Annotated in this window: 57 protein-coding genes (2 of these 57 only partly in view); 32 read left to right on the top strand and 25 right to left on the bottom strand. The window is 64.7% G+C overall.

The annotated features are described in order from the left end of the window. Positions 1–1,344, bottom strand: partial view of a tetratricopeptide repeat protein gene (locus tag NR187_RS20660; protein ID WP_256807387.1) — the beginning only. The gene continues 2,109 nt to the left of window position 1, outside the view; 1,344 of the gene's 3,453 nt are visible here — the first part of the coding sequence; the start codon lies at positions 1,342–1,344; its stop codon lies off the left edge, out of view. A 211-nt stretch (positions 1,345–1,555) separates the two neighbouring features. Then, a complete protein-coding gene (locus NR187_RS20655) occupies positions 1,556–2,146 on the bottom strand; it encodes a PadR family transcriptional regulator (protein WP_211381006.1) in 591 nt (196 codons plus the stop codon). Positions 2,147–2,349: 203 nt separating this feature from the next. On the opposite strand from NR187_RS20655, the gene NR187_RS20650 reads away from it, so the two are divergent. The 4 genes from NR187_RS20650 to NR187_RS20635 all read left to right on the top strand — a co-directional run bounded on the left by NR187_RS20650 (position 2,350) and on the right by NR187_RS20635 (position 8,085). Continuing rightward, positions 2,350–2,733 (top strand): nuclear transport factor 2 family protein, encoded by a 384-nt coding sequence (locus NR187_RS20650; protein WP_256807386.1) that lies wholly within the window; start codon positions 2,350–2,352, stop codon positions 2,731–2,733. Between the two features lie 48 nt (positions 2,734–2,781). Further along, positions 2,782–4,572 (top strand): acyl-CoA dehydrogenase C-terminal domain-containing protein, encoded by a 1,791-nt coding sequence (locus NR187_RS20645; protein WP_211381008.1) that lies wholly within the window; start codon positions 2,782–2,784, stop codon positions 4,570–4,572. Positions 4,573–4,644: 72 nt separating this feature from the next. Further along, complete coding sequence (locus NR187_RS20640; RefSeq protein ID WP_211381009.1) at positions 4,645–5,853, top strand: acetyl-CoA C-acetyltransferase; 1,209 nt, start codon at positions 4,645–4,647, stop codon at positions 5,851–5,853. A gap of 18 nt (positions 5,854–5,871) precedes the next feature. After that, positions 5,872–8,085, top strand: a complete 2,214-nt coding sequence (locus tag NR187_RS20635; RefSeq protein WP_256807385.1) for an FAD-dependent oxidoreductase — start codon at positions 5,872–5,874, stop codon at positions 8,083–8,085. Between the two features lie 520 nt (positions 8,086–8,605). Here NR187_RS20635 and NR187_RS20630 read toward each other — a convergent pair. Both NR187_RS20630 and gstA read right to left on the bottom strand, forming a co-directional pair. Beyond that, the gene (locus tag NR187_RS20630) at positions 8,606–8,914 is read right to left on the bottom strand and encodes a hypothetical protein (protein WP_256807384.1); all 309 of its coding nucleotides are present in this window, start codon (positions 8,912–8,914) and stop codon (positions 8,606–8,608) included. A gap of 236 nt (positions 8,915–9,150) precedes the next feature. Then, positions 9,151–9,765, bottom strand: a complete 615-nt coding sequence (gene gstA / locus NR187_RS20625) for a glutathione transferase GstA (protein ID WP_211381012.1) — start codon at positions 9,763–9,765, stop codon at positions 9,151–9,153. A gap of 126 nt (positions 9,766–9,891) precedes the next feature. Between gstA and NR187_RS20620 the strand changes: the two genes are divergently transcribed. From NR187_RS20620 to NR187_RS20610, 3 genes are all read left to right on the top strand, one after another. After that, positions 9,892–10,386: a MarR family winged helix-turn-helix transcriptional regulator gene (locus tag NR187_RS20620; RefSeq protein ID WP_211381013.1), complete on the top strand. Its 495-nt coding sequence runs from the start codon at positions 9,892–9,894 to the stop codon at positions 10,384–10,386. 99 nt (positions 10,387–10,485) lie between these two features. Then, complete coding sequence (locus tag NR187_RS20615; RefSeq protein ID WP_211381014.1) at positions 10,486–11,856, top strand: glutamate--cysteine ligase; 1,371 nt, start codon at positions 10,486–10,488, stop codon at positions 11,854–11,856. Positions 11,857–11,967: 111 nt separating this feature from the next. Then, a complete protein-coding gene (locus tag NR187_RS20610) occupies positions 11,968–12,534 on the top strand; it encodes a PAN domain-containing protein (RefSeq protein ID WP_211381015.1) in 567 nt (188 codons plus the stop codon). Between the two features lie 8 nt (positions 12,535–12,542). On the opposite strand, the gene NR187_RS20605 is transcribed toward NR187_RS20610, so the two are convergent. From NR187_RS20605 to NR187_RS20585, 5 genes are all read right to left on the bottom strand, one after another. Continuing rightward, on the bottom strand, positions 12,543–13,109 hold the full coding sequence (locus tag NR187_RS20605) for a nucleotidyltransferase family protein (RefSeq protein ID WP_256807383.1): 567 nt from the start codon (positions 13,107–13,109) through the stop codon (positions 12,543–12,545). A gap of 21 nt (positions 13,110–13,130) precedes the next feature. Continuing rightward, complete coding sequence (lepB, locus tag NR187_RS20600) at positions 13,131–13,907, bottom strand: signal peptidase I (RefSeq protein WP_211381017.1); 777 nt, start codon at positions 13,905–13,907, stop codon at positions 13,131–13,133. After that, positions 13,904–15,331 (bottom strand): metalloprotease TldD, encoded by a 1,428-nt coding sequence (tldD, locus tag NR187_RS20595; RefSeq protein WP_256807381.1) that lies wholly within the window; start codon positions 15,329–15,331, stop codon positions 13,904–13,906. The genes lepB and tldD overlap by 4 nt, the downstream gene beginning before the upstream one ends. A gap of 213 nt (positions 15,332–15,544) precedes the next feature. Further along, positions 15,545–16,423: a GyrI-like domain-containing protein gene (locus NR187_RS20590; RefSeq protein ID WP_256807380.1), complete on the bottom strand. Its 879-nt coding sequence runs from the start codon at positions 16,421–16,423 to the stop codon at positions 15,545–15,547. Positions 16,424–16,574: 151 nt separating this feature from the next. Beyond that, entirely contained in the window at positions 16,575–17,108 is a 534-nt protein-coding gene (locus NR187_RS20585) for an invasion associated locus B family protein (RefSeq protein ID WP_211381020.1), read from the bottom strand. A 447-nt stretch (positions 17,109–17,555) separates the two neighbouring features. On the opposite strand from NR187_RS20585, the gene coxB reads away from it, so the two are divergent. From coxB to NR187_RS20540, 9 genes are all read left to right on the top strand, one after another. Then, on the top strand, positions 17,556–18,395 hold the full coding sequence (gene coxB, locus NR187_RS20580) for a cytochrome c oxidase subunit II (protein ID WP_211381021.1): 840 nt from the start codon (positions 17,556–17,558) through the stop codon (positions 18,393–18,395). 88 nt (positions 18,396–18,483) lie between these two features. Further along, a complete protein-coding gene (gene ctaD, locus NR187_RS20575) occupies positions 18,484–20,109 on the top strand; it encodes a cytochrome c oxidase subunit I (protein ID WP_211381022.1) in 1,626 nt (541 codons plus the stop codon). A gap of 60 nt (positions 20,110–20,169) precedes the next feature. Continuing rightward, a complete protein-coding gene (locus NR187_RS20570) occupies positions 20,170–21,114 on the top strand; it encodes a heme o synthase (RefSeq protein WP_211381023.1) in 945 nt (314 codons plus the stop codon). Further along, a complete protein-coding gene (locus tag NR187_RS20565; protein ID WP_211381024.1) occupies positions 21,111–21,287 on the top strand; it encodes a CoxF protein in 177 nt (58 codons plus the stop codon). The genes NR187_RS20570 and NR187_RS20565 overlap by 4 nt, the downstream gene beginning before the upstream one ends. Before the next feature lie 5 nt (positions 21,288–21,292). Continuing rightward, positions 21,293–21,925 (top strand): cytochrome c oxidase assembly protein, encoded by a 633-nt coding sequence (locus NR187_RS20560; protein ID WP_211381025.1) that lies wholly within the window; start codon positions 21,293–21,295, stop codon positions 21,923–21,925. Positions 21,926–22,004: 79 nt separating this feature from the next. Then, positions 22,005–22,901: a cytochrome c oxidase subunit 3 gene (locus NR187_RS20555; protein WP_211381026.1), complete on the top strand. Its 897-nt coding sequence runs from the start codon at positions 22,005–22,007 to the stop codon at positions 22,899–22,901. 97 nt (positions 22,902–22,998) lie between these two features. After that, on the top strand, positions 22,999–23,400 hold the full coding sequence (locus tag NR187_RS20550) for a DUF983 domain-containing protein (RefSeq protein WP_211381027.1): 402 nt from the start codon (positions 22,999–23,001) through the stop codon (positions 23,398–23,400). Continuing rightward, positions 23,397–24,149: an SURF1 family protein gene (locus NR187_RS20545; protein WP_211381028.1), complete on the top strand. Its 753-nt coding sequence runs from the start codon at positions 23,397–23,399 to the stop codon at positions 24,147–24,149. Before NR187_RS20550 ends, NR187_RS20545 begins: the two co-directional genes overlap by 4 nt. Before the next feature lie 117 nt (positions 24,150–24,266). Beyond that, the gene (locus tag NR187_RS20540; protein WP_211381029.1) at positions 24,267–24,632 is read left to right on the top strand and encodes a nuclear transport factor 2 family protein; all 366 of its coding nucleotides are present in this window, start codon (positions 24,267–24,269) and stop codon (positions 24,630–24,632) included. Here NR187_RS20540 and NR187_RS20535 read toward each other — a convergent pair. Next, positions 24,629–25,960 (bottom strand): histidine kinase, encoded by a 1,332-nt coding sequence (locus NR187_RS20535; protein ID WP_211381030.1) that lies wholly within the window; start codon positions 25,958–25,960, stop codon positions 24,629–24,631. The genes NR187_RS20540 and NR187_RS20535 overlap by 4 nt on opposite strands. Before the next feature lie 86 nt (positions 25,961–26,046). On the opposite strand from NR187_RS20535, the gene NR187_RS20530 reads away from it, so the two are divergent. The 5 genes from NR187_RS20530 to NR187_RS20510 all read left to right on the top strand — a co-directional run bounded on the left by NR187_RS20530 (position 26,047) and on the right by NR187_RS20510 (position 31,390). Then, the gene (locus NR187_RS20530) at positions 26,047–26,691 is read left to right on the top strand and encodes a response regulator transcription factor (RefSeq protein ID WP_211381031.1); all 645 of its coding nucleotides are present in this window, start codon (positions 26,047–26,049) and stop codon (positions 26,689–26,691) included. A gap of 582 nt (positions 26,692–27,273) precedes the next feature. Further along, entirely contained in the window at positions 27,274–28,692 is a 1,419-nt protein-coding gene (gene thrC / locus NR187_RS20525; protein WP_256807379.1) for a threonine synthase, read from the top strand. Beyond that, complete coding sequence (locus NR187_RS20520) at positions 28,689–29,978, top strand: pitrilysin family protein (protein ID WP_211381033.1); 1,290 nt, start codon at positions 28,689–28,691, stop codon at positions 29,976–29,978. Before thrC ends, NR187_RS20520 begins: the two co-directional genes overlap by 4 nt. Positions 29,979–30,020: 42 nt before the next feature. Then, positions 30,021–30,608, top strand: coding sequence for a GNAT family N-acetyltransferase (locus tag NR187_RS20515; RefSeq protein WP_256807378.1), 588 nt, complete (start codon positions 30,021–30,023; stop codon positions 30,606–30,608). A 128-nt stretch (positions 30,609–30,736) separates the two neighbouring features. After that, positions 30,737–31,390, top strand: coding sequence for a hypothetical protein (locus NR187_RS20510; RefSeq protein ID WP_256807394.1), 654 nt, complete (start codon positions 30,737–30,739; stop codon positions 31,388–31,390). A 95-nt stretch (positions 31,391–31,485) separates the two neighbouring features. On the opposite strand, the gene NR187_RS20505 is transcribed toward NR187_RS20510, so the two are convergent. The 5 genes from NR187_RS20505 to NR187_RS20485 form a co-directional block, all read right to left on the bottom strand. Next, a complete protein-coding gene (locus NR187_RS20505; RefSeq protein WP_211381035.1) occupies positions 31,486–31,971 on the bottom strand; it encodes an ATP F0F1 synthase subunit B in 486 nt (161 codons plus the stop codon). Positions 31,972–31,976: 5 nt separating this feature from the next. Then, positions 31,977–32,540 carry a F0F1 ATP synthase subunit B' gene (locus NR187_RS20500; RefSeq protein ID WP_256807377.1) on the bottom strand — a complete coding sequence of 188 codons (564 nt, stop codon included), beginning with the start codon at positions 32,538–32,540 and terminating at the stop codon, positions 31,977–31,979. 62 nt (positions 32,541–32,602) lie between these two features. After that, positions 32,603–32,833 (bottom strand): F0F1 ATP synthase subunit C, encoded by a 231-nt coding sequence (locus NR187_RS20495; RefSeq protein ID WP_007599451.1) that lies wholly within the window; start codon positions 32,831–32,833, stop codon positions 32,603–32,605. A 53-nt stretch (positions 32,834–32,886) separates the two neighbouring features. Then, positions 32,887–33,636, bottom strand: a complete 750-nt coding sequence (locus NR187_RS20490) for a F0F1 ATP synthase subunit A (RefSeq protein ID WP_211381037.1) — start codon at positions 33,634–33,636, stop codon at positions 32,887–32,889. A 110-nt stretch (positions 33,637–33,746) separates the two neighbouring features. Beyond that, the gene (locus NR187_RS20485; RefSeq protein WP_211381038.1) at positions 33,747–34,121 is read right to left on the bottom strand and encodes an AtpZ/AtpI family protein; all 375 of its coding nucleotides are present in this window, start codon (positions 34,119–34,121) and stop codon (positions 33,747–33,749) included. Positions 34,122–34,481: 360 nt separating this feature from the next. Between NR187_RS20485 and NR187_RS20480 the strand changes: the two genes are divergently transcribed. Then, positions 34,482–35,003 (top strand): hypothetical protein, encoded by a 522-nt coding sequence (locus NR187_RS20480; protein WP_211381040.1) that lies wholly within the window; start codon positions 34,482–34,484, stop codon positions 35,001–35,003. Positions 35,004–35,011: 8 nt separating this feature from the next. Continuing rightward, positions 35,012–35,485 carry a secondary thiamine-phosphate synthase enzyme YjbQ gene (locus NR187_RS20475; RefSeq protein ID WP_211381041.1) on the top strand — a complete coding sequence of 158 codons (474 nt, stop codon included), beginning with the start codon at positions 35,012–35,014 and terminating at the stop codon, positions 35,483–35,485. 128 nt (positions 35,486–35,613) lie between these two features. Here the strand turns inward: NR187_RS20475 and NR187_RS20470 are convergent, their stop codons facing one another. Continuing rightward, positions 35,614–37,239 (bottom strand): MFS transporter, encoded by a 1,626-nt coding sequence (locus tag NR187_RS20470; protein WP_211382367.1) that lies wholly within the window; start codon positions 37,237–37,239, stop codon positions 35,614–35,616. Positions 37,240–37,580: 341 nt separating this feature from the next. On the opposite strand from NR187_RS20470, the gene NR187_RS20465 reads away from it, so the two are divergent. Both NR187_RS20465 and NR187_RS34990 read left to right on the top strand, forming a co-directional pair. After that, positions 37,581–38,252, top strand: a complete 672-nt coding sequence (locus NR187_RS20465; protein ID WP_211381042.1) for a response regulator transcription factor — start codon at positions 37,581–37,583, stop codon at positions 38,250–38,252. A 194-nt stretch (positions 38,253–38,446) separates the two neighbouring features. Beyond that, positions 38,447–38,824, top strand: a complete 378-nt coding sequence (locus NR187_RS34990; RefSeq protein ID WP_349643079.1) for a VOC family protein — start codon at positions 38,447–38,449, stop codon at positions 38,822–38,824. Here NR187_RS34990 and NR187_RS20460 read toward each other — a convergent pair. After that, complete coding sequence (locus tag NR187_RS20460) at positions 38,818–39,414, bottom strand: winged helix-turn-helix domain-containing protein (RefSeq protein WP_256807376.1); 597 nt, start codon at positions 39,412–39,414, stop codon at positions 38,818–38,820. The genes NR187_RS34990 and NR187_RS20460 overlap by 7 nt on opposite strands. Before the next feature lie 198 nt (positions 39,415–39,612). On the opposite strand from NR187_RS20460, the gene NR187_RS20455 reads away from it, so the two are divergent. The 3 genes from NR187_RS20455 (at position 39,613) to NR187_RS20445 (ending at position 41,715) form a co-directional block, all read left to right on the top strand. Further along, positions 39,613–40,032, top strand: coding sequence for an organic hydroperoxide resistance protein (locus NR187_RS20455; RefSeq protein ID WP_256807375.1), 420 nt, complete (start codon positions 39,613–39,615; stop codon positions 40,030–40,032). A gap of 33 nt (positions 40,033–40,065) precedes the next feature. Next, positions 40,066–41,097: an alpha/beta fold hydrolase gene (locus tag NR187_RS20450; RefSeq protein ID WP_211381044.1), complete on the top strand. Its 1,032-nt coding sequence runs from the start codon at positions 40,066–40,068 to the stop codon at positions 41,095–41,097. 117 nt (positions 41,098–41,214) lie between these two features. Then, the gene (locus NR187_RS20445) at positions 41,215–41,715 is read left to right on the top strand and encodes a cytochrome P460 family protein (RefSeq protein WP_211382368.1); all 501 of its coding nucleotides are present in this window, start codon (positions 41,215–41,217) and stop codon (positions 41,713–41,715) included. Positions 41,716–41,725: 10 nt separating this feature from the next. Here the strand turns inward: NR187_RS20445 and NR187_RS20440 are convergent, their stop codons facing one another. The 3 genes from NR187_RS20440 to NR187_RS20430 all read right to left on the bottom strand — a co-directional run bounded on the left by NR187_RS20440 (position 41,726) and on the right by NR187_RS20430 (position 47,547). Further along, a complete protein-coding gene (locus tag NR187_RS20440) occupies positions 41,726–45,235 on the bottom strand; it encodes a PAS domain-containing hybrid sensor histidine kinase/response regulator (protein WP_211381045.1) in 3,510 nt (1,169 codons plus the stop codon). A 157-nt stretch (positions 45,236–45,392) separates the two neighbouring features. Continuing rightward, on the bottom strand, positions 45,393–46,622 hold the full coding sequence (gene hemA, locus NR187_RS20435) for a 5-aminolevulinate synthase (protein WP_256807374.1): 1,230 nt from the start codon (positions 46,620–46,622) through the stop codon (positions 45,393–45,395). Between the two features lie 202 nt (positions 46,623–46,824). Beyond that, complete coding sequence (locus NR187_RS20430) at positions 46,825–47,547, bottom strand: GntR family transcriptional regulator (RefSeq protein ID WP_256807373.1); 723 nt, start codon at positions 47,545–47,547, stop codon at positions 46,825–46,827. A 159-nt stretch (positions 47,548–47,706) separates the two neighbouring features. Between NR187_RS20430 and NR187_RS20425 the strand changes: the two genes are divergently transcribed. The 4 genes from NR187_RS20425 to aroQ are packed head-to-tail and all read left to right on the top strand — an operon-like array spanning position 47,707 to position 51,026. Next, positions 47,707–48,735, top strand: a complete 1,029-nt coding sequence (locus NR187_RS20425) for a TRAP transporter substrate-binding protein (protein WP_256807372.1) — start codon at positions 47,707–47,709, stop codon at positions 48,733–48,735. 19 nt (positions 48,736–48,754) lie between these two features. Next, the gene (locus NR187_RS20420) at positions 48,755–49,303 is read left to right on the top strand and encodes a TRAP transporter small permease (RefSeq protein ID WP_211381049.1); all 549 of its coding nucleotides are present in this window, start codon (positions 48,755–48,757) and stop codon (positions 49,301–49,303) included. Beyond that, the gene (locus tag NR187_RS20415) at positions 49,300–50,580 is read left to right on the top strand and encodes a TRAP transporter large permease (RefSeq protein ID WP_256807371.1); all 1,281 of its coding nucleotides are present in this window, start codon (positions 49,300–49,302) and stop codon (positions 50,578–50,580) included. The genes NR187_RS20420 and NR187_RS20415 overlap by 4 nt, the downstream gene beginning before the upstream one ends. A gap of 14 nt (positions 50,581–50,594) precedes the next feature. Next, on the top strand, positions 50,595–51,026 hold the full coding sequence (gene aroQ / locus NR187_RS20410) for a type II 3-dehydroquinate dehydratase (RefSeq protein WP_211381051.1): 432 nt from the start codon (positions 50,595–50,597) through the stop codon (positions 51,024–51,026). 61 nt (positions 51,027–51,087) lie between these two features. On the opposite strand, the gene dapE is transcribed toward aroQ, so the two are convergent. From dapE to NR187_RS20385, 5 genes are all read right to left on the bottom strand, one after another. Then, positions 51,088–52,254 carry a succinyl-diaminopimelate desuccinylase gene (dapE, locus tag NR187_RS20405; protein ID WP_211381052.1) on the bottom strand — a complete coding sequence of 389 codons (1,167 nt, stop codon included), beginning with the start codon at positions 52,252–52,254 and terminating at the stop codon, positions 51,088–51,090. Then, the gene (locus tag NR187_RS20400) at positions 52,251–52,901 is read right to left on the bottom strand and encodes a DUF805 domain-containing protein (protein ID WP_211381053.1); all 651 of its coding nucleotides are present in this window, start codon (positions 52,899–52,901) and stop codon (positions 52,251–52,253) included. The genes dapE and NR187_RS20400 overlap by 4 nt, the downstream gene beginning before the upstream one ends. A 155-nt stretch (positions 52,902–53,056) precedes the next feature. Then, entirely contained in the window at positions 53,057–53,902 is an 846-nt protein-coding gene (gene dapD / locus NR187_RS20395) for a 2,3,4,5-tetrahydropyridine-2,6-dicarboxylate N-succinyltransferase (RefSeq protein WP_256807370.1), read from the bottom strand. A 137-nt stretch (positions 53,903–54,039) separates the two neighbouring features. Beyond that, entirely contained in the window at positions 54,040–54,732 is a 693-nt protein-coding gene (locus tag NR187_RS20390; protein ID WP_211381055.1) for a pyrimidine 5'-nucleotidase, read from the bottom strand. Positions 54,733–54,746: 14 nt separating this feature from the next. Continuing rightward, positions 54,747–55,129 carry the 3' end of a DUF1036 domain-containing protein gene (locus NR187_RS20385; RefSeq protein WP_211382369.1) on the bottom strand. Its footprint extends 604 nt past the window's final position, so the window shows 383 of its 987 coding nt (coding positions 605–987); the start codon falls outside the window, past its right edge; it ends in the stop codon at positions 54,747–54,749.

The following is a 55,129-nucleotide window of genomic DNA, read 5'->3' as shown; positions in this document are numbered from 1 at the left end:
GAAACGGTCCGACAGCGCACGGATCGCGCCTTCCAGATGCTCGGTGCTCTCGGATGGCTGAGGCCGCTCGCGCGTTTCCAGAGCGGCGGTGAGCGCCGCGATGCGCTGCTCCAGCACGGCAAAACTGTCGCCGTTGCCGGACGAACGGGTGACCTGGTCGACCTTGGACGACAACAGCTGTACGTCTTCCGAGAGCCGAGCCAGCGCTTCGTTGGAGGCGACGTTGGACACGATGCTGCGCAGCGCCGAGATCGCGCCTTCGAGCTGGCGTACTGTCGACGGATCGTCATTGGCGCGCAGGATCAGATCGAGCTTGGCGCCGAGATTGCGGATCGCCTCGTCATAGCCGGTGAGCTGCTCGGCCGGCGTCAGCGTGCGCAGCACCTGCTTGATGTCGGACAGCGCGTGCTCGATGCCGGACAGGACCTGACCGTCGGTGCCGTTGGAGCGGGTCTCGTCGATGCGCCGGTGCAGCGAGCGAATCTCGTTCTCGATCGATTCGATCGCACGGCGCGGCATCGCCTCGGTGATGGCGTGGCGGATCTCCGCAAGCTCGCTGCGGAAGGCGTTGATCGCCTGCTCGGTATTGTCAGGGCGCTGCAGCGACTCGATCTGGCTCGTGATCTTGAGCAGATGGCGCTCGAGCGCGGAGAAATCCGGCCCCGGCCCCGGCTGCGGTGGCGGCGGCGCGTAGGCCGGCGGGGGCGGCGCTATCGGGGCCACGAAAGGAGCCGCCGCGGGTGCGATCGACGGCGCGGCGCGCGGCGGCATCTGCCGCGGCGCAAAGCCGTCGAGCTCGCTCTGCCGTGCCGTGATCTCGGCGACGGCAACGTCGAAGGAAGCGGGGCTCAGGGGCGGTGAATTGCGATAGACCTGCGCTGCCGCGCGCTCGACCGCGTCGGCCTGGCGCTGGCGCGCGTCGATTGGAGCGGTGCGCGGGACCTGAGGCTGCTGCGGTTGAGACTGCGGCGGCTTCGAGATCTGCGACAGCCGCGCGTCGAGCCGCGAGATTGCGTCGTTGAGCTGGCGTGCCACGCCCTGCTCGCGCGAGACCTCCTGGCGCGGCGCGGGCTTTGAAATCCGTTCGATCTGCTGGGTGATCGCGTCGAGCCGCTGGTGGATGTCGGCGACTTCGCGGCTTTCCTGACTCGCGGCCTGGCTCGGAACGTTCGGAGGTTGCGGACGCTGGTCGTGAGGTCCGCGAAAGTTCGGCGGGGCAGTCTCGCCGAGCGTGGAGTTCAGCCAATCGTTGAGTGACATGCCGGCACGACGCGCAGCGGCTTCGGCCCGCTCCCGGACGGATGGATCGATGCCGTCAGCACTCCACGATACGCGCGAATTCATGACTCTGTCCGGTTCCGACTCCGGCGCCCCACCCGGCGCCTCCAGTCTCCCCTCGCGTGCCGGTTGCAAGACAATCGGATTTGGCGCGGGTCGTCTGCCTCGAAAACCGACTTTTGTCTGTTACGGTAAATAACGGGTTAAGGAACCGGTTGACGGTGTCTTAAAGTTGGGGGCGGGAACCCAGGGGCGGACCTCTCCCGCTTGCGTGCCCTCAGCCCTTCCCCTCGCGCTTGCCGTCATCGAGCGGCACCACGGTGCCCTTGCCGCTCATCGCCGACAACGCCTCGAGAGCCTCTTCGCAAAAATCGGCGACCAGCTGCTCATGCCGGGCGCCGAGCTGAAGCAGGAGCAGATTGCCGAGGTCGAGCACGCCCGACGCCGTCCCTTCCGGAAAACGCTTCTTGAGAATCCGCTCGTAATTGTCGTGCCGGTCGCGATGGTGCTCCAGCCGGGCCATCAAATCGGTCCGCATGGGTTCGATCTCGATGCTGTCGAGCGCATGCAGCCGCACCAGGAGGTCGTCCTTGATCGACGGCGGGGTGCTTGGCCGCGCGGCCCAGTGCCGCAGCGCTGTTCGGCCCTCGGGAGTCAGCGTATAGATCAATTTATTGGGTTTGCCCGATTGCACGACCTCGCGACCCTGGATGTAGCCGCGGTCGCGCAGCTTGGAGAGCTCGCGGTAGATCTGCTGGTGGTCGGCCTTCCAGAAGAAGCCGATCGAGGAGTCGAACGTCTTGGCGAGCTCGTAGCCCGTCATCGGCCGTTCCGTCAGGCATGCGAGGATCGCGTCGCCCAGCGCCATGGCATCGGCCTCTCTTCATCGACATTAACCAACCAGCTTGACTTTATGCGCATCGGCGCATATGCGTCAATGTGCATATGAGGTAGCCCCGGAAAGAGGGCCAGCACCGCCCCAACAACCTCAACGGAATCAGCCTTCGCGCTACTGTGCATGGGGTTGTTTTCGCGTTTTTTGCCAAGGCCCTTTAGGGAGGCACCCTGACAATGACCGGCCTCGACTCCTGGTACGGGTACATGAAGTCCCACGACCGCGCCGCGTTGTGGGACCTGCTGCATCCCGACGCCGTCTTCGAAAGCCCCGTCGTGCATTCGCCGCAGCGCGGCCGCGACATCACCTTCAAATATCTCGCCAGCGCCGAGAATGTGCTCGGCGGTCCCGGCTTCACCTATGTCGGGGAATGGAAGAGCACCAGCGGCGCCGTGCTCGAGTTCAAGACCATGATCGACGGCATCGAGATCAACGGTGTCGACATCATCACCTTCGATGCCGAGGGACGCATCACGCATTTCAAGGTGATGGTGCGTCCGCTCAAGGCGATCAACATGCTGCATCGCCTGATGGCGGAGCAGCTTGCCGCCCAATCGTAGAAACCACTTCGAGGCCCAACTACTTCAAGGTTATGCCGGGAGACCACCATGCCGATCTATAAAGCCCCCGTCGAAGACGTGAACTTCCTGCTCAACGACGTCTTCCAGATCGACCGCTACGACAATCTGGCCGGCTTCTCCGATGCGTCGAGCGACGTGCGCGAGGCGATCCTGGGCGAAGCGGCCAAGCTTGCCGAGGAAGTGCTCCAGCCGCTGAATCGTGTGGGCGATCTCGAAGGCTGCAAGCGCGCTGACGACGGCAGCGTCACCACGCCGAAGGGATTCAAGGACGCGTTCAAGCAGGTCGCCGAGGGCGGCTGGCTCGGTCTGTCGGCTCCGACCGAGTTCGGAGGGCAGGGGCTGCCGGTGACGCTGAGCCAGGCGGTCAACGAATTCCAGATCTCCGCCAACATGGCGTTCTCGATGTATGGCGGCCTCACCATGGGCGCGACCGCCGCGCTGATCGTGCACGGCTCGCCGGAGCAGAAGCAGACCTACGTGCCGAAGATGGTGGCGGGCGAGTGGACCGGGACCATGAACCTGACCGAGCCGCATTGCGGCACCGATCTCGGCATGCTCCGCACCAAGGCGGTGCCCCAGGCCGACGGCAGCTACAAGATCACGGGCACCAAGATCTTCATCTCGGCCGGCGAGCATGACCTCGCCCCCAACATCATCCACCTCGTGCTCGCCCGTATCGAGGGCGCGCCGGCCGGCATCAAGGGCGTGTCGCTGTTCGTGGTGCCGAAATTCCTGGTCAATGCCGACGGTTCGGTCGGCGCCCGCAACGGCGTGGTCTGCGGCTCGATCGAGCACAAGATGGGCATCCACGGCAACTCCACCTGCGTGATGAACTACGACAGCGCCACCGGCTGGCTGATCGGCGAAGAGAACAAGGGCATGCAGGGCATGTTCGTGATGATGAACGAGGCCAGGCTCGGCGTCGCCGTGCAGGGCCTCGCGCAGTCCGAGGTGGCCTATCAGAACGCGGTCGCCTATGCCCGGGATCGCATCCAGGGCCGCTCGCTCACCGGCGTCAAGGCGCCGGACAAGGCGGCCGATCCGATCATCGTGCATCCCGACGTGCGCCGCACGCTGCTGTCGATCCGCGCCTTCAACGAGGCCGCGCGCGCCTTCGTGATGTGGACCGCGCTGAAGAGCGACGTCGCCCATCGCTCCGAGGATCCCAAGGACCGCCAGGCCGCCGACGATCACATGGGCCTGATGACCCCGGTGCTGAAGGGCTTCCTCACCGATTACGGCTTCGCCAACGCGGTGCAGGCGCAGCAGATGTATGGCGGCCACGGCTACATCGCCGAGCACGGCATGGAGCAGTTCGTGCGCGATGCCCGCATCGCGATGATCTACGAAGGCGCCAACGGCATCCAGGCGCTGGACCTCGTCGGCCGCAAGCTGCCGCGCGACGGCGGCCGCGCCATCATGGCCTTCTTCGGCGAGGTCATGGCCTTCGCCAAGGAGAACGGCGGCGACGAGGCGATGAAACCCTTCATCACCCCGCTCTCGGCCTCGCTCGGCCATCTCCAGCAGGCCACCACCTGGCTGATGCAGAACGCGATGGCAAAGCCGGACAATGCCGGCGCCGCCGCAACCGATTACCTGCATTTGTTCGGCTTCGTCGCGCTCGGCTACATGTGGGCGAAGATGGCGAAGGTGACGAATGCCAAGATTGCCGAGAGCGGGGCGACGCCCTATCTCTCCACCAAGCTCGTCACCGGGCGCTTCTTCATGGAGCGGATGCTGCCGGAGACCGCCGCCAATCTTGCGCGCATCCAGGCCGGCTGCGCCACCATCATGGAATTGCCGGCGGAAGCGTTCTGAGGCTTCCCGCTTCACCAATGATTGCGACCGCGCCGCGGTCGCCACCAACATAACTGCAATCAGGAGGCTCCCATGGCAGATGCCTATATCTATGATCACGTCCGCACCCCCCGCGGCCGCGGCAAGGCTGACGGTTCGCTGCACGAAGTCACGGCGCTCGCGCTCGCCACCGTGCCGCTGAAGGCGCTCAAGGACCGCAACAATTTGCCTGAGGATTCCGTCGACGACGTCATCCTCGGCGTGGTCGACCCGGTCGGTGAAGCCGGCAGCGACATCGCGCGCTTTGCCGCGCTCAAGGCAGGCCTCGGCGAAGCCGTGCCCGGCGTGCAGATCAGCCGCTTCTGCGCCTCCGGCCTCGACGCCGTGAACTTCGCCGCCGCGCAAGTGATGAGCGGCCAGCATGATCTGGTGATCGGCGGCGGCGCCGAATCGATGAGCCGCGTCGGCATCGGCGCCTCCGGCGGCGCATGGCCGATGGATCCCTCGATGGCCGTGCCGGCTTACTTCATGCCGCAGGGGGTCTCCGCTGATCTGATCGCCACCAAATACGGCTTCTCGCGTGACGACGTCGATGCCTATGCGGTGCAGAGCCAGCAGCGCGCGGCGAAGTCCTGGGACGAAGGCCGCTTCGACAAGTCGATCGTCCCTGTGAAGGACATCAACGGCCTCACCATCCTCGCCAGGGACGAGCACATGCGTCCCACCACGACGATGCAGTCGCTGGCGCAGCTGCAGCCATCTTTCACGATGATGGCGCAGATGGGCGGCTTCGACGGCGTCGCGGTGCAGTCGCATCCGGAGATCGAGCGCGTCAATTACGTGCACCACGCCGGCAATTCGTCGGGCATCGTCGACGGCGCCGGCGCCGTGCTGCTCGGCAGCAAGGAGGCGGGCGCGAAATACGGCCTGAAGCCGCGCGCGAAAATCCGCGCCTTTGCGAACGTCGGCTCGGAGCCCGCAATGATGCTGACCGGCCCGGTCGACGTCACCGAAAAGCTGTTCGCGCGCTCCGGCATGAAGAAGTCGGACATCGACCTGTTCGAGCTCAACGAGGCCTTCGCCTCCGTCGTGCTGCGCTACATCCAGGCCTTCGACATCGACAACGCCAAGATCAACGTCAATGGCGGCGCCATCGCGCTCGGCCATCCGCTCGGCGCCACCGGCGCGATGATTTTGGGCACCGTGCTCGACGAGCTCGAGCGCACCAACAAGGCGACCGCACTGGTGACGCTGTGCATCGGCGGCGGCATGGGCACCGCCACCATCATCGAGCGCGTTTAAGGGTAGGGAGCAACCAACATGGCTTACAACAACTTCAAGGTCGAGACCGATGCCGACGGCATCGCGCTCGTCACCTGGGACATCCCGGGCCGTTCGATGAACGTGCTCGACGAGACCTCGACCAGCGAGCTCGACGCGATCGTCAAGGCGACCACGGCCGACGCCGCGGTGAAGGGCGTCGTCATCACCTCGGCCAAGGAGGCGTTCTGCGCCGGCGCCGACCTGTCCATGCTCGAAGGCATGAACCAGGCCTACGCAAAGGTGTTCAAGGAGCAGGGCGAGACCGCGGCGAACCAGATGCTGTTCGACCAGAGCCGCCGCTTCTCGCAGGTGCTGCGCTCGATTGAGACCTCCGGCAAGCCGTGGGCCGCCGCGATCAACGGCCTTGCGCTCGGCGGCGGCTTCGAGATCACGCTGTGCTGCCACTATCGCGTGGCGTCGGAGAATCCCAAGACGCGGCTCGGCCTGCCCGAGGTCAAGGTCGGCCTGTTCCCCGGCGCCGGCGGCACGCAGCGCGTGCCGCGCCTGGTGCCGCCGCAGGACGCCATGACGATCCTGCTCAAGGGCGATCCGGTCACGGTCGAGAAAGCCAAGGCGCTGAATTTGATTCACGCCATCGTTCCGGCTGCCGATCTCGTCAAGGCGGCGAAAGACTGGATCAAGGGCGGCGGCAAGGCCGTCGCGCCTTGGGACGAGAAGGGCTTCAAGCTGCCGGGCGGTCCGGTGTTCTCCAAGGCCGGCATGATGATGTTTCCGGCCGGCAACGCCATCTATCGCCGCGAGACCTACGACAATTACCCGGCCGCGCGCGCGATCATGAGCTGCGTCTATGAAGGCCTGCAGTTGCCGATCGACGCTGCGTTGCGCGTGGAGTCGCGCTATTTCACCTCGGTGCTGCGCTCGAAGGAAGCGGCCGCGATGATCCGCAGCCTGTTCCTGTCGATGCAGGAGCTGAACAAGGGCGCGCGCCGTCCGAAGGATGTGCCGCCGACCAAGGTGAAGAAGATCGCCGTGATCGGCGCCGGCTTCATGGGCGCGAGCGTCGGCTACGTCTCGGCCCGCGCCGGCCTCGACGTCGTCCTGATCGACCGCGACCAGGAGAGCGCCGACAAGGGCAAGGCGCATGCGCAGAAGGTGATCGAGGAGCAGATCAAGAAGGGCCGTGCCAAGCCTGGCGACGCGGAAGCCCTGCTCGCGCGCATCACGCCCACCGCCGACTATGCCGCCTTGAAGGACGTCGACCTCGTCATCGAGGCCGTGTTCGAGGACCGTAAGGTCAAGGCTGATACCTTCGCCAAGGCGCAGGAGCACATGAAGCCCGACGTGATCTTCGCCTCGAACACCTCGACCCTGCCGATCACCTCGCTGGCCGAGAGCTTCAAGGACCAGGGCAAGTTCGTCGGCATCCACTTCTTCTCGCCGGTCGAGAAGATGATGCTGGTCGAGATCATCAAGGGCAAGAACACCGGCGAGGTCGCGCTCGCCACGGCGCTTGATTACGTCCGGCAGATCGGCAAGACGCCGATCGTCGTCAACGACAGCCGCGGCTTCTTCGCCAATCGCTGCGTCGGCCGCTACGTCGCCGAAGGCAACGAGATGTTCCTCGAAGGCGTGCCGCCGGCGATGATCGAGAACTGCGCCAAGATGGCCGGCATGCCGGTCGGCCCGCTCTCGCTGTCGGACGAAGTCGCGCTCGACCTCGGCCTCAAGATCATGAAGGCCACCGAAGCCGACCTCGGCCCGAACGCCATCAACCCCGATCAGAAGAAGCTGATGGTGGAGCTGGTCGAGAAGCAGGGCCGCCTCGGCCGCAAGAACAGCAAGGGCTTCTACGACTATCCCGAGAAGGGCAAGGGCCAGAAGAGCCTGTGGCCGGGCCTCTCGGCGCTGCAGCCGAAGCAGCTCGACCCCGACACGCTCGATGTCGAGGAGCTGAAGCAGCGCTTCCTGGTGGTGCAGGCGGTGGAAGCCGCGCGCACGGTCGAGGACCACGTCATCACCGATCCGCGCGAGGCCGATGTCGGCTCCATCCTCGGCTTCGGCTTCGCGCCGTTCACCGGCGGCACGCTGTCCTACATCGACTTCATGGGCGCGAAGACATTCGTCGAGCTTTGCCACAAGCTCGAGGCCAAACACGGCTCACGCTTCACGCCGCCGAAGCTTCTCGAGGAGATGGCGGCGAAGGGCGAAACTTTCTACGGCCGCTTCGCGCCGAAGAAGGCTGCGGCCTGAGTCGCAACCTTGGCCCGGATGTCCCGCAGCGGCATCCGGGCTCCGCCTCCGAAATATTGAGGCAACAAATATTGATGCAACAAAGGCCGGATCATCGATCCGGCCTTTTGTCCTTCCAGGCGGTCCCATCACGGTTGCGTCAGGATCATTTCCGCTTTGTGGAACCCGTCACAGAATTCGCGTAGAGACCGTGCCAGAGTTAAAGGCGTCGCGATGTCGCGCAATTGTCATATGCGCGTCAAAGCGGCGCCGTTCTTTTGCTCGGCCTTGGCATTACTTTTGCTCACGGAATGAATCGACTTGGACTGCGAGCCTTGATGGGACACTTGCCGATCCATCGGCGGGTTGAAGACGAAATAAGAAAGTGCCTTTGATGAACTCTTTGGTCCTGCGGAAGACCGCGCTCAGTCGCGATCTCGCCGGGAAGTACGCGGTTGCCTCCGCACGAACATGCCCGCTGCCGATGCAGAAGCCTGCGCGTTTGCGCCGCAAGGGGCCGGTGTTTTGGGCAATGCTGGCGTTAGTCCTTCTGGCCGCGGATCTTGCGCTCGCCCTGCTCGCGTGGCTCGCCGTTGATCTCGTCATGAGCTGAGACGTCCTGCCCATACAGCAGATACGTCATGGCCAGATAGGCGAGCTGACAGACGGCAAGGCAGGCGGCAATGATGGTCACGCCGACGACTAGGCCGTACTCGTTATATTTGAGGACGCCTGCGGAAAAGATCGCGATCAACGGGGATATCACCACCAGCGCCCAGATCCTGAAAAAATAACCTGTCGCCATCCCCACCAATGCGCTCGCAACGATCAGGACGAAGGCAATCGTCAAGCTCAACTCCAATGAGAGTGCAAATAATCTTCAATCAATTCTGACAAGCTCGCCCGCTTTGCGAGCAGTGACAAGACTGCACCACTTACTTTTGACGAACAGTAGTTCATAAGTATCATAACGTGCAGGTACGATGATCCGGCGGCATCCGTTGGCGCCGTCGCGAGGCAACAACCTGGGGCAAGAAAAAGGGCCGGATCATGGACCCGGCCCTTGGCAGACATTGTTGCCCTGGCTCAGGCCGCCTGGATCAGCCCTTCCTTCTTCAACGCCTCCTGCACCTGCGGCCGTGCCGCGACGCGGGCCTTGTAGGCGGCGAGATCAGGCATCGCCGAGAAGTCGAACTTCATCCGGTCAGCCCAGGTCAGCATCGTGAAGAGATAGCCGTCGGCCACCGTGAACTGCTTGCCCATGAGGTAGTCGCGGCCGGCGAGCTGACTGTCGATGTATTTCAGCTTGCCCATGACCCGGTCCTTGAAGAACGCCTTGGCCTCGTCGTTCAGGGCCGGGGCGAACAGGGGACCAAAGCTCTTGTGCACCTCCGAGGTGAGGAAATTGAGCCACTCCAGGAGCTTGTAGCGCTCCGAACTGTCGCGGGCCGGCGCCAGCGCCTTGGCCGAGGCCTGATCGGCGATCATCTGGACAATGACCGGGCCTTCGGTCACGATCTCTCCGCTGTCGAGGCCCAGCGCAGGGACCTGGCCCTTGGGGTTCAGCTTCAGATAATCCTCACCATTTTCGAGCTTCTTGGCCCTGATATCGACCTTGACCAACTCATAGGGCAGGCCGGCTTCCAGAAGCGCGATGTGGGGGGACAGCGAGCAGGCACCGGGCGAATAGTACAGCTTCATGGAATTTCCTCCTCTTGATGCTTGGTTCGGGCGAAAGAACGACTACATGCATCTGCTTGAAATAGTCAAGATTGATGCAGCTGCATCGAATGGGGTAAGAGACGGGCGACGAGCTTGAGCGGGACCATGAAACGCAAACCATCGACCGAGGCAACTGCCGCCTGGATCCGCCTGATGCGGGTGCAGAGCCGTGTGCTCGATTGCGTCGAGCAGGACCTGAAGAAGGCGGGGTTCCCGCCGCTGGCCTGGTACGACGCGCTGCTCGAACTGTCGCGGGCGCCCTCGGGCGAGCTCCGGCCGGTCGAACTCGAACGGCAGATGCTGATCCCGCAATATTCGACGTCGCGGTTGATCGACCGTCTGGTCGATGAAGGTCTTGCCTCGCGGCGCGAATGCAAGATCGACAAGCGCGGCCAGTTCGTGGAGATCACGGAAGCCGGCCGCGAGCTGCAGAAGCGGATGTGGGGCGCCTATTCGGCCGCAATCGAGAAATATGTCGGTTCGAAACTGTCCGATGCGGATGCCGTCAAGCTCAGCGGACTGCTCGACCGCCTCGGCTGCTCGTGCGGCGAGATGAAGCTGCCGCCGGCCCACGTCAACGAAACCACGCCGTTGCGATGATCGCGCGGCCAACCAGCTCGTCCGCGCAACCGGTGGGTTCGCGGACCATCCCTGCCACCCGCGCGCGTTCGGTCGAAGCGCCTTTGATTAGAGTTTGATATGGCGCGAGACCAGATCGATATGACGCCGCTGCAATCGCGTGACGAGCTCGTCGCGTGGTTCGAGGCCGGCTGCAAGGACCCGTCCGAATTTCGCATGGGCACCGAGCACGAGAAGACGCCGTTCACGCTCGAAGGCCACCGTCCGGTGCCCTACGAAGGCCCGCGCGGTATCGGTGCGCTGCTCGAAGGCATGAAACTCCTGCTCGGCTGGGAGCCGATCATGGAAAAGGGCAACATCATCGGCCTCTACGACGTCACCGGCGGCGGTGCGATCTCGCTCGAGCCCGGCGGACAGTTCGAGCTCTCCGGCGCGCCGGTCGAGAACGTGCACCAGACCCAGAGCGAGCTGATGGCGCATCTCGCCCAGGTGCGCGAGATCGCGACTCCGCTCGGCATCGGCTTCCTCGGCCTCGGCATGACGCCGTCCTGGTCGCGCGCCGACATCCCCGTGATGCCCAAGGGCCGCTACAAGATCATGACCAACTACATGCCGAAGGTCGGTCAGTACGGCCTCGACATGATGTACCGCACCTGCACGGTGCAGACCAATCTCGACTTCTCCTCCGAGGCCGACATGGTCAAGAAGCTGCGCGTCTCGCTCGCGCTCCAGCCGGTCGCGACCGCTTTGTTCGCCAATTCACCGTTCACCGAAGGCAAGCCGAACGGCTTCCTCTCCTTCCGCTCCGAGATCTGGCGCGACACCGACAATGCACGCGCGGGCATGATGCCGTGGGCGTTCGAGGACGGCATGGGCTTCGAGCGCTATGTCGATTACGCGCTCGACGTGCCCATGTATTTCGTCAAGCGCGGTGACGATTACATCGACGTGTCGGGCTCCTCGTTCCGCGCCTTCTTCGATGGCCGCAACAACAATCTGCCGGGCGAGCGTCCGACGCTGTCGGACTGGGCCAACCATCTCTCGACGATTTTCCCGGAGGTGCGCCTCAAGCGCTATCTGGAAATGCGCGGCTCGGACGGTGGCCCGTGGGGCCGTCTGCCGGCGTTGTCGGCGTTCTGGGCCGGGCTGCTCTACGACGATGTGTCGCTCGATGCAGCATGGGACCTTGTGAAGCACTGGAGCGCGCCTGAGCGCCAGGCCCTGCGCGACGACGTGCCGCGCTTCGGCTTCAAGTCGCGGATCAAGGACCGCTATCTGTTCGAGATCGCCAAGGAATGCCTCGTTCTGGCTCATGCCGGCTTGCGCCGGCGCGGCCGGATCGACCAGCTCGGACGCGACGAGACCCGGCATCTGGAGCCGCTTGACCGCATCATCGATTCCGGCCGGACCCCGGCCGAGGAGATGCTCGAAAAGTTCAACGGCCCCTGGGCCGGCTCGGTGGAACCGGCCTACGCGGAATACGCGTTCTAGAGCAGAGGCCGACGATCGGGACCTGCGCCGTTCATCGCCCATACAGGTTTGCGGCGATCAAATGACCGGCTGAAAAACCTGAGCGTCGTCAATAACTCGAAAGCTGTTCCGATGGGGAAGGGCCGCCTGTCCGGGGCCGTCATGGCAAGCGCCGTGGCCTGCGCCGCGCTGCTTTCGCTCGCGGTCGCGAGCGGGCCTGTGCGCGCCCAGACGGCGTTCGACCGCCCGGGCGGCGACTATTTCAGCACGCCGGTCACGTCCGGCGATCCGGAGGACTGCGCGCTGCTGTGCGAGCGCGACCGCCGCTGCCGCTCCTGGAGCTTCAGCTATCCCGATGTCGAAGGCGGCTCGGCGGTGTGCTGGCTGAAGAACACGGTGCCGTTGCGCGTTCCGGGCAGCTGTTGCATTTCCGGCGTGCGTGGCGCCGGCGTGATCGAGCCGCGCGTCGAGGGCGTGGAAACGTCGATCGATCGCCCCGGTGGGGATTTGCGCAATGTCGAGCTCAAGGACGGCGAAGGCGAAGAGGCCTGCAAGGCCGTCTGCACCGCCGACAACAAATGCCGCGCCTTCACCTACGCGCGACCCGGCTATGCCGGACGCGAGGCCCGCTGCTTCCTGAAAAAGGAAATCAAGCCGCCACGGCGGAAGGCGGGGTTTACGTCGGGCGTGGTGCGGTAGGCGGCACTTCACTCCGCCGCAATCACCGTGAGTTCCGGCCACAGCGCCTTCCAGCGGGCCGCCTTCGTATCGTAACTGGCGGCGGAAAAATTCGGGCCTGGATTAGGACGCGCGATCAGCTTCGCGATGTCGTCAAAGCCATGCGGTGCGTAGACGTCGTGGCTGTCGCAGGCGCGCCTGACGCCGACCTGGGTGTTTTGGGTGAGGAAGCGGTCGATGCCGTCGGTCGAGGACGACAGAGGCGGATAGGGCAGACCGTGCTTGGCCGAATACCACAGATGCACCCGTGCCTGATTGCGGATCTCGATCTTGGCGCCGAGATGCCCGAGGCGCGCTTGCAGCTCGCGGATCACCGCGTCCTCCGCTTCCCATGACGTGTCGGGATCGAAGTAGAACACGTCGTAGTCGGCGATGCCGTGATCGACGGCGCGGCCCGTGAGGACGTTCCACACCGTCTGTACAAGACATCCCGAGACCAGCCATGCGTCGGGCAGCGCCAGACGCGCGAGTTCGTCGATGATCGAAACATTGACGGGATTTCTCAGCGCGGATGCGAGGAATTCGTCGCGGTCCATCGTCAGGTGAGTGGCTTCCGCTCAATGCACGGCGGTGAAGAACCGCGCGAGACGGAAACCGGACAGCCAGGTCCACACCGGCTGGCCGCGCATGCCGAGATCCCAGGAGCCGAGCACGGCATCCGCGCGTCCGACCAGATTGTCGATCGGCAGCATGCCGACGCCGCCGGAGCGCAGGGGCACGCGGCTGTCCGCGGAATTGTCGCGGTTGTCGCCGAGCACGAACAGATGGCCGGCCGGCACCGTCACTTCCTGCGTGTTGTCGAGCGGACCGTTGTCGCGCATCTTGAAGATCAGATGCGAGACGCCGTTCGGCAGCGTTTCGACGTAGCGATAGGCGGGCTCGCTGCCGCCATTGTCGTCCTCGGCAGCCCCAACGCCATCCGGCTTCAGCTCGGCGGGACGGTCGTTGACGAAGAGCTGGCCCTGCCGCATCTGGATGCGGTCGCCGGGCAGACCCACGACGCGCTTGACCCAGGCCTGCGAGCGATCGCCGGGCCAGCGGAACACGACGACGTCGCCTTGCTTCGGTGTCTCCGCGAAGACGCGGCCGCTCTCCGGCAGGTTGATCTGGATCGGCAGCGACGAGGTGCCGTAGCCATAGGGGAATTTCGAGGCGATCAATGCGTCGCCGATCAACAGCGTCGGCTCCATCGAGCCGGACGGCACGTAGAACGGCTCGGCCAGCGCGCCCTTGGCGATGAACACGGCGGCGACGATGCCAGCGAGTTGTACGATCTGCCCAGCCCAGCCGCCGCTCTTCCGCTTGGCAGGGACGGTTACCTTGTCGACACTCATGCGCCCGTTCCACCCACCGTAATGCGTTCCATCAGAAGTGACGGCTGGCCGACGCCGACAGGCACGCCCTGGCCGTTCTTGCCGCAAGTGCCGATGCCGGTATCGAGCGCAAGGTCGTTGCCGATCATGCGGATGCGATGCAGATCAGTCGGCCCGTTGCCGATCAGCATGGCGCCCTTCAGCGGCGCGCCGATCTTGCCGTTCTCGATCTTGTACGCCTCGGTGCACTGGAACACGTATTTGCCCGAGGTGATGTCGACCTGGCCGCCGCCGAAATTCGCCGCGAAGACGCCGTTCTTCACCGAGGCGAGGATCTCGGCCGGATCGCGGTCACCGGCGAGCATGTAGGTGTTGGTCATGCGCGGCATCGGCACATGGGCATAGCCCTGGCGGCGGCCGTTGCCGGTCGGCTTCATGTTCATCAGGCGCGCATTCTGGCGGTCCTGCATGTAGCCGACCAGGATGCCGTTCTCGATCAGCACGGTCCGGTTGGTCGGCGTGCCCTCGTCGTCGATCGAGAGCGAGCCGCGGCGCGAGGCAATGGTGCCGTCATCGACCACGGTGACGCCCTTGGCCGCAACCTGCTGGCCCATCAGGCCGGCGAACGCCGAGGTCTTCTTGCGGTTGAAGTCGCCCTCGAGGCCGTGGCCGACCGCCTCATGCAGCATCACGCCCGGCCAGCCGGCGCCGAGCACGACGTCCATCTCGCCGGCGGGGGCCGGAATCGATTCCAGATTGACCAGGGCCTCGCGCAGTGCGCCGTCGGCGGCGTCACGCCAGTTCTTACTTTCGATGAATTCGGCATAGCCGGCGCGGCCGCCATAGCCCTTGCTGCCGCTCTCCTGGCGGTCGCCCTGGCCGGCGACGACCGAAACATTCACGCGCACGAGCGGGCGGATGTCGCGATAGCTTTCGCCGTCGGGCCGCAGGATCTCGACCACCTGCCAGGTCGCGCCCAGGCTGACGCTGACCTGCCGCACGCGCGGGTCCTTGTCGCGCAAATACGCGTCGATCTCGGCGAGCAACTTCACCTTGGTCTCGAAGCCCGGCGCGTCCAGCGGATTGTCGTCGCCATAGAGCCGTACATTGGTGTGCGGCGGCGGCGCGGAAAAGCTGCCGGAATAGCCGCCGCGCACGGCGGCGACCGCGTCGGCGGCGCGAATCAGCGCCGGCAGCGACACGTCGGAGGAATGCGCATAGCCCACCGCATCGTCCTTCACGGCGCGCAGGCCAAAACCCTGCGAGGTGTCGTAGGTCGCCTGCTTCAGCCGCCCATTGTCGAACATCAGCGCTTCGGTCTGGCTGTATTCCAGGAACAATTCGCCGTCGTCGGCGCCGGCAAGCCCGCGCGCGATCTCGTGGCGAACCTGGTCGCGGTCGAGATTGGCGCGGTCGAGCAGGGAGGATGTGGCAGGGTTGGTCATGCGTCCGTCCATTATCGGAGAATGTGGGGCAAGATAATGGTTTCCCGCCGGTTCCGCGAGGGGCGGGCCGTCACATTACGGAAACGATAGGATGGGGTTGCCCGGCGTGACGACACGAGGCGGGGTGGTGCACGCGATCAAATGGCCTGACTTGGCGTGGACGGCGGCCCGTCCGCGTCCTGCGATCGAAAGGGCGAGCCGCCGTCCGAGGCGCTATTTCAGCGGCAGGAAAACCTCCGCGACCGTCTCATGCTCCGGCACCTCAGGAAAGAAGCTCAGCCGCTGGCAATAGATCGGAAAGTCGCGTGCTTCCTCGCCGCTGGCCGGAAGCCAGTCGCGGTAAAGGTAGAGCGCGGCGGGTTCCAGATTGTCGGTGTAGCCGACGACCCGCAGCACCGCGCAGCGTCCGCCGGGGATCTCGCCGGCCTTGATCTCCTCGCCATTCGCCTCGATCGGCCGGTCGGTCCCGACACAGAGATCCGTGCTGTAAGCGGCGGGCGAGGAAGGACGCCGCTCGGACCGCCAGACGTTGAAGGTCGGACTGGTCTTGGGGTGCAGTCCGGCGGCCCTGCGCCACGCGATGAACCGCTGGATGGTGGCGCCGAGCGTCGCCGGGTCGCCCCGATGCTCCATGATCGCCACCTTGGTGGGGGGTACATCGCGTATCGTCACGTCGTCACTGGTAAAGGTCTTCATGAGCTTGCTCCTCGCATTGTCGAGAGGCCCGAAGGCCGCAAGCCACGGCTCCCAGTCGGGAGAGTTGCGGAACGACGACGGCGATTGCCCGAACCGTTGCCGAAAAGCGCGGGCGAAGGCATCCGGGGCATCGTAACCGGCATCCATCGCGATGTCCGTGACGCTTTGGGCGTCCGTGTAGGCCAGCAGGTAGGAAGCACGTTTCATGCGGGCCAGCTGGACATAGCGATGCACGGACAGCCCGAAGGTCGCCGTGAACTGCCGATGGAAATGAAATTTTGAGAAGGCCGCAACGCCGCTCAGCACTTCCAGGTCCAGATCAGCGTCGAGATGCCGGTCGATGTGATCCAGCACGCGCTGCATCCGGGCATGATAGTGTTCGAGTGCCGCCTTCATCGTTCCTTCCTCCGTGGCGAGACCAGTTAGGCGCTCACGGACATCGCGCGCTCGACCGATATTGCGGTTCGGATGGATCAAAGGCGGCTGCCGGCAACCGCTCGCGGGCGGCTCGCGATGACGGGATCGGCTTATCCGGAAAAAGGGCGCCCTACGGCAGCTTGTCGTAACCCTCGCCGAGCCCATTCAGGCTGAGCGGGAAGCCGATGCCTTCTTCGGGGGTCTCGAAGATGATGAAGGTCGCGGTCTTGGCGGTGCGGAGCTGGCCGAGCAGCTTGTCGTCCATGACGACTTCGGCGACGCAGCCATTGGGCAGGCAGCGGACGAAGCCGGCACGGCCGACATCCTGGTTGTCGAGCTTGAGGCCGAGGCCGGAGGGCAGGAGGACGCCGAGGGGGGCGACCACCCGCATCAGGCGGCTCTTCTGGTCAGCGGTCTTGAGCACGATCACGGTCAGGCCGGCATTGGAGCGGTCTTCGGCCACCACGCTCTGGATCAGGGCGCATTGCTCGGCCTGGGCGCCCGGCGGGGTGTCGCAGCGGATCTGCCAGTCGCCATGGACGGAGCGCACCGCGCCCTGCGCATGGGCAAGGCCAGGGAGCGCCAGGACGACGACCACCGCCAGCAGGGCGGCCAGCATCGCGAGGCTGCTAGCCCGCCTTGCCATGCATTTCGAAAACCCCATCGGGTCGGTCCCTCTGCTCGCCTGGGTCGCTCGCGCCTGGCGGACTGATACGGGAATGACGGCGTCTTGAAGGCAATTCGCAAGCAAATTCCGCGCCGCCCACACCGCCATCGCCCGCACGAATCAAGCTCCTGCGCGGCTATCTGCCAGTGCCTACCGCGGGCAAATCCGCTGTCAAGCCACAGCATCCCGGGAAACGGTATTTTTGTCTGATCTTACTAGGAAATATCTTGCGGGTGATGGCTGACAGACGAGGCTCAAGACTGCATTGCGATATATCAAGAATTATGGTTTGAGAGGCTTGATTTCGGCGTTCTAGCGATCTGGCCCCAATTCCTCTTAGAGGTATTCTTGCGCGGCGGTTTGTCAGACGGGCGGATCGAATAAGCGTTTCCCGGAAATAGGGGAATGCACTTGGGGTGATTTCGTTAGGGGAGCGCGAACGGCATGAAGATGTCGATGGGCCCGGTGGGCCGGCACTTGCTGGGATTGGCCGTGGCGGGTCTGACGCTGGCGACGGGCGGTGCGGCATTCGCCGAGCTCGGGCAACCGGCGCCGTGGGAGTGGAAGCTTCAGGAATCCGGCTCCCCGGTGATGGACAACATCGTCTGGTTCCACAATTTCCTGTTCGTGCTGATCACCCTGATCACGCTGTTCGTTCTGGCGTTGCTGGTGATCGTGGTCATGAAGTTCAATGCGAAGGCCAATCCGGTGCCGTCGCGGACCACGCACAACACGCTGATCGAGGTGGCCTGGACGCTCGTTCCGGTCTTGATCCTGGTTGGTATCTCGGTGCCGTCGTTCCGCCTCCTGTTCCTCGAGCTCGACGTGCCGAAGGCGGACCTGACCATCAAGGCGACCGGCAAGCAGTGGTACTGGTCCTATGCTTATCCGGATAACGGCAAGTTCGAGTTCGATTCGCTGATGGCCCAGGACAAGCAGCCCCGGCTGCTCGGTGTCGACAACGAGATGGTGGTGCCGGTCAACAAGGTGATTCGTGTCCAGGTTACCGGCGCCGACGTCATCCACGCCTTTGCGCTGCCGGCTTTCGGCGTCAAGATCGACGCCATTCCGGGGCGGCTGAACGAGACCTGGTTCAAGGCCACCAAGACCGGCATGTTCTATGGCCAGTGCTCGGAACTCTGCGGCAAGGACCACGCCTTCATGCCGATCGCGATTCGCGTGGTGGAGGACAAGGACTTCGCCTCTTGGGTCGAGACCGCGAAGAAGAAATATGCGAGCGGCGGCACCAGCACTTTCGCCTCCGTGGCCGGCCCGACGCAGTAAGCGTCGGGTGACGGCTGAAGGGGACTGAACGCGACATGAAGGGCGGGACCTCCAAAGGTCCGAATGGGACGCAAGGCAGGATTTGAAAATGGCAACGAGCGCAGCGGCACACGGCGATCACGCCCAGGACCACGGACATGACGAGCACGCCCATCCGACCGGATGGCGACGCTACGTCTATTCGACCAATCACAAGGACATCGGCACGATGTACCTGATCTTCGCGGTCATCGCCGGCATCATCGGTGCCGCGATGTCGATCGCGATTCGTGCCGAGCTGATGTATCCGGGCGTACAGATCTTCCACGAGACGCACACCTACAATGTATTCGTGACCTCCCACGGCCTGATCATGATCTTCTTCATGGTCATGCCCGCGATGATCGGCGGCTTCGGCAACTGGTTCGTGCCGCTGATGATCGGCGCGCCCGACATGGCGTTCCCGCGCATGAACAACATCTCGTTCTGGCTGCTGCCGGCCTCGTTCGGCCTGCTGCTGATGTCGACCTTCGTCGAGGGCGAGCCGGGTGCCAACGGCGTCGGCGCCGGCTGGACCATGTACGTGCCGCTGTCGAGTTCGGGCCATCCGGGCCCGGCCGTCGACTTCGCGATCCTGTCGCTGCATCTGGCCGGCGCCTCGTCGATCCTCGGCGCCATCAACTTCATCACCACCATCTTCAACATGCGCGCGCCGGGCATGACCCTGCACAAGATGCCGCTGTTCGTGTGGTCGATCCTGGTGACGGTGTTCCTGCTGCTGCTGTCGCTGCCGGTGCTCGCCGGTGCGATCACCATGCTGCTCACCGACCGCAATTTCGGCACGACCTTCTTCGCGCCCGACGGCGGCGGCGATCCCGTGCTGTTCCAGCATCTGTTCTGGTTCTTCGGTCACCCCGAAGTGTACATCCTGATCCTGCCCGCCTTCGGCATGATCAGCCAGATCGTCTCCACCTTCTCGCGCAAGCCCGTGTTCGGCTATCTCGGCATGGCCTACGCCATGGTCGCGATCGGCGGCATCGGCTTCGTGGTGTGGGCGCACCACATGTACACGGTCGGCATGTCCAGCGCGACGCAGGCCTATTTCGTCGCCGCCACGATGGTGATCGCGGTTCCGACCGGCGTGAAGATCTTCTCGTGGATAGCCACGATGTGGGGCGGCTCGATCGAGTTCCGCGCCCCGATGCTCTGGGCGGTCGGCTTCATCTTCCTGTTCACCGTCGGCGGCGTCACCGGCGTCGTGCTGGCGAACGCCGGCGTCGACCGCGTGCTCCAGGAGACCTACTACGTCGTCGCGCACTTCCACTACGTGCTGTCGCTCGGTGCGGTGTTCGGGATCTTCGCGGGCTGGTACTACTGGTTCCCGAAGATGTCGGGCTACATGTACAACGAGACGCTCGCGAAGGCGCACTTCTGGGTCACCTTCGTCGGCGTCAATCTGGTGTTCTTCCCGCAGCACTTCCTCGGCCTGTCCGGCATGCCGCGCCGCTACGTCGATTATCCCGACGCCTTCGCGGGCTGGAACCTGGTCTCGTCGGTGGGTTCCTACATCTCCGGCTTCGGCGTGCTGATCTTCCTCTACTGCGTGATCGACGCGTTCGCGAAAAAGGTGCCGGCGGGCGACAATCCTTGGGGTGCGGGTGCGACCACGCTGGAGTGGACGCTGCCCTCGCCGCCGCCGTTCCACCAGTTCGAAGTGCTGCCCCGCGTGCAGTAATCAGTCTCCCGCGGCGCCCATCACGGGCGCCGCGGATCTAGAACAAGCGAGTCAAAGCTAGTGTCCGTCCTCGACCACAACGCCATCGACCTCAATCCCCGCATCTCCGAGGCGGAGGTTGGCGACTACATCGCGCTGCTGAAGCCGCGGGTGATGTCGCTGGTGATCTTCACCGCGTTGGTCGGCATGGCGATGGCGCCCGGGCATTTCCACCCGGTGCTGGCGATCACCTCGCTGCTCTGCATCGCCGTCGGCGCCGGTGCCTCCGGCGCGCTCAACATGGCGCTCGAGGGCGACATCGACGCCAAGATGTCGCGCACGGCGAACCGGCCGATCCCGCGCGGCCGCATCACCCGTCCCGAGGCGATGGCCTTCGGCATGACGCTCGCCTTCTTCTCGGTGATGACGCTCGGCATCCTCGTCAACTGGATCGCGGGCGCGCTGCTCGCCTTCACCATCTTCTTCTACGTCGTGATCTACACGATCGGCCTGAAGCGCTGGACCGCGCAGAACATCGTGATCGGCGGTGCCGCCGGCGCGCTGCCGCCGGTGGTGGCCTGGGCCGCGGTGACGGGCACGGTCGACGTCGAGCCGCTGCTGCTGTTCGCCATCATCTTCTTCTGGACGCCGCCGCACTTCTGGGCGCTGGCGCTGTTCCGCTCGGACGATTACGCGCGTGCCGGCATCCCGATGCTGCCCAACGTCGCCGGTCCCGACGCGACGCGGCTTCAGATCCTGCTCTACACCGTCGTGCTGATCGCGGTCGCCGCGGCGCCCTGGGCGCTGGGCTATTTTGATGCCGTCTATGGCGTCGTCTCGCTGATCCTCGGCGCCGGCATGCTTGTGCTCGCCATCAACGTCTATCTGCGCCGCGAGCGCAGCCAGTCGCTGCGTGCGACCCGCAAGCTGTTTGCCTTCTCCATCCTTTATCTGTTCGCGCTGTTTGCGACCTTGCTGGCCGAGGTCGTGTACCGGGCGCTTGCTCCGATGGCAGGGGGCGCATGATCGCGGTAATGGTCGACAAACCCGAGCCCAATGGAATCGTCCTCACCGAGGCGCAGAAGAAGAGCCGTCGTCAGCGCTCGATCGCGATCGCGCTCGCGCTCGGCGTGCTCGTGGTGCTGTTCTTCGCCGTCACCATGGTCAAGGGTCCGGCCGTGCTAGTCCGGCCGATGTAGGGAAGATGGATCAGAAGCCGACCATATCGCAAAATCGGAACCGAAAGGCCAGGAAGGGCCTCGGTCGCGACGTGCTAGTCGCCTCGATCTGCGGCGGTGTGGTCGCGCTGATGGTCGGCGCGTCCTACGCGGCGGTGCCGTTCTACAACTGGTTCTGCCGCGCCACCGGCTTCAACGGCACGACCCAGGTCGCGACCTCGGCGCCGGCGACCGGTCCGATCGCGCGGAAGATCGCGGTGCGCTTCGATTCCAACGTCGCGCCCGGCCTGCCGTGGAAGTTCGAGCCAGAGCAGAGCGAGATCGAGGTCAATATCGGCCAGGTCGTGACCGTCTTCTACACCGTGACCAACCAGGCCGCGCGCACCACCGCAGGCCAGGCCGCCTACAACGTCGCGCCACTGACGGTTGGATCCTATTTCCAGAAGATCAACTGCTTCTGCTTCACCGAGCAGACCATGGCGCCCGGCGAGAAGCGCGAGATGCCGGTCGTGTTCTACGTCGATCCGTCGATCGCCGACGATCACGAGAACGACGGGCTGAACACGATCACGCTGTCCTACACGTTCTATCCGGTGCGCGATCCGGTGGTGAAGCCGCTTGCAGCCAGCGAAGACGACAAGCGCAAGGGAAATCTCTGATCGCCGGGCTCGCGCCAGGGTGGTTGGACACAAGGGGATAAGTGCCGGACAGGCACGGGATTGAGGAGAGAGACCGCAAATGGCAACGGCGCACACCAAGCAACACGACTACCACCTGGTCGATCCCTCTCCGTGGCCGGCGGTCGGCTCCGTCTCGGCCTTCATCATGGCGGTCGGCGCGATCACTTGGATGCACCACATGTTCTCGGCCGCGCCGATTCTGTTCGGGGTCGGCACGGTCGGCGTGCTCTACACCATGGCGAGCTGGTGGGGCGACGTGATCAAGGAAGCCCAGTACAAGGGCGACCACACCCGCGTCGTGCAGCTCCATCACCGCTACGGCATGATCCTGTTCATCGCCTCCGAGGTGATGTTCTTCGTCGCCTGGTTCTGGGCCTATTTCAACGCGGCGCTGTTTCCCGCCGACGCCGTCCACGCCACCCGCGATGCGATATTCGGCTGCGGCCTCGGCACCGCGGCCGGCGCCTGCGCCGTGCCGGGCACCTGGCCGCCGCATGGCATCGAGACCTTCGATCCCTGGCATCTGCCGCTGCTGAACACGCTGATCCTGCTCACCTCCGGCACCACCGTGACCTGGGCCCACCATGCGTTGCTCGAGAACGATCGTCAGGGCCTCAAATACGGCCTGATCCTCACCGTCGTGCTCGGCGCGCTCTTCACCTGCGTGCAGGCCTATGAGTACAGCCACGCCGCGTTCTCCTTCGGCGGCAACGTCTACGGCGCGACCTTCTTCATGGCGACCGGCTTCCACGGTTTCCACGTGCTGGTCGGCACCATCTTCCTGCTGGTCTGCCTGTTCCGCGCCTATGCCGGCCACTTCACGCCGACCCAGCATCTCGGTTTCGAGTTCGCTGCCTGGTACTGGCACTTCGTCGACGTGGTCTGGCTGTTCCTGTTCCTGTGCATCTACGTCTGGGGACACGGCGCCGAGACCATGGCCCACGGCGCGCACTGAGCTACCTTTGATCGATTAGAAAGGGCGGCCGCAGGGCCGCCCTTTCGCTTTTAGGCCGCCGGAAGCTTTGGCGGAAACTATGCTAGACTCTTTCATCATGAACGATACCTCTGACACCTCCGAGCCCAAGACGACCGTCCTGCAGAGTGCGATGCGGGGGCTCGCCTGCAAATGCCCGCGCTGCGGCCAGGGCAAGCTCTATGCGGGGTTCCTGACGCTGGCGCCTTCCTGCGACCGTTGCGGCCTCGATTACGCCTTCATCGACAGCGGCGATGGCCCTGCCATCTTCATCATCATGCTGGCCGGCGGGATCGTTGTCGCGTGCGCGCTCATCGTCGAGGTCAAATACCAGCCGCCGTACTGGCTGCATGCCGTGCTGTGGCTGCCGCTGATCCTGGCGACCACGCTGTTGCCGTTGCGCGCGATGAAGTCGCTGCTGATCGCGCTGCAATTCCACCACAAGGCGGCGCCGGGCCGGCTGGTCGACCGCGCGAAATGACCGATACGGCGCGCAAGCCTCGCGTGGCCGGCTTCGCGCTGTTCACGCTTTTCCTGATGGCGGTGTTCGTCGCGCTCGGTGTCTGGCAATTGCAGCGCCGCCTCGCCAAGCACGAGCTGATCGCCGCGCTCACCGAGCGTCTTGCGGAGGCACCGGTCGCCCTGCCGTCGCCGGCGCGATGGGCCGCGCTCGATCCCGCGCTCGATGAATTCCGCCGCGTCAGCTTCACCGCGACCTATGCGCCCTTGCCCGATGCGATGGTCTATTCCCCCGGGTCCGCCGTGCGCAAGGACGCCTCCGGTCCCGGCACCTGGGCCTTCCTGCCGGCGCGCCTTACGACCGGCGAGACGGTCGTGATCGATGCGGGATTCGTCGAGAACACGATGCAGGACCGCAGCGTCGAGGATAGAGCGGTCAAGAAGCTCGTCACGGGGCAGGCGGTCGCGCTCACCGGCTATCTGCGCTTCCCCGAGGCGCCGGGCTGGCTGACGCCGGCGGAGAATCGCGACAAGCGGCTCTGGTTCGTGCGCGATCATGCGGCGATCGCAAGCACGCTCGGCTGGGGCGCGGTCGCGCCGTTCTATGTCGATCTCGAGCAACCCGCGCCGGACAACAACATTCCGCGTCCCGGAGCGCTCGACGTGCATCTGAAGGACGATCATTTGCAATACGCCATCACATGGTTTGCGCTTGCCGGTGCGGTGCTGATCGCTTTCGGCGTCTGGGTGAAGGGACGGCGCTCAAGTTGAATTCCCCGTAGGTTCCCGGAAGGAACCCGGTATCGCCCGGGGTATATTATTCGGCGCACATTCACGAGTGTGGTCCTGGGCCGCAGCGCAAAATTTCGCGGCAGACAGGATGTTGCCGTGAGCGATTTCGATCAGATGGGAATTGTCGTCGATTGGGTGGACGCCTGCAGGAAGGGCGACCTCGCGACGCTGCTCGACCTCTATGCGGACGACGCCGAGGTCGAATGCACCTGCAACGGCACGCAGAGCTATCGCGGCCGCTTCGAGCTCGAGACCTATTGGGGGCCGCGGCTCAGCGCATTCTCGTTGGCCGGCTTCGGTCTCGAGGAGATCCATCCCGTGCCGAACGGCGTCGATCTCGAATATTCCGTCGCAGGCTCGCTGCGCGTTCACGCCACGTTTCGCTTCAGTGCGGAAGGCAAGATCCACAGCACGCTGTGCGTGCCGGCGCGACAGCACGCGCATCACGGCTGCGCGTGCTAGCTCTGCGCCGGCCCGTCGCGCGTCGTCTGCACCGGCAGACGGCAACGCACATAGGTTCGTTCATCCGCACGCAGCAATGACAGCGATCCGCTGAGTGCACGCACGCGCTCATGCATGCCGGTCAGGCCCCGGCCGAAGACGTTGTCTTCGGGAAATCCCGCGCCGTCGTCGGAGATCTCGATGACGAGCGCGTCGTCGGAGACGGCGGCCTGCACATGGACATTGCGTGCTGCGGCATGGCGCAGCACGTTGGTCAGCGCCTCCTGGATCACGCGATAGACGGTCTGGGCCAGCGGCCCGTCGATCCCGTTGAGGTCAGGATCGACCGTGGCCGTCAGGCCGATATGCGGGGCCTGCTTGCGAAAGTTCCGGAGCAGCGTCTGCACGCTGGTCTCCAGGCCCAATTCCTCGATATAGAGCGGCCGCAGCCGCTCGAGGATGCGGCGGTTGGTCTGCTGGAGCGCCTCGACCGATTGCAGCACCTCCTGGGCCGAATTGCCGAGATATCCCACCGGCGGTGAGGCCTCGACCAACGCGATCGTGCCGGCGCGGATGCTGAACAGCAGCGGGCCGAGCTCGTCGTGCAGATCGCGGGCGAGATCGCGCCGCTCGTCGTCCTGGAGCGACACCAGGCGGTGCAACAGGTCGCGATTGTCCTGGCTCAGTTGCGCGAGCGTCGCGGCGAGCGCATTGGCTTCCTCGCAACTTTGACGTATTTCCGGCGGTCCTGCTATCGGGATCGGCGTTGCGTAGTCGCCGCTTCGTAACCGCGTGAGACCGTCGCCAAGATCTTGCAGGGGGCGTAGCGCCGAGCCCGCAAGGACGTAGGCAATGATCGCCGTCAGTCCGATGAGCGCGAGAACGAAGCCGGAAAGCGCGAGAAAGCCGACCCACTTCTCGAACAAAGCAGCGGACAGATCTGGCGTGAACACGATGTTGCCGGCGTGCTGGCCGTCGACGGTAACGGGAAATGCGATATGCAGGTCCGGGATGGTGAGGAGATCGACGAACCATTTCGGCGGGCCGTGCAGAGGCCTCGGCGCCAACGAGGGTGAACCAGCCCCCACGGGACGGAATTGGATATCCGAGGATGTGTCCAGCATCCGGACGAAGTCGTCCAAGGTCCTGCGCGGGTTACCGGACGAACGCAGGGCGCTGTTCAGGGCCTCCGCCACCGCCCGGGTCGATCGCAGCGCCGGCTCGTTCTCTTCGGCGAGCTGGCCGATCGTGAAGGCATGCAGCAGGACGCCGCCCATGAGCAACGCCGTGATGAACATCACACCGAGAGGGAGAAACAATTGGGCCCTGAACGAGAGTCGCTGCCACATTAGGTCGATTCTAACGCGCATCGGCGGAATTTGCTCTTTCCATTTGTTCCCGTCGGTCTATGAGTCGAAAAACGAGAGAGCGCGCGATGCAAGATACTGCCAGGCCGGCGACAAGGATCCTGATCGTCGACGACCATCCCGTGGTGCTGTCAGGTTGCCGCACCCTGTTCGCTTCCGATCATTCGATCCGGATCGACGAGGCGACCGACGCCAAATCCGGGCATCGCGCCTATGTCAGCAAGCGGCCCGACGTCACGGTGATCGACATCAGCCTGCCCGACGTCTCCGGCTTCGAGCTGATGCGACGCATCCGCAAGGAAGATCCGGACGCCAAGATCATCATGTTCAGCATGAACGAAGACCCGGCCTTCGTGGTGCGGGCGGTCGAGCTGGGGGCGCAGGGCTATGTCTCCAAGGGCGATGATCCCAGGATCCTGCTCAAGGCGGTGCGCAAGGTGGTCGCGGGGGACAATTTCATCTCGCCGCAGCTTGCGGAAGCCGTGACGTTTTCCGGCGCGGCGATCAAGGCCAATCCGGCCTCGCAGATGACGCCGCGCGAACTCGAGATCCTTCGCCTGCTGGGGCGAGGCGACAAGATCGTGGAGGTCGCCGAGGCCCTCGGTATCTCCTACAAGACCGTCGCCAACACCACGTCCCTGCTCAAGCAGAAGCTGGGTGCCAAGAACCATTCCGACCTGATCAGGATCGCGGTGGAAATTGGAATGAACTGATTTTCCGCCGCCGAACCGGCTGCTCCAGGATGCTGCCGGTTCGGCGGGTCGGACAGGTCTCGGCGCTCAGCCGGGCAATGCATGGATCGCGCCGCCACCCAACCGCCGACACAATGGGTTGAGGTGGCATTCGTTCCCTGCATCGCCCGTTGCCTGGGAAATAGCGGCAAGACGCGACGACCGGCTGCACGGAGGCGTTCCCCGGTGCACGGCCCGTGACGGGAAAAATAGGAACATCTTCTCGCATTCGCCGTTTTCGCCCTTGACGGTTTCGTGACAGGCGACGAAAGCTTGCGTCCACAGTTTTAGCGGGTCCGCGACCCGCGCCCGGCAAACTGGTCTGCAAACGTCAACGACAGACCTTCCAGGAGAGAGGGCTGCGGCATCGCCGCAGCCCTTTTTCGTTGGGGTGGCCTTTTTCGTTGAGCGGCCCTTGTCGATGAAAAGGTCTTGGCGCGAAGCGGTTTCCCGATGCCACAAAACACTTTATGGTGGCCCAAAGCCTCTGGCTGTTGACAAGTAATTTCGTAAAATCAAAGGCTTGCGGATCGAGCCCGGCTCGGCCGGCCTTTGGAGGGCAGTTTGACTCGTTATATCTCGACCCGGGGGGAGGCCCCCGAACTCGGCTTCTGCGATGTGATGCTGACCGGGCTTGCCCGTGACGGCGGCCTCTATGTGCCGGCCAGCTGGCCGCAACTGTCGACTGAAACCATCGCCGGCTTCTTCGGTCGTCCCTATTGGGAGGTCGCGGTCGACGTGATCCGTCCCTTCGCCGGCGGCGAGATCACGGACGCCGAGCTCGGCCGCATGGCCAACGAGGCCTATGCCACCTTCCGACATCCGGCGGTGGTGCCGCTGCGCCAGATCGCGCCGCACCAGTTCGTGCTGGAGCTGTTCCACGGTCCGACGCTCGCCTTCAAGGACGTGGCGATGCAGCTGATCTCGCGGCTGATGGATCATGTGCTCGCCAAGCGCGGCCAGCGCACCACCATCGTGGTCGCGACCTCCGGCGACACCGGTGGCGCCGCTGTCGATGCGTTTGCCGGCCTGGAGAATGTCGATCTCATCGTGCTGTTCCCCCACGGCCGCATCTCCGAGGTGCAGCAGCGCATGATGACGACGACGGGCGCGGCCAATGTCCACGCGCTCGCCATCGAAGGCAATTTCGACGATTGCCAGGCACTCGTGAAGGCGATGTTCAACAACCATCGCTTCCGCGATGCGACCTCGCTGTCCGGCGTCAATTCCATCAACTGGGCGCGCATCGTCGCCCAGGTGGTTTACTACTTCACCTCCGCCGTTGCCGTCGGGGCGCCGGCGCGCGCGGTGGACTTCGTCGTGCCGACCGGCAATTTCGGCGACATCTTTGCCGGCTATGTCGCCAAGCGCATGGGCCTTCCGGTGCGGACCCTGCGCATCGCCGCCAACGTCAACGACATCCTGGCGCGTACGCTGAAGACCGGCATCTACGAGGTGCGGGAGGTGCACGCCACGGCGTCGCCCTCGATGGACATCCAGATCTCCTCGAATTTCGAGCGGCTGATGTTCGAGGCCGGCCGGCGCGATGCCGCCGGCGTGCGCCGTCTGATGGATTCGTTGAAGCAGTCGGGGCGCTTCGTGCTGCCCGATGCGACGCTGGCCGCGATCCGCGAGGAGTTCGACGCGGGCCGCGCCGACGAGACCGAGACCTCGGCCGCGATCCGTGCCGCCTGGCGCGAGGCGGGCGAGCTGGTTGATCCCCATACCGCAGTGGCGCTCGCTGTCGCCGACCGCGATACCACCGACACGACGGTTCCCAGCATCGTGCTGTCCACGGCCCATCCGTCGAAATTCCCGGATGCGGTCGAAGCGGCCTGCGGCCAGCGGCCGCAACTGCCGGCCTGGCTCGACGGTTTGATGACCAAATCCGAACACAGGAAGGTGATGAAGAACGATCAGGCCGAGGTCGAGCGGTTCGTGCTGTCGGTCAGCCGCGCCGCAAAACAGGGAGTTGCCGGATGAGCGTCGAGATCTCCAAGCTTGCCTCCGGCCTGACCGTCGTCACCGACAAGATGCCCCATCTCGAGACCGCGGCGCTGGGTGTCTGGGCCGGCGTCGGCGGCCGCGACGAAAAGCCGAACGAGCACGGCATCTCGCACCTTCTGGAACACATGGCGTTCAAGGGCACGACGAAGCGCTCCTCGCGCGAGATCGTCGAGGAGATCGAGGCGGTCGGCGGCGACCTCAACGCCGGCACCTCGACCGAAACCACGTCCTATTACGCGCGGGTGCTGAAGGCCGACGTGCCGCTCGCGCTCGACGTGCTCGCCGACATCCTCGCCAATCCCGCCTTCGAGCCCGACGAGCTCGAGCGCGAGAAGAACGTCATCGTGCAGGAGATCGGCGCCGCGCAGGACACGCCGGACGATGTCGTGTTCGAGCATCTCAACGAGCTCTGCTATCCCGACCAGCCGATGGGCCGTTCGCTGCTGGGTACGGCCAAGACGTTGCGCGCCTTCAACCGCGACATGCTGCGCGGCTATCTGTCGACGCATTATCGCGGCCCCGACATGGTCGTGGCGGCGGCAGGCGCAGTCGATCACAAGCAGGTCGTTGCCGAGGTCGAGCAGCGCTTTGCGAGTTTCGAGGGGACGCCGGGCCCGAAGCCGCAGACTGCCCAGTTCGGCAAGGGCGGCACCAAGGTGGTGCATCGCGAGCTCGAGCAGGCGCACCTGACGCTGGCGCTGGAAGGCGTGCCGCAGAGCGACTTGTCTCTTTTTTCGCTCCAAGTTTTCACCAACATCCTCGGCGGCGGGATGTCGTCGCGGCTGTTCCAGGAGGTGCGCGAGAAGCGCGGCCTCTGTTACTCCATCTACAGCTTTCACGCCCCCTATACAGATACCGGCTTCTTCGGCCTCTACACCGGCACCGATCCGGCCGACGCGCCGGAGATGATGGAGGTCGTGGTCGACATCATGAACGATTCGGTGGAGACGCTGACCGAGGCGGAGATCGCGCGGGCCAAGGCGCAGATGAAGGCGGGCCTGTTGATGGCGCTGGAGAGCTGCTCTTCGCGGGCCGAGCAGCTCGCCCGCCACGTGCTGGCCTATGGCCGGCCCCAGACGGTCGAGGAGCTGGTGGCCCGGATCGACGCCGTTAGTGTCGAATCGACCCGGGATGCTGCGCGTGCATTGTTGTCGCGGAGCCGGCCTGCGGTTGTCGCATTAGGCAGTGGCAGGGGTCTGGACACGGCGGTGTCTTTTGCGGAAGGATTGACGCGGGCACGCGCCAAGGCGCGGCTGCATTAGGAGCCGCCGCGTACGGGCTGACCCGCCTCGGGAAGCATCACCATGGCTCTCTTTCGCCTGCCATCCAGTGGACCCGCCGCCCTCGCGCCGCGCGGCAACGGGCTGCTGCTGCGCGCGCCGCAGATGTCGGACTTCTTGCAGTGGGCGCATTTGCGCGAGTCCAGCCGCGACTACCTCACGCCCTGGGAGCCGATCTGGCCGTCGGACGATCTCACCCGCTCCGGTTTCCGCCGCCGCCTGCGCCGCTATTCCGAGGACATCGCCGGGGACCGCTCCTACCCCTTCCTGATCTTCCGCGAGCTCGACGGCGCCATGGTCGGCGGCATCACGCTCGCCAATGTCCGGCGCGGCATCGTCCAGGCCGGCACCATCGGCTACTGGGTCGGAAGGCCCCATGCCCATCGCGGCTACATGACGGCCGCGCTGCGGGTGCTGCTGCCGACCCTGTTCGGCGAGCTCAATCTGCACCGGGTCGAGGCCGCCTGCATTCCCACCAACGCGCCGTCGATCCGGGTGCTGGAAAAGTGCGGATTCTCCCGTGAGGGGCTGGCGCGCCGCTATCTCTGCATCAACGGGGTCTGGCAGGACCATTTGCTGTTCGGCCTGCTGCACGAGGATTTCCGCGGCTGAGTCCGTCCATTCATGTGAAAGTCTCTTTGGGGCGACCCGGTTGCGCCTTGGGTTCGCCGATTTTGGCGATATAACGCGCAAGCTCGGCCGGCGCTCGGCCGGATAGTTGTCATGGAGTACGGGTGTCGATGGTGAATGAGCTTCGGTCTTCGCGGAATGCGTCGCGTCGGGCAGCGGCCGTGCTGGCGTTGTCGGTCGCGCTCGCCTCGGTCTCGCCGGTGGCAGCCCAGTCCTTGACCGACCGCTTCAAGGGCCTGTTCGGCGGCAGCTCCGACGAGCCGGCCCAGAGCAAGCCGGCGCCTGCGCCCGGCCAGCCGGCGGCCAATGACGACCTCGATTGCCCGCAGGTCACGGTGCGTGCCGGGGCCTCCACCTACGCGGTCGGTGTCGCCGGCAAGCCGGCCGTCGGCAATGAGATCCGCTTCCAGGCCACCATCACCAAGATGGCGCGCGAATGCGCCCGCAATGGCGGCGATATCACCGCCCGGATCGGCATCCAGGGCCGCGTCATCGCCGGCCCCGCCGGCGCGCCTGCGACCGTCGAGGTGCCCCTGCGCGTCGCCGTGGTGCAGGGCGGTGTCGGCGAGAAGGTGATCGCCTCCAAGGCCTACCGGACCAAGGTCGAGATGCCGGAGGGCGGCAGCGTGCCCTTCACCTTCGTCGCGGAGGATATGGCCTATCCGATGCCTTCGGCCAAGGACGCTGATTCCTACATCTTCTATGTCGGCTTCGATCCGCAGGCGCTCTCGCCCGAGCCGAAGGCGCGGGCGAAGAAGAAGTAGGGTCGGTCTCGCGTGTGGGACACGAGAACAAGCCCGACAAACAAAAAAGCCGGCGCTCATCGCGCCGGCTTCTTGATTGGTGAAGGCGAAATCCGTCAGTTCAGCTTCTGCCGGACCTCGGTGATGCCCTTGGCGAGCAGATCGTCGGCGACCTGGCCCCTGACCGACTGCGACAGGATCGTGGAGGCGGCCTGGACGGCGGCCTCCGCGGCTGCGGCGCGGACATCGGCCAGCGCCTGGGCCTCGGCGAGCGCGATCTTGCTCTCCGCGGTCTTGGTTCTGCGGGCGACGAAATCTTCCACCTTCGCCTTGGCCTCGATCGCGATGCGCTCGGCTTCGCTCCTGGCGTTGGCGATGATGTCGGCGGCCTCGCGCTCGGCCGAAGCGGTGCGCGCCTTGTAGTCGGCGAGCACCTTGGCCGCCTCCTGCTTGAGGCGCGTCGCGTCGTCGAGCTCGGCCTTGATGCGGTCGGCGCGGTGATCGAGCGCTTTCATCGCCGACTTGAAGACCCCAAGATAGCCGAACACGACCATCAGGATCACGAAGGCGATGGCGACCCAGGTTTCAGGATCGAAGAACATCTCGACTAACCTTTCAGCGACGCATCGACCGCTGCATTGACTGACGCAGCGTCGGGAACGACGCCGGTGAGCTGCTGCACGATCTGGCCTGCCGCATCGGCCGCGATGCCGCGGACGTTGCTCATGGCGGCGGCGCGGGTCGAGGCGATGGTCTTCTCCGCCCCGGCGAGCTTGGCCGCCAGTTGCTCTTCCAGGGCCTTGCGCTCGGCTTCCGCCTGCGCATTCGCCTTGTCGCGGGATTCGTTGCCGATCGCCTGCGCCCGCGAACGCGCCGCAGCGAGTTCGCTTTCATAGGCCTTCAGCGCCGCGGCGGACTGGTCCTTCAGCGCCTGTGCCTCGTTGAGGTCACCCTCGATCTTGTTCTGGCGCGCTTCGATCGCCCCGCCGACCTTCGGCAGAGCGAGCTTGGACACGACCACATAAAGCACGACGAAGAAGATCGCGAGCGACACCAGCTGCGAAGCATAGGTGCTGCTCTCGAACGGCGGAAAGCCGCCACCGTGACCGCCTTCGGCCCCGGTATGGGCGCCCGCCGCTGGACCCTTCGCCCCGCCATGACTCTCAGCCATGGAGTACTCCTGTTGCTGTCATGCGCGCCGCTTCGGTTGAAGCGGCGCGAAGAACGTCGTCCTCAGAGCGGAACGAACAGCAGCAGCAGCGCGATCAGCAGCGAGAAAATGCCGAGCGCTTCGGTCACGGCGAAGCCGAAGATCAGGTTGCCGAACTGGCCCTGAGCGGCCGACGGGTTGCGAACGGCCGCGGCGAGGTAGTTGCCGAAGATCACGCCGACGCCGACGCCCGCGCCGCCCATGCCGATGCATGCGATGCCCGCGCCGATAAGTTTTGCTGCTGCCGGATCCATTTTAGACTCCTTGGAAGAAAGATTGGGTTTTGGGTGGAAATTCCCCGGACTGCTCAGTGTCCCGGATGAATGGCGTCGTTGAGGTAGATGCAGGTCAGGATCGCGAACACATAGGCCTGCAGGAACGCGACCAGAATCTCGAGAGCGTACAGCGCGACCGTGAGCGCCAGCGGCAGCACGCCGCCGACCCAGCCGAGCGCGCCGAGCGAGAAGCCGAGCATGGCCACGAAGCCCGCGAACACCTTCAGCGCGATGTGGCCGGCCAGCATGTTGGCGAACAGACGGACGCTGTGGGAGACCGGCCGCAGGAAGAACGACAGGATCTCGATGAACATCACCAGCGGCAGGATGTAGCCGGGGACGCCGTGGGGCACGAAGATCGAGAAGAATTTCAGGCCGTTCTTGGCAACGCCGTAGATCAGGACCGTGAAGAAGACCAGGAGCGCCAGGGCTGCCGTCACGATCAGATGGCTCGAGATCGTGAAAGTGTAGGGGATGATGCCGACCAGGTTCGAGACGCAGATGAACATGAACAGCGAGAAGATCAGCGGGAAGAACTTCATGCCTTCCGAGCCGGCCGTCGAGCGGATGGTCGAGGCGACGAACTCGTAGGAGATCTCGGCGACCGACTGCAGGCGCCCGGGAACCAGCTGCGTGCCGCTGGCGAGCATCAGGATCGAGATGATCGCGACCGCCACCAGCATGTAGAGCGACGAATTGGTGAAGGCGATCGTTTGATTGCCGATATGGCCCAGGGTGAAGAGAGGCTCGATGTTGAACTGGTGGATCGGGTCGATTTTCATCAGCGCGGCATCTCTTGGTCTGCCGGGCAATGCCGGCGGGTCTCGGTCTGCCGGCCGGGCCGGCCCGTACCGGCGATGCCGGCACGATCATTCCTCTCCGTGCGGATCGCTTAAGAACCACCGCGCCTGTTTTGACCCGCGCCCGCCGTTCTCACCACATTCACCACGCCGGCCACGAAGCCCAGCAGCAGGAACACGATAAATCCGAAAGGCGACGTCGACAGCAAGCGGTCGAACCCCCAGCCAATCCCCGCTCCGACAACGACACCGGCGACCAACTCGGAGGATAACCGGAAACCAAGCGCCATAGCCGAAGCTCTGGCCGCTCTGTCTTCGCCGTCACCTGCGGGTTGCTCGGTCTTGACGTGGCGGCCGCGAAATTCGGACAACCGCTGGTCAAGATTTCCGAGCCGTTCGGAAAGCGCAGCTTCCTCGGACGATCTATCGCGATCTCCATTCTCGCCGTGCCCCGTGCCCTGTGCCATGCAACGAAGACCCGAAACGACGCGGCTGAATGGAAATTACGCCCGCCACCCTCAAAAGCCGCGCGGACCATACTGATGGCCCATAATCAAGTCAAGCCAAGTCACGATTGTGTCGATTTCAATTATGTATCTGATTTATTTGACGATATTGGCGTGCACGGCGGCGCTGTACACGGCGTGACGCCGCACCGCAGCAGCTCTCCGCATGATCGGCGAATGCCATCGCCATTTCGCCCTGCTGCCGGGATCAAAGCGGCCGCCGCGATCGTTCATGTCAGGTGGGGGTTTTGGGCGGCAGATCGTCTCGCCGGGGTGTAGAATCTGCCGGAATGCCACCTGCGCGTCGTGGCGGAGAGCGCGATGAGACCTGCGAATTCATCCACAACTTCATGGCTTGCGGCGGCGGCGTTCGTCGCGGCAATGACCATCAGCGGCGGCCTCGGTGCCGCGCAACCGGCCCCCGACAGCGAAAACGGTCGCTTCAGCATGACTCCCATCCCCGAGGGCGTGCTGCGGCTCGACACGCGCACCGGCACGGTCTCGACCTGTACCAGGAACGGCGCCGGCTGGGCCTGCTACGCGGTGCCCGACGAACGTTCTGCGCTGGACGCCGAGATCGGCAGGCTCCAGGCCGAAGTCGAGAAGTTGAAGGGACAGCTCGCGGCCGGCCCGACCGTATCAGGCAAGATCGACGAGGCGTTGCCCAAATCGGATCCGCTCAAGAAGACGGAGCCGAAGGTTGCGGAGGGCGATCGCAAGATCGAGATTCCGCTGCCGAGCGACCAGGACGTCGATCGCGTGATGTCGTTCCTGGAAAAGGCCTGGCGCCGGCTGATCGACATGGCCAACCGGGTGCAGAAGGACGTGTCGGGCAGGATTTGAGAGTTTGAATGACAACTGAGAAAAGCCTCACACGTTCGGCGCCATCGTCAGTGCAGGCCACTACCATCGCATCGTCGCTGCTGACCGTGCAGACGCCAGGGCGCGGCTTCACCGATCTCACCGCTGAAGCCGCGAAATTCGTCGCCGAGGCCCGCGCGCGCGACGGCGCGCTGACGCTCTTCGTCCGCCATACCTCGGCGTCGTTGACGATCCAGGAGAACGCCGACCCCTCGGTGCTCGTCGACCTCACCACGGCGCTGTCCCGGCTCGCGCCGGAGAACGCCGGATGGACGCATGATACCGAGGGACCCGACGACATGCCGGCGCATGTCAAGACGATGCTGACGGGGGCGTCGCTGCAGGTGCCCGTCCTGAACGGCAAGCTCGCGCTCGGCACCTGGCAGGCGATCTATCTGATCGAGCACCGCAAGCGTCCGCACCGGCGCGAGGTCGTGCTCCAATTCATCGGCAGCAATCAGTAGAGCGTTTTCGAGCGAAGTGGATACCGGTTCGCGTGAAGAAAACGCGTCAAAACAAAGAATCCGGAGCTCAAAACAAAACCGGCCGCGAAAGACCGCGGCCGGTTCGTGTTGTCGATCGGTGCTGTCGATCAGGTCGACTTGATGTCGACGTCCTTGGTCTCGGGCAGGAAGAACAAGCCGATCACGACGGTAATCGAGGCGAAGATGACCGGATACCAGAGGCCTGCATAGATATCGCCGGTCGAGGCCACGATGGCGAAGGCGGTCGCAGGCAAGAGGCCACCGAACCAGCCGTTGCCGATGTGGTAGGGCAGCGACATCGAGGTGTAGCGGATACGGGTCGGGAACAGTTCGACCAGCATGGCGGCGATCGGGCCGTACACCATGGTGACGAAGATCACCAGGATGAACAGCAGCCCGATGACCGCCGCGACCTGCGGACGGAAGATGTCGAACGGATGCGCCATCTTCACGATGCCGGCGTCGCCCGTCTTCGGATAGCCGGCCTCCTGCACGGCGGCGAGAACCGCCGCGTTACCGTCCTTGGCGTTGGCGTAGGCAATTTCCTTGCCGTTGACCATCACCTTCACGCCGGAGCCTGCCGGGCCAGGCGTGGTTGAGTACTTGACCGACGACTGGGACAGATAGGCACGTGCGGTATCGCAAGGTGCAGAGAAGACGCGGGTGCCGACCGGATTGAACAGGTCGCCGCAGCCTTTGGGATCGGCCACCACCTCGACCTTGGTCTGCTCGATGGCCTTTTCCAGCGCCGGGTTGGCGTTGGTGGTGATCATCTTGAAGATCGGGAAGAAGGTCAGCGCCGCGATCAGGCAGCCGCCGAGGATGATCGGCTTGCGGCCGATCTTGTCGGAGAGCATGCCGAACACGATGAAGAAGCCGGTGCCGAACAGCAGCGACCAGGCGATCAGGAGGTTGGCGGTGTAGCCGTCGACCTTCAGGATCGATTGCAGGAAGAACAGCGCATAGAACTGGCCGGTGTACCAGACCACGCCCTGGCCCATCACGCCGCCGAGCAGCGCGAGCAGCACGAGCTTGCCGTTCTGCCAGTTGCCGAAAGCTTCCGTCAGCGGGGCCTTCGAGCTCTTGCCCTCGTCCTTCATCTTCTGGAAGATCGGCGATTCATTCAGCCGCAGCCGGATCCAGACCGAGACGCCGAGCAGCAGCACCGAGACCAGGAACGGAATGCGCCAGCCCCAGGCGGCGAATTCGGGCTCGCCGAGGGCGGAGCGCGTGAACAGGATCACCAGCAGCGACAGGAACAGGCCGAGCGTCGCGGTGGTCTGGATGAAGGAAGTGTAGTAGCCGCGCTTGCCGTTCGGCGCGTGCTCCGCGACGTAGGTCGCCGCCCCGCCATATTCACCGCCGAGCGCCAGGCCCTGGGCAAGGCGCAACGCGATCAGGATGATCGGGGCCGCGATGCCGATCGTTGCCGCGTTGGGCAGCAGGCCGACGATGAAGGTCGACAGACCCATGATCAGGATGGTGACGAGGAAGGTGTATTTGCGGCCGACGATGTCGCCGACGCGGCCGAACACGATCGCGCCGAACGGACGCACCAGGAAGCCCGCGGCGAACGCCAGCAGCGCGAAGATGTCGCGGGTGGCCGGCGGGTAGGCCGAGAAGAACTGCGCGCCGATGATGCCGGCCAGCGAACCGTAGAGGTAGAAATCATACCACTCGAAGACGGTACCAAGCGAGGAGGCGAGAATGACGAATCGTTCGTCCTTCGTCATCCCTCCGGCGCGGGCTTGAGATACAGCCATTGTCGACATGTTGAGTCGCTCCCCGAAAATCGTTTCCTCGCGCCCCGGATGTCCGGCCATGCCAGATCAACCCAGGTCTTGCCCGCAAGGTAACATTGCCGTGAAACCCGCCCCAATACGACTTTCGGCCTTTCGCACTGACGCGCAGCTGAACGTGCGGTATCGGGGGCCGGTCTGATGCGCGATGGCTCGGGATTAACCCCTTTGCAGCAAAGGGATAATGTGCACTTGCATGCCACGGCCGCTCAGGGAAGAATTGAGCTGCCCCCAGCGTTGACTCGCCGCCCGGCGCGAACGACAGCAAGAGAACGATGAGCGCTCCTTCCACACATCTCGTCATTGCCGATGACCATCCTCTGTTCCGCGACGCGCTGCGGCAGGCGGTGGCGGGAGTCCTGACCTCGGCCAGGATCGACGAGGCCGGATCGTTCGAGGATCTGACCGGGCTTTTGGAACAGACCTCCGACGTCGACCTGATCCTGCTCGACCTCTCGATGCCCGGGATCTCCGGCTTTTCCGGCCTGATCTATCTGCGCGCACAATATCCGGCGATCCCGGTGGTGATCGTCTCGGCCTCCGACGACAGCGCCACGATCCGTCGCTCGCTCGATTTCGGGGCTTCGGGCTTCATTCCGAAGCGTTTCGGCGTCGAGACGCTGCGCGACGCCATCCTCAAGGTGATGGAGGGCGACGTCTGGGTTCCCGCCGACACCGACCTGTCGGCCGCCGCCGACCCGGACATGACAAAGCTGCGCGACCGCCTGGTGACGCTGACGCCGCAGCAGGTCCGGGTCCTGATGATGCTGTCGGAGGGGCTGCTCAACAAGCAGATCGCCTATGAGCTCGGCGTCTCCGAGGCCACCATCAAGGCGCATGTCTCGGCCATCCTGCAGAAGCTCGGCGTCGAGAGCCGTACACAGGCGGTGATCGCCGCCGCGAAGATCGCGGGCGGTCAATGGAAGCAGGGCACCCCGACGGGGTAGGGCGTTCACCTTCCAAAGTTGCGGATCTCCGATGCCGAGGGCAGAGCGGAATGATTTCGCTCGTTCGAAATATGAACAGTTTCGCTCGGAGCGATCATCTGGCTGTCCCAATGCGAACTTCAACCTTAAAGGTGACAAATTTCGGACCTTGAGAAGAGCGGACGAGACCTGTTGCATTGAGTCGGAGTGCATGAATGGGCCCTTCCGGATCTTTGATCGCGATCCTCCCGTGTAATGACCTTGATGCGTCGGAGCGGTTCTACAATCGATTGGGCTTCACGCGCCCGGAGAGCCAAAGGCCTGCTCCGGGAGAACCCGACACATATCGCATGCTGTCGAACTCAAAAGGCGGATATCTGCATTTGACGGACGCAGTCGAGGGATGGCTAATACCGGGCAGAAATCCTTTCGGGCTTTATCTCTACCTTGAGAGTGTTGACGCTGCGGCGCGCGAATTTCGGCAATCACCCGAAGACAAGCCGTGGGGGATGTACGAATTTGCCATGTCGGATCCAGATGAAACATTGGTCCGTGTCGGGTGGCCAACCCGTCTCCGCGCCGCAGCTCAATAATTCGTCCGCAGTGGCCCAATCCCGAAGTTGGACGATAAGCGGATGGATTGAGCCGAGCCCCGCGCGATCGCCACGGCGACCGCGGTTTTGCCGACGCCGCCGGGGCCGGTGATCGTGACGAACCGCGAGGTGATCAGCCTGTCCGAGACGGCGGCGATCGCGTCGTCGCGGCAGACCATCCGATGCAGCCGGTTCGGCAGTTTCACGGGCGGCAATTCCGTTTGCGCAACGGGGCGCCGCTCCGCCGGGATTTCCACCTGCGAAATGGGCGCCACGAAGCAATAGCCGCGGCCGGAGAGTGTGGTGATGTAGCGTGCGCCGTCCTTGCCGTCGCCGAGCGCCTTGCGAAGCGCTGCGACGTGAAAGCGCAGATTGGTGTCTTCGACGGTCAGGCCGAGCCACACCAGCGCCATCAGATCCCACTTGCCGACGACCTCGTTCGGCCGCGACATCAGCGCGATCAGGGTATCGAAGGCTTTTGCGCCGAGTTGGAGCGCGACGCCGTCGCGCGTCACGAGCCTTTCATGCGGCGTCACGGTGAATGGCCCGGACGATAATGTTCCCGTTGCGGTGCCGGCCGGCTCGGTCATGGCGAAAACTCGGTCCTTTGACAGGACCGGATAGCCAGATGATCGCGATCGGGCAAGGTCGTCGCTGCATCGGCATCAGGCCGCGGACGCAGTCCTCGTTAGGCCCCGCAAACCTGGTCCTCACAACTTCTCACAAGTCCAAACGGGTGTGCTGCGCCAGCCGCTGCTAGTCAGTTGCGCGACGGCAAGGAGACCTCCATGACGCAAGCGGCACAATTGCCTTACACGGCCAGGACCCACACCAGCGGCGCGCGACACGACGGCATGTCGCGCAGTTCCGACGGTCGCCTCGACGTCAAGCTGTCGCCGCCGGGCGGCGCAGGCATCGGCACCAATCCCGAGCAATTGTTAGCGGCCGGCTGGTCGGCCTGCTTCGAAGGCGCGATCGAGATCGCAGCCCGGAAGCGGAGGATCGAGCTTCCCAGGAAATGCGCGATCGATGCCGAGATCGATCTCGTGCTCGACCGCGGCGCTTATTCGCTCAGGGCACGCCTCGATGTCAGCCTTCCCGGTCTCGATCGCGAGATCGCGCGCGGTCTCGTCTGTGAGGCGCACCAGGCTTGTCCCTATTCCAAGGCCGTCCGCGGCAACATCGACGTCACGGTCGCGCTGATCTGACGTACCACCACCAACCATCAACGAGGTAGCACCATGAAACGGATCATTAATCAGCACCGGCGCCGGTTTTTCGGCGTCGCCGCGGGAACCGTCGCCGCCGGGCTCGGCGTGATCGGCCTCGCTCGCGCGGAATCGGAAGCGCCGCGCGCGTCGGCAACGAATGCGTCGTTTGGCGCGATCAAGCAGATCGATGCCGGCGTCCTCAACGTCGGCTACGCCGAGGCGGGTCCTGCGAACGGTCCCGTCGCGATCCTGCTGCACGGCTGGCCTTACGACATCCATGCCTTCGTCGACGTCGCGCCGATTCTGGCAAAGGCCGGTTATCGCGTCATCATCCCTTATCTGCGCGGCTACGGCTCGACGCATTTCCTGTCCGGCGAGACGCCGCGCAACGGCGAGCCGGCGGCAATGGCTTCCGACATCATCGCGCTGATGGACAAGCTCGACATCAGGAAGGCGGTCGTTGCCGGTTTTGACTGGGGCGCGCGCACCGCGGACATCATCGCCGCGCTGTGGCCCGATCGCTGCCGCGCGCTGGTGTCGGTCAGCGGTTATCTGATCTCCAGCCAGGCCGCAGGCAACGCGCCGCTGCCGCCGCATGCCGAGCTGCAATGGTGGTACCAGTTCTATTTCGCCACCGAGCGCGGCCGCGCCGGCTACGAGAAGTACACGCATGATTTCGCCAAGCTGATCTGGAAGCTCGCCTCGCCGCAGTGGAAGTTCGACGACGCGACTTTCGACCGCAGCGCGGCGGCGCTGGACAACAAGGATCATGTCGCGATCACGATCCATAATTACCGCTGGCGGCTCGGGCTCGCCCAGGGCGAAGCGAAGTACGAGGACCTCGAAAAGAAGCTCGCGGCAGCTCCCGTCATCGACGTGCCGACCATCACGATGGAGGGCGATGCCAATGGCGCGCCGCATCCCGACCCGAGCGCCTATGCGAAGAAGTTCTCCGGCCGGTACGACTATCGCCTGATCACCGGCGGCATCGGCCATAATCTGCCACAGGAAGCACCGCAGGCCTTTGCCAAGGCCGTCATCGACGCCGACGGCGGCGCTTGAGGATTTGTTCGACAGCTCGGTCCGGCACGGGCCGGACCGAGCGCTCGCATGCGACCGCACCTCGATGAAACGAAGACCATGAAATCCGAGACGACCAAATTTCCAACCTATCCGACGATGATCGTGCTGGCGGTGCTCCTCCTCGTCGTAGTCCTGACCTGCGTGCCGTATCTGGTCACGATCGCTTTTGCGGAGGACACCGCGGCTTCGCCGATCTTCGGCGTCACGATCCCGCCAGGCTACAGGCAGTGGGAATTGATCGCGCCGGCCGAGGAGGCGGCCCCCTTGGACGAGCTGCGCGCCGTCGTCGGCAACCAGATCGCGATCGATGCCTATCAGGCCGGAAGACTTCCGTTCCCGGACGGCACCATTCTGGTCAAGCGCGCCTGGAAGCGGAAGCAGTCACCCGAATTTGCGTCCGCGACGATTCCCGGCGCCGCCACCACCGTCCAGGTGATGGTCAAGGATTCGAAGAAATATGCCGCCACCGGCGGCTGGGGCTTTGGCCGTTTCGTCAACGGCAGGCCGGTCGACGAGGCCCAGCACCGCACCTGCTTTGCCTGCCACGAAGCCCGCGCCAAGGGCCGCGACTACGTGTTTACGAGGCTTGCGCCTTGAGTGCGGAGGTTCACTCCGCCGCCACCATCTGCTGCGTGCGCCACTGGCCGAGCAGGGCGCGGAGCGAAGCCGGCTTCACCGGCTTGTTGAGCACCGCTACCTTTTCATCCCGCGCGGCCATTTGCACGGCGGGGCTGCGGTCGGCGGTGATCAGGATGGCGGGGATGCCGTCGCCGAAGCGGCGGCGGATGTCGCGGATCGCGGCGATGCCGTTGCCGCGATCGAGGTGATAGTCGACCAGCAGGCCGGTGACACGGCGGCCGGCAGTTTCGATCGCGGCGATCGCGCCTTCAGGGTCGGCCACCGCAATCACCTCGGCGTCCCATGCCTTCAGCAGCGTGCGCATGCCGTCGAGAATCGCCGCGTCGTTCTCGATGCAGACAATGAGGGCGCCGGCGATCGGCGTGCGCGCCAGCGGCGTCGCGCTGGTCACGGCGGCGGTGTGGGTGATCGCCTTCGCCGTCGGCACGGTCGCCGAAAACACCGAACCGCCGCCGACGTTGGAGTCGATGGCGATGCCGTGGTCGAGGACGCGCGCCAGCCGTTCGACGATCGAGAGGCCGAGCCCGAGGCCGCGCGCGATCCGCGCGCCCTGCTCGAGGCGGTGGAATTCCTTGAAGATCTCGCTGCGCTTGGCCGGGGGGATGCCGACGCCGGTATCGTACACGCAGATCTTGAGCGAGGGGCCGCGGCGGCGACAGCCGACCAGCACGCGGCCGCGCGGGGTGTATTTGATCGCGTTGGAGATCAGGTTCTGGAGCAGGCGCCGCAGCAGGAGCCGATCCGACTCGACCGGCAGCGAGCACGGCACGAAGACCAGCTCCAGGTTCTTGGCGCGTGCGATCGGCGCGAACTCGATCTCCAGCGAGCGCATCAGATCGGCCATCTTGAAGCTCGAGATCGAGGTCGCCATCGCGCCGGCGTCGAGCCTGGAGATGTCGAGCAGCGCGCCGAGGATCTCCTCGATCGCCTGGAGCGATTCGTCGATGTTCTCGACCAGCCGCGTCTCCTCGCCGCTGTGCTGGCGCTCGACCAGGCTGGTGACGTAGAGTCGCGCCGCGTTGAGCGGCTGCAGAATGTCGTGGCTGGCGGCGGCGAGGAAGCGCGTCTTGGAGATGCTGGCGTCTTCGGCCGCGCTCTTGGCCAGCGCCAGCTCGGAATTCAACCGGGTCAATTCCTCGGTGCGGTCGCGCACCCGCTTTTCCAGCGTCGCATTGGCGCGCTCCAGCGCCTCGGCCGCCTCGAACGTGGGCGTGACGTCGGTGAAGGTGATGACGAAGCCGCCGCCGGGCATGCGGTTGGTCAAAATCTCGATCACCATGTGGCGGTCGGGCAGACGCTCGAGATAAGGCTCGCTGTCGGTGGTGTAAGCCGCGAGCCGTTGCTCCAGCATGGCCTCGCGCTGGAGCGGATCGGCCGGCTCGCTCACACCCATGAATTCCAGGATTTCACGGAGCGGCGTACCGAACTGGATGAAATGCGGGGGAACGTTGAGCAGGTCGCCGAACTGCCGGTTGGAGCAGATCAGTTGCAGATCGGCATCGAACACCGCGATGCCCTGGCGCACATGGTTGAGCGCGGTCTGGAGGATCTCGCGGTTGAAATGCAGCGCCGCATGGGAATCGTCGAGCAGTTTCAGCGCGGCCTTGGCCGACACGGTCCGCTTGCGCAGCAGCAGCGACATCACCAGTCGCGAGGAAGCCGCGCCGATCGAGGAGGCGATCAGGTGCTCGGCGTGCTGCAGCAGCTCGAAATCGGCGGGCGCCCCGGGCTCCAGCCGCACATTGCGCCGCGCGGAGAACGCCTCGAACGAATGCCGCGCGCGGTCGGGCCCGAGATATTGCGCAACGGTGGTCTGGATGTCCTGCACCGTGACGGTGGTGCGCCAGCGGCGGAAGTTCGGCGAGATCGGCGCCAGCGTGTTGGGCACGAACAGATCGGCCTGCACCAATTCGATGGAGGACGGCCGGCGTGCCAGCGACAGCAGCACATACGTCAGGATGTTGAGCGACAGCGACCAGATGACGCCGTGCATCAGCGGCGGCAGGTCGGCGCCGAACAGCGCCTGCGGCCGCAGCGCCTCGATCCCGAACGGACCGTGCAGCAGCAGCAGGATGCCCGTCGTCGAGGTATCCATGAAGCTCGGCACGAACAGCGTGTAGAGCCACACCACGAAGCCGACCAGCATGCCGCCGATGGCGCCGCGCGCGGTCGCGCGCCGCCACAGCAGCCCGCCGAAGAAGCTTGGTGCCAGCTGGGCGATGGCGGCAAAGGAGAGCAGGCCGATCGCCGCGAGCTGGGTGTTGCCGAGGGCACGGTAATAGAAATAGGCCATCACCATGATGGCGAAGATCGCGAGCCGCCGCGAGCGCAGCAGGAAGTCGCTGAAATCGGCGCCGCCGGTGCGTCCCTCCGGCCGCCGTTGCAGCACCAGCGGCACCACGAGGTCGTTCGAGACCATGATGGAGAGCGCGACGCATTCGACGATCACCATCGCGGTCGCCGCCGACAGGCCGCCGACGAAGACGGCAACGCTGAGCAGGTTCGCGCCGCCCTCCATCGGCAGCGCCAGCACGTACATGTCCGGATCGGCGGCGCCGAACGGGAAGCTGACGAGGCCGGCGAGCGCGATCGGAATCACGAACAGATTGATGGCGACGAGATAGAGCGGGAACAGCCAGCGCGCGCGGCCGACCTCGGCGTCCGAGGAATTCTCCACCACGCTGACGTGGAACTGGCGCGGCAGCAGCATGATCGCGCAAAGCGACAGGAGCGTCATGGTCAGGAAGTTGCCGATCGACGGCGAATAGTTGATGACGCGAACCGCCTCCGGGGTCTTCATCGCGCGCTCGATCAGCTCGTGCGGCGAGAACATCCAGAAGGTGACGAAGATGCCGGCGGTGAGGAAGGCGACCAGCTTGATGATGGATTCGGTCGCCACCGCGAGCATCAGGCCGTGCTGATGCTCGGTGGCGTCGGTCTGCCGCGTGCCGAACAGCACGGCGAAGGCCGCCATCGCCAGCGTCACCATCAGCGCCATGTCGCCGAGGATCGGGATGTGGGAGAAGGCCTGGTCCTCGCTCAGGATGGTTTCGAGCGAGGAGGCGACCGCCTTGAGCTGGAGCGCGATGTAGGGCACCGAGCCGATGATCGCGATCAGCGCCACGGTGGCCGCCACCGCCTGGCTCTTGCCGTAGCGCGCGCCGATGAAGTCGGCGATCGAGGTGATGTTGTGGGCTTTGGCGAGCTGGATCACCCGGCGCAGCACGCCGGCCCCGAGCCCGATCATCAGGATCGGGCCGACATAGATCGCGAGGAAGTCGGTCGAAGTGCGGGTGGCAAAGCCGACCGAGCCGAAGAAGGTCCAGGAGGTGCAGTAGATCGCCAGCGACAGCGGATAGATCAGCCCCGGGGCGCGGCCGCGCCCGGCCGGCGAGCGGCGGTCGCCATGGCTCGCCACCAGGAACAGGAAGCCGATATAGCCGAAAGCGGCGGCGATCACGCCCCAGTCGTGCAGCATGGCGAGCGTGCTTCTCCCAGGGCGCAAACGCGCCCGCTCTCATTTTCCCTGCAAATCTAGCGCGTTGGGCGGGTGGAGGCGACAGCGAAATGCCCCGTCGGGGCAGGAACTGGGGTTGTCGTTAAGGTGAAAACCCCAACGCCGGGACGACCCAGAGCTACTCCGCCGCCATCGACTTCTCGCGGAGCGGCAGGCCGAGGCAGTCCCACACCTGCAGCAGCGCTTCGGCGAGCTGATCGATCAGGCCGTCGTCGTGGTAGGGCGAGGGCGTGATGCGCAGACGTTCGCTGCCCTTGGCGACAGTCGGATAGTTGATCGGCTGGATGTAGATGCCGTGCTGCTCGAGCAGCAGGTCGGAGGCCTGCTTGCACTTCTCGGCATCGCCGATGAACAGCGGGACGATGTGGGTGTCGCTCGACATCACCGGCAGGCCGGCGGCGTTGAGGATCGCCTTGACCCGGGCCGCGCGGTCCTGGTGGCGCTCGCGCTCCCAGTTCGAGGTCTTCAGATGCTTGATCGCGGCGGTCGCGGCCGAGCAGATCGCCGGCGGCAGCGCGGTGGTGAAGATGAAGCCCGGCGCGTAGGAGCGCACGGCGTCGATGATCTGGCCGTTGGCGGCGATGTAGCCGCCGAGGCAGCCGAATGCTTTCGCCAGCGTGCCTTCGAGAATGTCGATGCGGTGCATCACGCCGTCGCGCTCGGCGATGCCGCCGCCGCGCGGGCCGTACATGCCGACCGCATGGACCTCGTCGACATAGGTCATCGCACCATACTTCTCGGCGAGGTCGCAGATCTTCGCGAGCGGGGCGACGTCGCCGTCCATGGAATAAAGGCTCTCGCAGGCGATCAGCTTCGGCCGGCTCGGGCCGGCGGCCTTCAACTTCTCCTCGAGATCGGCGAGATCGTTGTGGCGGAATACGACGCGCTCGCAGCCGGACTGGCGGATGCCCTCGATCATGGAATTGTGGTTGAGCTCGTCCGACAGGATCAGGCAGTTCGGGATCAGCTTTGCGATGGTCGCGATGCCGGTCTGGTTCGAGACGTAGCCGGACGTGAAGAGCAGCGAGGCTTCCTTGCCGTGGAGATCGGCGAGCTCGGCCTCGAGCTGCACCAGCGGATGATGCGTGCCGGCGATGTTGCGAGTGCCGCCGGCGCCGGTGCCGACGCGCGTCGCGGTCTCGACCATGGCGCCGACCACCTTCGGGTGCTGGCCCATGCCGAGGTAATCGTTGGAGCACCAGATCACGACGTCGCGCTTGCCCTTGGGCGAGTGCCAGAGCGCATGCGGGAACCGGCCGGCGATGCGTTCGAGATCGGCGAACACCCGGTAGCGCCGCTCGGTGTGGAGACGATCGAGGGCGGAATTGAAGAACTGGGCGTAATCCATCGGCGAAACCTGCAACGGAACCTGACCAAGGGGCGGCATCTTCTTAGAGCTTTTCCAGCTCTAATGTCTATGCGCTATCCCACACTTGGCGCTGTGGGGCATTTGGGCAAAATGCCCTATCGGCCAAAGGGCGATTTGATTCCGATCAAGGCGCTCACGGCTATTTGTATGTTGCTATGCGGCAGGCCGGTGAAGCGCTGGTCTAGCCGGTCTTCGCCTTCTTGCGCGGCTCTTTGGCCGCGGCCACCGGCTTTAACCAATCCGAATTGCGCAGCGCGTGCGCCACGCAATCGTGGATGTGGGTGTGCAGCACCTTGTTTGCGCCCTTGGCGTCGCGCTTCAGCGCCAGCTCCTTGAGGTCGCGGTGCTCGGCAGCCGCCATCTCGCCGCGGAAGACGACCGCGATCATCTGGTAGCGCAGATAGCGATCATAGACCGCAGCATGCGCATCGAGCAGCACCTTGGAGCCGCAGGCGGCGACGAGTGCGCGGTGAAACTGGAAATCGCACTGTTTCCAGCTCTCGGCGTCGGACCGTTCGCCCGACAACAGCATCCGTTCCATCGCCGCGAGCTTGTGATGCGCCGAGACGATGCGCGCCTCCCAGTCGAGATCGCCGGCGGCAAACGACTTCTCGATCATGTGGCCTTCGAGCAGCTCGCGCAGCTCCGCGATCTCCTGGAATTCGGTCGCCGAGATCGGCGCGACCTCGAAGCCGCGCTGCCCTTCGGCGACGACGAAACCTTCCGAGCACAGCCGGTTCAGCGTCTCGCGCAGCGTCGAGATGCTGGTGCCGTAGGCGGCGCTGATCCGCTCGAGCTTCAGCTTCTGGCCCGGCGCCAGCTTGCCGAAGATCAGGTCGGTGCGGATGCGGCGGTAGGCGCTGTCGCCCACCGTCTCGGCGGTCGTGTCGGGAAGGGTGTCCATGCCTCATCCTAGCGCTTCGGGCGTGCGTTTTGACAAATTTCCCATCTTTATCAAGTGTTTCTAATAATATCGGATGAAGCATAAAATATCAGTTGATTTATAATACGTCCTATAAGATCGTCCCACCCCTAAGAATGAGATCAACAGGGGGAGGGGGCGATGCCCGTTCGATTCAAGGGTCTGGCTGTGATGGCGGCGATCGGAGCGGTCGCCTTGTGCGCGATCGGGCCCGCCTCGGCGCAGGCCATCCAGGAGCGCACCATCCGCTGGGGGCACCTCAACAACACCGACCATCCCGTCAGCAAGGGCGTGCAGAAGTTCGTCGAACTCGTCGCGGCCAAGAGCGGCGGCAAGATCAAGGTGCGCGAATATCCGGCCAATCAGCTCGGCAGCGAGATGCAGCAGCAATCGGCGCTGCGCGCCGGCACCCAGGAGATGCAGTCGCCGGCGACGACGTCGCTGGTCGGCATCGTCAAGGATTATGGTCTGATCGACTTCCCCTTCATCGTGTCGACGCCGCAGCAGGCCGACGCCTTGCTCGACGGTCCGCTCGGCGCGGCGCTGCTGGCAAAACTGCCGGAGAAAGGGCTCGTCGGCCTCGCCTATTGGGATCTCGGCTTCCGCAACGTCACCAACAGCCGTCGTCCGATCACCAAAGGCGAGGACCTCGACGGCATCAAGATCCGCGTGATCCCGAACCCGGTTTATCTGGAGACCTTCAAGGCCTTCAACGCCAATCCGGTGCCGATGAGCTTTTCCGAGCTCTACAGCGCGCTGGAGACCCGCACCGTCGACGGCCAGGAGAATCCGTTCTCGGTGATCCTGTCGAACAAGTTCTTCGAGGTGCAGAAATATCTCAGCGTCACCAACCACACCTATTCGACCAACATCATCCTGGTCAGCAAGAAGTTCTGGGACCAGCTTTCGCCCGACGAGCAGAAGATCCTGCAGGATGCCGCAATCGAGGCGCGCGACTATCAGCGCAAGATCAGCCGCGAGCAGGCCAGGGCCGCGATCGACGAGCTCAAGGCCAAGGGCATGGAGATCAACGAGGTCGCGCCGGCCGAGCTTGATCGCATGCGCGTGAAGACAAAGCCGATCGCGGAAAAATTCTCCGCCGATTACGACCCCGCGCTCGTCAAGCTGTTCAACGGCGAGCTCGACCGCGTGCATGCGCTCAAACCCTGAGCGCGGCGAGCCCGACGCCATGAAAACGATCGTCGATGCCTGTTTCTGGCTGTTGCGCGCAGTCATCGCCGTGCTGCTTGCCGCCATGGTGGTGCTGGTGTTCGGCAACGTGGTGCTGCGCTACGGCTTCAACTCCGGCATCGCCATCTCGGAGGAGCTGTCGCGCTGGCTGTTCGTCTGGATGGTGTTTCTGGGCGCGATCGTCGGCATGAAGGAGCACGCCCATCTCGGCGTCGACACCCTCGTCAAGGTGCTGCCGCCGCTCGGGCGCAAAGCCTGCTACGGCCTCAGCCACGCCCTGATGCTCTACGCCTCGGTGCTGCTGACGGAGGGATCGTGGAAGCAGACGGTGCTGAACTGGGACACGGTGGCCCCGGCTTCGGGCCTCTCCGTCGGACTGTTCTATGCCGCCGGCATCGTGTTCGGCGCCGCCTCCTGCGTGATCATCGTCTACGAGCTCATCCGGCTCATGACCGGGCAGATCGCCGATGTCGATCTCATCGCCATCAGCGAATCCGAGGAGCTCCCGCATTCTCCTGACGCCGCCGGCGGGAAGCTCCAGGGATGACCGTCGCCGTCTTCACCTTCTCGCTGCTGGGCGCCATGGCGATCGGCATGCCGATCGCGTTCGCGCTGATCGTCTGCGGCATCGCGCTGATGACCTATCTTGCGATGTTCGACTCCCAGATCATCGCGCAGAACGTCATCAACGGCGTCGATTCCTTTCCGCTGATGGCGGTGCCGTTCTTCATCCTCGCCGGCGAGGTGATGAACACCGGTGGCCTCGCACGCCGCATCCTCAACTTCGCCATCGCCTTGGTCGGGCATTTCCGCGGCGGCCTCGGCTATGTCGCGATCCTGACGTCCTGCATCCTGGCCTCGCTGTCGGGCTCCGCGGTCGCGGACGCCGCAGCGCTCGGTGCGCTGCTGGTGCCGATGATGGCCGCCGCCGGCCACAACCGCGCCAGCGCGGCCGGTCTCGTTGCGGCCGGCGGAATCATCGCCCCGGTGATCCCGCCGTCGATCGGCTTCGTCATCTTCGGTGTCGCCGCCAATGTCTCGATCTCGAAGCTATTCCTGGCAGGCATCGTGCCGGGCCTCCTGCTCGGCGTCGGCCTGTGCTTTGCCTGGTGGTGGGTGGTGCGCAAGGAGAACCCGGCGCGGCTGCCGCGCAAGAGCGTCGCCGAGATCTGGCGCGCGCTGATCGACGGCTTCTGGGCCCTGATGCTGCCGATGATCATCATCTTCGGCCTGCGCTTCGGCATCTTCACGCCGACCGAAGCCGCCGTGGTCGTCGCCGTTTATTCGCTGGTGGTCGCCATGGGAGTCTATCGCGAGCTGAAGCCGTCGCAATTGCCGGCGCTGCTGGTCTCGACCGCCAAGACCACGGCGGTCGTGATGTTCCTGGTTGCCGCCGCCCTGGTCTCGTCCTGGCTGATCACGGTCGCCGAGATCTCCGACCAGATCGTGGCGCTGACACAGCCGTTTGCTGGCAACAAGACGCTCCTCACCATGGCCCTTATGGTCATTGTCGTGATCGTCGGCACCGCGCTCGACATGACGCCGACGATCCTGATCCTGACGCCGATCCTGATGCCCATCGTCAAGCAGGCCGGCATCGATCCAGTCTATTTCGGCGTGCTCTTCATCATCAACAACGCCATCGGCCTGATCACGCCGCCGGTCGGCGTGGTGCTCAACGTCGTCGCCGGCGTCTCCCGCGTCTCGATGGACGATTTGATCCGCGGCGTCTGGCCCTTCATGATCGCGCAGCTGGTCGTGCTAGCCTTGCTGACGCTGTTTCCCGTTCTCGTCACCGGCCCGGCAAAGTGGTTCGGTGGATAACAAAGGACCCGTCCATGAAGCGCGTGATGATCCTCAACGGTCCCAACCTCAACATGCTCGGTATCCGCGAGCCGCACATCTACGGCACGACGACGCTCGCGGAGGTCAATGCCAGCTGCGAGGAAGCTGCCGCCAAGCTCGGGCTCAGGCTCGCCTTCCACCAGTCCAACCATGAGGGCGTGCTGGTCGACCTGATCCAGTCGGCGCGGCAGGATGCCGATGCCGTCATCATCAATCCGGCCGGCTTCTCCTTCACCTCGGTCGCGATCATGGACGCGATCAAGATATTCGAAGGGCCCGTGCTGGAGGTCCACATCTCCAACATCCACGCCCGCGACGAATATCATCGCCACTCCAGGATCTCGTTCGTGGCGACCGGCGTGATCTGCGGGTTGGGGCCGTTCGGCTACATCGCGGCGCTGCACGCGATTGCGAACATGAAGTGAGCCGGTGCCGTCGGGACGGTATGATCCTTCGCCCATGAGAACGGGGCGAGGGAGCAGGACCTCACCCAAAATACCTGGTCAATATCCCGCGATACACCTGCGTCAGCCGCTCCAGATCCTTGACCGGCACACGCTCGTCGACCTGGTGCATGGTCTGGCCGACCAGGCCGAACTCGATCACGGGGCAATAGCTCGAGATGAAGCGTGCATCCGAGGTGCCGCCTGACGTCGACAGCTCCGGCCTGCGGCCCGTCACGTCCTCGATCGCCGACACCGCGAGATCGGTGAACGGGCCGGGCTTGGTGACGAACACGTTCGAGTTCGACGGCTCCCAGACGATGCGGGCGCGGATGCGGTTGCCGCAGGCTTTGGTCAGCCGCGTCTCGACCAGTTCGCGCAGGCTCGCCTGCGTATGGTTGTCGTTGTAGCGGATGTTGAATTTCGCGCGGGCCTGGCCGGGGATGACGTTATTGGCGGTATTGCCGACGTCGACCGAGGTGAATTCGAGATTGGACGCCTGGAACTGCGCGCTGCCATGGTCGAGCGGCTCGTCGGAGATCGCCACGATCAGCCGCGAGATATCGGGCACCGGATTGGCCGCGCGATGCGGATAGGCGACGTGGCCCTGCACACCGTCGACAAAGAGCGTGCCGGATTGCGAGCCGCGGCGGCCGACCTTGATGGTGTCGCCGAGTGTCTCGACATTCGAGGGCTCGCCGAGCACGCAATGGTCGAATTTCTCGCCGCGCTCCGCGGCCCACTTCAAAAGCTTGATGGTGCCGTTGATGGAGACGTCTTCCTCGTCGCCGGTGATCAGGAAGGAGATCGATCCTGTGCCATCCGCGCGCGGCTTGCCGCCGTTCGCGGCGAGATGCTCGAGCACGGCTGCTACCGAGCACGCAATGCCGCCCTTCATGTCGACCGCGCCGCGGCCGTGCAGAAAGCCGTCCTTCACCTCGCCCGAGAACGCGCCGACGCTCCAGGCGCTCTCGTCGCCCGGAGGCACAACGTCGGTGTGGCCGGCAAAGCTGATATGCGGTCCCTCAGTGCCGATCCGCGCATAGAGATTGTCGACGTCGGCGGTGCCGGGCTCGGAGAAGGTCACGCGGTGGCAGGTGAAACCGGCTGCGCTCAAGGCTTTTTCAAGCACGCCGAGCGCGCCGGCGTCGGCCGGGGTTACCGAGGGGCAGCGGATGAGATCGCGGGCAATGGAGAGGGCATTGGTCATGTGCCCCGCTTAACATGCATGCCGCCGGGTGGGCTAGCGCTGGGCGGGACAATTTCGAGCTCGCTCTGTTGCTCCCAGCTTTTCGCCGCGGGCGAGGCGGTCGCGGAGCCGTCTTCGATGTCGGCCAGCGGGTCGGCGCCGAACCGGTTGTCGCCCGAGGTGCCGCGCAGGCAGAACATCTCGACGAGACCCCACAGCCATAGAATGGAGGCTGCCAGGGCGAATGGAAGAACCCAGTTGGAGTTGGGCAGCAGGTCCGAGAACTGGTCGAACAGGCCGGGCACGACGAAGAACGGGATCATCCACCAGCCGCTCCTGTTGCGATCGTGCAGCCGCTTGGTGGCGGTCGCGAGGTAGATCCACAGGAACAGCGGGGTTGCGAACACCTTGAAGATCAGGGCCGGACGGTCTGCGGATGCCAGCAAACGGTAGGACCGGGGGTCGACGGCGTTGAAGAGTTCGTCGAGATTGAAGTCGAGGGAGAAGATGAGGGTGGTGGAGGTGGATTTGTGACCGTTGAAGACGCGGATAACCTCACCGATGATCCCGAGCACGGCGGCCAGCAGCATGACGGCCAGCAGCGCCTGCCACAGCAGAGCGCGGTTGATGCGGCCGTCGAAGCGGAAGAGGTACCAGGTCCAGTCCATACCAAGGGCTCCGGGCGGTCGAGGCCACCCGGTGATTGGTCGCGATGGAGGGAGGGCGGGTTCGATACCGCAGCCGGGCCGTCGCCCTTCGAGGGCCGCCGAAGAGGCGGCCACGTCAGGGTGACGGTGCGGGATGAGGGCTCGTGGCCCGCCAACTAATCCCGCAGTAGCTCGTTGATGCTGGTCTTCGAGCGCGTGCGCTCGTCGACGCGCTTGACGATCACGGCGCAGGCCGTGCTCGGGCCGATCTGGCCGTTCTTCATCGGCTTGCCGGGCAGCGCGCCGGGCACGACGACCGAATATTCCGGCACTTCGCCAATGAAAATCTCGCCGGTCTCGCGGTCGACGATCTTGGTGGAGGCGCCCAGGAACACGCCCATGGACAGCACAGCGCCCTTGCGCACGATCACGCCCTCGGCGACCTCGGAGCGCGCGCCGATGAAGCAATCGTCCTCGATGATGACGGGCTCGGCCTGCAGTGGCTCGAGCACGCCGCCGATACCGACGCCGCCGGAGATGTGCACGCGCTTGCCGATCTGCGCGCAGGAGCCGACCGTCGACCAGGTGTCGATCATGGTGCTTTCATCGACATAGGCGCCGAGATTGACGAAGGACGGCATCAGCACGACGTTGCGGGCGATGAAGGCCGAGCGGCGCACGATGGAGCCGGGAACGGCGCGGAAACCGGCGTCGCGAAAGCGGTTCTCGCCCCAGCCGTCGAACTTCGAGGGTACCTTGTCCCACCAGGTCGCCTTGCCGGGGCCGCCGGGAATGGCGCCCATGTCGTTGAGGCGGAACGACAGCAGCACGGCCTTCTTCAGCCACTGATTGACCTTCCACTTGCCGCTGGCCTCGCGTTCGGCGACGCGCGCCTCGCCCTTGTCCAGAATCTCCAGCGCCTGGTCCACGGCCTCGCGCACCTCGCCCCTGGTCGAGGTCGAGACGCCGTCGCGCGCGTCGAACGCGCTGTTGATGGTGGATTCGAGGGCGGACAGGGACATCGGGATTTCCTCTTCGGAACGGGAATTTTAATGGATTGGGGCGCTTTTTCGGGATTTGGGGGGACGGAGTCAAGGCTGGGTTCGCGATCACCCTCCTTGCTCGACCGTCGTCCGGGCTTTCGCCAGGACGACGGCGGTCAGTGTGGCGACAACTTCGCCAAAAATCCCGTCAGATCATCCGTGACGTGGTCGACATGGGCGGCGTCCCGGCCTTCCAGCTCCCAGTCCTCGCGCACCACCTCCTTGGTGCCGTCGGGCACCACCAGCACCGTGGTCATGCCGAGTTCGTGCGGGACGGTGAGGTTGCGGGCGAGGTCCTCGAACATCGCGGCCCGGGTCGGATCGACCGCATGGTCGCCGAGGAATTTCCGGTAGGTCTGCGGCGCCGGCTTGGGCTCGAACTCCGCCGCGATGATGTCGAACACGCCGTCGAAATGCGTGGCGAGGCCGAGCCGCGCCAGCACCGCATCGACATGACTGACCGAGCCGTTGGTCAGGATCAGTTTCCGCCCCGGCAGTTTTGCGATGGCGGTGCCGAGCGCCGGGTTCGGCTCCAGCGGCGAATGATCGATCTTGTGCACATAGGCAAGATAGTCGTCGGCGGAGACGCCGTGCAGGCTCATCATGCCGCGCATGGTGGTGCCGAAGCGCTGGTAATAGTCCTTCTGGATCTTCCGCGCTTCCGCGGGCGTGACGTTCAGCCAGTTGCAGACGAACTCGCCGATCCGCGCATCGACCTGCTGCCACAGATTGACGTGATGTGGATAGAGCGTGTTGTCGAGGTCGAACACCCAGGTGTCGATATGGCTGAAGGCGCGGGGTGGGTTCATCACAATTCTCTCGATCACGGCATCGCAAACCGCAGCGTCTTGCCGCCGCTCGACATGTCCACCGCACCAAAGCCGGTCGCCGCGAATCCGCGCGCGCCGCAATCTGTCTGCTCGTTGGTCTCGAACTTGGTCTCGCGCGTGCAGAGCTGCCTGTCGCCGCCCCAGTTCAGCGGCTTGTCCTTCAGCTTGATGGCGCGGTTGTCGGCGTCGATGGCTTCCGCGAAACTGAAGATCTGTTTCGGCTGGCCGGTCACATCGGGGTGCAGGCAGGTCCTGGGGTCGATGCGATACCAGCCGCGGCTCGTCACCGACTTGCCGTCGTCGGTGGCGACCGCGGCCATCACCTTGTGCGGCGTGTCATTGCACCAGGTGAGGCCGGTCGCGGAGGGCGTCTGCA

Origin of the sequence: Bradyrhizobium sp. Bra64 (assembly GCF_024519875.1) — a bacterium.
Taxonomy (GTDB): domain Bacteria; phylum Pseudomonadota; class Alphaproteobacteria; order Rhizobiales; family Xanthobacteraceae; genus Bradyrhizobium; species Bradyrhizobium japonicum_G.
The sequence above is the reverse complement of the archived record's forward strand: the minus strand, read 5'-3'. Positions and strand labels throughout refer to the sequence as shown.

What these genes read in the sequence shown, in the direction of transcription:
- NR187_RS20655 (WP_211381006.1), bottom strand. Translation starts at nt 2,146, where the DNA reads ATGGCGCTGGGCGACGCGATCCTCGCATGCCTGACGGAACGGCCGATG.
- NR187_RS20650 (WP_256807386.1), top strand. Translation starts at nt 2,350, where the DNA reads ATGACCGGCCTCGACTCCTGGTACGGGTACATGAAGTCCCACGACCGC.
- NR187_RS20645 (WP_211381008.1), top strand. Translation starts at nt 2,782, where the DNA reads ATGCCGATCTATAAAGCCCCCGTCGAAGACGTGAACTTCCTGCTCAAC.
- NR187_RS20640 (WP_211381009.1), top strand. Translation starts at nt 4,645, where the DNA reads ATGGCAGATGCCTATATCTATGATCACGTCCGCACCCCCCGCGGCCGC.
- NR187_RS20635 (WP_256807385.1), top strand. Translation starts at nt 5,872, where the DNA reads ATGGCTTACAACAACTTCAAGGTCGAGACCGATGCCGACGGCATCGCG.
- gstA (WP_211381012.1), bottom strand. Translation starts at nt 9,765, where the DNA reads ATGAAGCTGTACTATTCGCCCGGTGCCTGCTCGCTGTCCCCCCACATC.
- NR187_RS20620 (WP_211381013.1), top strand. Translation starts at nt 9,892, where the DNA reads ATGAAACGCAAACCATCGACCGAGGCAACTGCCGCCTGGATCCGCCTG.
- NR187_RS20615 (WP_211381014.1), top strand. Translation starts at nt 10,486, where the DNA reads ATGGCGCGAGACCAGATCGATATGACGCCGCTGCAATCGCGTGACGAG.
- NR187_RS20610 (WP_211381015.1), top strand. Translation starts at nt 11,968, where the DNA reads ATGGGGAAGGGCCGCCTGTCCGGGGCCGTCATGGCAAGCGCCGTGGCC.
- NR187_RS20605 (WP_256807383.1), bottom strand. Translation starts at nt 13,109, where the DNA reads ATGGACCGCGACGAATTCCTCGCATCCGCGCTGAGAAATCCCGTCAAT.
- lepB (WP_211381017.1), bottom strand. Translation starts at nt 13,907, where the DNA reads ATGAGTGTCGACAAGGTAACCGTCCCTGCCAAGCGGAAGAGCGGCGGC.
- tldD (WP_256807381.1), bottom strand. Translation starts at nt 15,331, where the DNA reads ATGACCAACCCTGCCACATCCTCCCTGCTCGACCGCGCCAATCTCGAC.
- NR187_RS20590 (WP_256807380.1), bottom strand. Translation starts at nt 16,423, where the DNA reads ATGAAGGCGGCACTCGAACACTATCATGCCCGGATGCAGCGCGTGCTG.
- NR187_RS20585 (WP_211381020.1), bottom strand. Translation starts at nt 17,108, where the DNA reads ATGGGGTTTTCGAAATGCATGGCAAGGCGGGCTAGCAGCCTCGCGATG.
- coxB (WP_211381021.1), top strand. Translation starts at nt 17,556, where the DNA reads ATGAAGATGTCGATGGGCCCGGTGGGCCGGCACTTGCTGGGATTGGCC.
- ctaD (WP_211381022.1), top strand. Translation starts at nt 18,484, where the DNA reads ATGGCAACGAGCGCAGCGGCACACGGCGATCACGCCCAGGACCACGGA.
- NR187_RS20565 (WP_211381024.1), top strand. Translation starts at nt 21,111, where the DNA reads ATGATCGCGGTAATGGTCGACAAACCCGAGCCCAATGGAATCGTCCTC.
- NR187_RS20560 (WP_211381025.1), top strand. Translation starts at nt 21,293, where the DNA reads ATGGATCAGAAGCCGACCATATCGCAAAATCGGAACCGAAAGGCCAGG.
- NR187_RS20555 (WP_211381026.1), top strand. Translation starts at nt 22,005, where the DNA reads ATGGCAACGGCGCACACCAAGCAACACGACTACCACCTGGTCGATCCC.
- NR187_RS20550 (WP_211381027.1), top strand. Translation starts at nt 22,999, where the DNA reads ATGAACGATACCTCTGACACCTCCGAGCCCAAGACGACCGTCCTGCAG.
- NR187_RS20545 (WP_211381028.1), top strand. Translation starts at nt 23,397, where the DNA reads ATGACCGATACGGCGCGCAAGCCTCGCGTGGCCGGCTTCGCGCTGTTC.
- NR187_RS20535 (WP_211381030.1), bottom strand. Translation starts at nt 25,960, where the DNA reads ATGTGGCAGCGACTCTCGTTCAGGGCCCAATTGTTTCTCCCTCTCGGT.
- NR187_RS20530 (WP_211381031.1), top strand. Translation starts at nt 26,047, where the DNA reads ATGCAAGATACTGCCAGGCCGGCGACAAGGATCCTGATCGTCGACGAC.
- NR187_RS20520 (WP_211381033.1), top strand. Translation starts at nt 28,689, where the DNA reads ATGAGCGTCGAGATCTCCAAGCTTGCCTCCGGCCTGACCGTCGTCACC.
- NR187_RS20515 (WP_256807378.1), top strand. Translation starts at nt 30,021, where the DNA reads ATGGCTCTCTTTCGCCTGCCATCCAGTGGACCCGCCGCCCTCGCGCCG.
- NR187_RS20510 (WP_256807394.1), top strand. Translation starts at nt 30,737, where the DNA reads ATGGTGAATGAGCTTCGGTCTTCGCGGAATGCGTCGCGTCGGGCAGCG.
- NR187_RS20505 (WP_211381035.1), bottom strand. Translation starts at nt 31,971, where the DNA reads ATGTTCTTCGATCCTGAAACCTGGGTCGCCATCGCCTTCGTGATCCTG.
- NR187_RS20500 (WP_256807377.1), bottom strand. Translation starts at nt 32,540, where the DNA reads ATGGCTGAGAGTCATGGCGGGGCGAAGGGTCCAGCGGCGGGCGCCCAT.
- NR187_RS20495 (WP_007599451.1), bottom strand. Translation starts at nt 32,833, where the DNA reads ATGGATCCGGCAGCAGCAAAACTTATCGGCGCGGGCATCGCATGCATC.
- NR187_RS20490 (WP_211381037.1), bottom strand. Translation starts at nt 33,636, where the DNA reads ATGAAAATCGACCCGATCCACCAGTTCAACATCGAGCCTCTCTTCACC.
- NR187_RS20485 (WP_211381038.1), bottom strand. Translation starts at nt 34,121, where the DNA reads ATGGCACAGGGCACGGGGCACGGCGAGAATGGAGATCGCGATAGATCG.
- NR187_RS20480 (WP_211381040.1), top strand. Translation starts at nt 34,482, where the DNA reads ATGAGACCTGCGAATTCATCCACAACTTCATGGCTTGCGGCGGCGGCG.
- NR187_RS20475 (WP_211381041.1), top strand. Translation starts at nt 35,012, where the DNA reads ATGACAACTGAGAAAAGCCTCACACGTTCGGCGCCATCGTCAGTGCAG.
- NR187_RS20470 (WP_211382367.1), bottom strand. Translation starts at nt 37,239, where the DNA reads ATGACGAAGGACGAACGATTCGTCATTCTCGCCTCCTCGCTTGGTACC.
- NR187_RS20465 (WP_211381042.1), top strand. Translation starts at nt 37,581, where the DNA reads ATGAGCGCTCCTTCCACACATCTCGTCATTGCCGATGACCATCCTCTG.
- NR187_RS34990 (WP_349643079.1), top strand. Translation starts at nt 38,447, where the DNA reads ATGGGCCCTTCCGGATCTTTGATCGCGATCCTCCCGTGTAATGACCTT.
- NR187_RS20460 (WP_256807376.1), bottom strand. Translation starts at nt 39,414, where the DNA reads ATGACCGAGCCGGCCGGCACCGCAACGGGAACATTATCGTCCGGGCCA.
- NR187_RS20455 (WP_256807375.1), top strand. Translation starts at nt 39,613, where the DNA reads ATGACGCAAGCGGCACAATTGCCTTACACGGCCAGGACCCACACCAGC.
- NR187_RS20450 (WP_211381044.1), top strand. Translation starts at nt 40,066, where the DNA reads ATGAAACGGATCATTAATCAGCACCGGCGCCGGTTTTTCGGCGTCGCC.
- NR187_RS20445 (WP_211382368.1), top strand. Translation starts at nt 41,215, where the DNA reads ATGATCGTGCTGGCGGTGCTCCTCCTCGTCGTAGTCCTGACCTGCGTG.
- NR187_RS20440 (WP_211381045.1), bottom strand. Translation starts at nt 45,235, where the DNA reads ATGCTGCACGACTGGGGCGTGATCGCCGCCGCTTTCGGCTATATCGGC.
- hemA (WP_256807374.1), bottom strand. Translation starts at nt 46,622, where the DNA reads ATGGATTACGCCCAGTTCTTCAATTCCGCCCTCGATCGTCTCCACACC.
- NR187_RS20430 (WP_256807373.1), bottom strand. Translation starts at nt 47,547, where the DNA reads ATGGACACCCTTCCCGACACGACCGCCGAGACGGTGGGCGACAGCGCC.
- NR187_RS20425 (WP_256807372.1), top strand. Translation starts at nt 47,707, where the DNA reads ATGCCCGTTCGATTCAAGGGTCTGGCTGTGATGGCGGCGATCGGAGCG.
- NR187_RS20420 (WP_211381049.1), top strand. Translation starts at nt 48,755, where the DNA reads ATGAAAACGATCGTCGATGCCTGTTTCTGGCTGTTGCGCGCAGTCATC.
- NR187_RS20415 (WP_256807371.1), top strand. Translation starts at nt 49,300, where the DNA reads ATGACCGTCGCCGTCTTCACCTTCTCGCTGCTGGGCGCCATGGCGATC.
- aroQ (WP_211381051.1), top strand. Translation starts at nt 50,595, where the DNA reads ATGAAGCGCGTGATGATCCTCAACGGTCCCAACCTCAACATGCTCGGT.
- dapE (WP_211381052.1), bottom strand. Translation starts at nt 52,254, where the DNA reads ATGACCAATGCCCTCTCCATTGCCCGCGATCTCATCCGCTGCCCCTCG.
- NR187_RS20400 (WP_211381053.1), bottom strand. Translation starts at nt 52,901, where the DNA reads ATGGACTGGACCTGGTACCTCTTCCGCTTCGACGGCCGCATCAACCGC.
- dapD (WP_256807370.1), bottom strand. Translation starts at nt 53,902, where the DNA reads ATGTCCCTGTCCGCCCTCGAATCCACCATCAACAGCGCGTTCGACGCG.
- NR187_RS20390 (WP_211381055.1), bottom strand. Translation starts at nt 54,732, where the DNA reads ATGAACCCACCCCGCGCCTTCAGCCATATCGACACCTGGGTGTTCGAC.